This is a genomic window from Cupriavidus sp. PET2-C1 (assembly GCF_054515855.1).
In genome coordinates, this window is sequence record NZ_CM137259.1 from 3969612 (window position 1) to 4024547 (window position 54936).

Below are 54936 nucleotides of genomic sequence, written 5' to 3' on the forward strand. Positions count from 1 at the left end.
ACGACAGCCCCTCCGCGGTGACGGCGCGGTAGTTGGATTGTCGCTCGAACGGCGTGTTACCTAGCGCCCAGTACGCAGAGTGATCGCTCACAAAGGGGCTGGCCTCGATGCCGGCATGGTGGCGATAGCTGCTCCATCGATCCCCTTCGGCCGAAATCACCTCGCCGGCACGCACGGCGTTGCCCTCCACGTACTGCATGGCCGGCAGCATCCAGGTGGCGGGATCGAACACCGCCGAGCGAAAGCGGCCATCCCACAGCGTGCCGGTACGGCCCGCGACCCGGTTGAAATAGCGCGCGTAGCGGCGCCCCACCGCTTGCATGGTGAGACTGAGCGAATCGGCATGCCGGGGGGTCGCCACGAGATGGACATGATTCGGCCGCAGGGCGTAGGCGTGGATCGCCAGGTCGTGCTCCCGCGCGGCCATGCGCAGGCAGTCCAGGTAGTGGAGGTAGTCATCGGCGCCATGGAAGACGGGCTGACGATTGTTGCCGCGTTGCAACACCAGTGCCGGCAGCGAAGCCGGGGAGAAACGAGGAAGTCGGGCCATGATGGGCGAGGAGGTTCGGCGATACGTGCTTGCCGGTCGGATGGCATCAAACGAATGCGATATCCGATGATAGCCTAGCCGCAGCCTGATCCGTCCCCAATTTTCCCGCTGGCCGCGCTGGCCGTGTTGGCCTAGCTGCCCTAACTGCCCTCGTCGACCGCAAAGATGCGGCGGTGCTCCCGGATCGCATAGCGGTCGGTCATGCCGGCGATGTAGTGCGAGATCAGCCGGGACGGGTCGCGGCCCTGCCCGGCCTGGTACTGCGGCGGCAGCAGGCGCGGATCCGCCATGAATACGTCGAACAGGTCGGTGATGATGCGCTGGGCCTTGGAGGACATGCGCATCACCAGGTAATGGCGATAGAGATGGCGGAACAGGAAACGCTTGAGCGCTGCTGCTTCCTCGCGCACCGGCGCGCTGAAGGCCACCAGCGGGCCTGCAGCCCGCACGGCCTCGATATTGCGCGGGTTGGCTGCGGCAATGTTCTGGCTGGTGGTTTCGATCAGGTCGACGATCAGCGTGTTGATCATGCGGCGCACGGTTTCGTTGATCACGCGCCGCCCGTTGATGCCGGGAAACGCTGCCATCGCCTCGGCGCGGTGGCGGCCCCACATCGGCACTTCGTCCATCTGCTCAAGCGTGAGCAGCCCGGAGCGCAGGCCGTCGTCGATATCGTGGTTGTTGTAGGCGATCTCGTCGGCCAGGTTGGCCAGCTGGGCCTCCAGCGATGGCTGCGTCCCCTCCAGAAAGCGCCGGCCCAGCTCGCCAAGCGCAGAGGCATTGACGCGCGAGCAATGCTTGAGCACGCCCTCACGCGTCTCGAACGTCAGGTTGAGCCCGTTGAAGCCGCCATAGCGCTCCTCCAGCTCATCCACCACCAGCAGGCTCTGCAGGTTGTGCTCGAAGCCCCCGTGGTTCTTCATGCAGTTGTTCAGCGCATCCTGGCCGGCATGGCCAAAGGGCGTGTGGCCGAGGTCGTGCGCCAGCGAGATGGCTTCGACCAGGTCCTCGTTCAGGCGCAGGTTGCGGGCGATGGAGCGGGCGATCTGCGCCACTTCCAGGCTATGGGTGAGCCTGGTGCGGAACAGGTCGCCTTCATGATTGACGAAGACCTGGGTCTTGTACTCGAGCCGCCGGAAGGCCGTGCTGTGGATGACGCGGTCGCGGTCGCGCTGGAATTCCGTGCGCGAGGACGAGGCCGGTTCGGCATGCACCCGCCCAAGGGTCTGCGCGGAGCGGGCGGCATAGGGAGCGAGATGGCTTTCGAGGTCGGTCATGCGGCAATCCGGTCAGGCGTCCGGCCGGGTGGCGGTGCGCCGCCCGGCCGGCGTTGCAAGGCACAACCGATCGCCTCAGGCGACCGGCGCCTCGGTAGGCGGCCTGAGCACCGCGTGCTGCAAGGTAGCGCGCAGGTCAGGGTCTGGCACGGTGGTGATGAAGGCTTCACCCAGCTTCCTGAGAAGGATGAACTTGATGCTGCCGGCTTCTGCCTTCTTGTCCACTTTCATCAGTTCGATGTAGCGGTCGGTGCCCAGTTCCGGCGCGACCACCGGCAGCATGGCGGCGCGGATAAGGTGCACCACGCGCGCGCGCGTTTCGGTATCGATGAAGCCGAGCCGGTGCGACAGGTCCGCCGCCATCACCATGCCGCAACCCACGGCCTCGCCGTGCAGCCACTCGCCGTAGCCCATGCCAGCCTCGATCGCGTGGCCGAAGGTGTGGCCAAAATTAAGCATGGCGCGCAGGCCGCCCTCGCGCTCGTCCTGGGCCACCACGGCGGCCTTGATCTCGCAGGAGCGCTTGACCGCCAGCGCCATGATGTCCGGGTCGCAGGCGTTGAGCGCGCGGATATTGCGCTCGATCCAGCCGAAATACTCGGCATCGGCCATGGCGCCGTGCTTGATCACCTCGGCCAGGCCCGCCGCGAGCTCGCGCTCCGGCAGCGTGCGCAGGGTGTCGATATCGGCAATCACCGCATTAGGCTGGTGGAAGGCGCCGATCATGTTCTTGCCGAGCGGGTGATTGATGCCAGTCTTGCCGCCCACCGACGAATCCACCTGCGAGAGCAGGGTCGTGGGCACCTGCACGAACGGCACGCCGCGCATGTAGCAGGCAGCGGCAAACCCGGTCATGTCGCCCACCACGCCGCCGCCCAGGGCGATCAGCGTGGTCTTGCGGTCGGCGCCCGCGCTGAGCAGCGCGTCGAAGATCAGGTTGAGCGTTTCCCACTGCTTGAAGGCCTCGCCGTCGGGCAAGGTCACAGTGCGCACGGTCTTGCCGAGCGCCGCCAGGCTAGCCTGGACGCGGGCGGCGTACAGCGGCCCTACGGTCTCATTGGTGACGATGACGGCGTGCTGGCCACGCACATGGGGGCGGAACAACTCGGTCTGGTCGAGCAGGCCGGTGCCGATATGGATGGGGTAGCTGCGCTCCCCAAGGCTGACTTCAAGGGTGATCATTGTGATTCTGGTCCTGCGCCGGAAGGTTGTCCGCGCCCTCGCCGTCGGCCCCTTCGGGTTCTTCGGCGGCAACGGTGAAACCGGCCATTTCAAGTTGCATCAACACCATATTAGCAAGCTGCGCTACCGAAGGCTTGCCGGTTTCGATGATGAAATCCGCCACCTCGCGGTAAAGCGGGTCGCGCTCGCCATAGAGCGTTTCCAGCCGTCCCTTGGGGTCTTCGGTCTGCAGCAGCGGGCGATTGCGGTCGTGGCGGGTGCGCAGCCACAGGTCGTGCGGGCTGGCGCGCAGGTAGACCACGGTGCCGCGCGCCTTCAGGTGCGCGCGATTCTCCGGGCGCAGCACGGCGCCGCCGCCGGTGGCCAGCACGATGCCGCGGCGCTGGGTGAGCTCGTCGATCGCCTGCGCCTCGCGGTCGCGAAAGCCCGCTTCGCCCTCGTGCTCGAAGATGATCGGGATACGCACGCCGCAACGCGCCTCGAGTTCGTGATCCGAATCGAAGAACGGGTAATTCAGGCGCCGGGCCACGGTGCGGCCGACGGTGGTCTTGCCGGCACCCATCAGGCCGACAAAGAAAAGGTTCGGGCGGGTGACTGTCACTGGCGTGTCGGGCGGGAGCCGGGTCTCTGGCCGGCCCTCGCGGTGGAAAACTGCATCATCTTCTTATGTTGGGACGATCCGGGCAAGTGGCGAGGCGCAATCGGCACAAGGCAACCCGCCTCGCGACACGCCTTGCGCGCCTGCCACATGCACCCTCGCCCAATCTCTCTAGCCCGCCTGGACAATAAAAAAAGCCGCATCGGAACGATGCGGCCTGTCAGTCTACTGCATCCGGCGCGAGCGGGCGCTATTTCAGCGACACGCTGTCGTTGAGCACGCGCGGCGTCAGGAACACCAGCAGCTCGGTCCGGTTGTTGACCTTGGCGTTGTCCTTGAACAGGTTGCCGAGGATCGGGATATCCCCCAGAAATGGCACCTTGTTCACATTGGTGGACTCGGTCTGGCTATAGATGCCGCCAATCACCACCGTGCCACCGTTCTCCACCAGCACCTGCGTCTGCACGTGCTTGGTGTCGATGGCGAAGCCCGAGGTGGTCTGGATACCCACGCTGTCCTTGTTGACGTCGACATCCAGCAGCACATTGCCTTCCGGCGTGATCTGCGGCGTGACTTCCAGCTTCAGGTTGGCCTTGCGGAACTGCACCGAGGTGGCGCCACTGGAGGTGGCTGCCTGGTAGGGCAACTCCGTGCCTTGCTCGATCAGCGCCTTGATATTGTTGGCGGTCACCACGCGCGGGCTGGAGATGATCTTGCCCCGCCCGTCCGCTTCCAGCGCGGACAGCTCGAGCGCCAGGAAACGGCCGGCCGTGTTGCTGAACAGGCTGACCGCGACCGAGCCCGGGTTGACACCGTTGATCGCCGCAGCCGGCAGGCTTAGCGCCGGGCCGTTGTCCCAGGTTGCGTTCTGCGTCACCGGGCTGACCACATTGGTGTAGGTGTTGCCGTAGCCGGCGCCCGCCGTCTTGGAGGCAAAGCCCAGCTTGACGCCCAGGTTGCGGCTGAAGGTATCGTTGGCCTCGACGATGCGCGCCTCGATGATGACCTGGCGCACCGGGATATCGATCTTGCCGAGGAAGCTCTGCACCTCTTCGAGCTTGGTCGCGATATCGGACACGAACAGCTGGTTGGTACGGGGATCCGCCGTCAGCGAGCCGCGCTTGGACAGCATGCGGGTATTGCTGGCCGCCGCGCCGCCTATGCCGCCCACCGCCGGGAGCGCGCCCACGCTGCCCGGCGCGCCCGCGCCGCCGACGCCCGCCGCGGCCAGCCCGAGCAGCATGCGCCGCACGTCTTCGGCACGCTGGTAGTTGAGCTGGAACACCTGGCTGCGGATCGGCTCGAGGTCATTGATCTGCTGCTGCGATTCGAGCTCGAGCTTTTCCTTGGTGGCCAGCTCGGCCTTGGGCGCCACCCACAGCACATTGCCGTTGCGGCGCGAGGCCAGTCCCTTGGCATCGAGCACGATCTGCAGCGCCTGGTCCCAGGGGACATCCTTCAGGCGCAGCGTCAAATTGCCCTGCACGCTTTCGCTGGTGATGATGTTGAGGTTGGTGAAATCGGCAAACACCTGCAGCAGCGAGCGGATGTCGATGTTCTGGAAGTTCAGCGAGAGCCGCTCGCCGCGGAAGCCTGCTCCGCTGATCAGCTTGGCCGGATCTTCCTTGACCGGGCGCACCTCCACCACGAACTGCGTATCGGTCTGGTAGGAGCTGTACTCCCAGTTGCCGCGCGGCTCGATGGTGAGGCGGGTGCTGCCGTTGTTGTCGCTCGCGCGCATGCCCTGCACCGGCGTGCCGAAATCCGTCACGTCAAAGCGCCTGCGCATGCCATCGGGCAGCGATGTATTGAGGAAATCGACCACCACGTTCTGGCCCTGCTGCGCGATATTGATGCCGGAGTCGCGCGAGGAAAGATCCACCACGATGCGGCCTGCGCCATCCTGGCCGCGGCGGAAATCGATATTGCGCACGGTCGGCCGCGTCGCCGGCATTGCCGGCGCCTGCGCCGAGCTGGGCGCGAACGTCGGCACTGCCGCACGGGCGGTCGGGGCGACATTGTCGAGCAGCACCACGAACTGGTTGCCGCGCACCTCGGTGCGGTAGCTGGCGACGCGGGTCAGGTCGAGGATCACACGGGTGCGATCGCCGATCTGGACCACATTGGCGCTCTTGAGCAGCTTGCCGCCGAAGTCATATTGCGCCCGCCCGGCCGCGAAGCCGGTATCGAGAAAATCGATGGCGAGCTTGGGCGGATTCTGCGTGGTGAAGTCGGCCGGCTTTTGCGCCGGCGGCCCCTGCATCTCGACCGTGAATACGGTCTGCTCGCCCACCGTGGTGGCGTCGACACGCTTGATGGCGTTGCCCGGCGTTGGTTGCGCCAACGCAGCCGGCGTGGCCAATACCAGCGTCATCATTGCGGCGCCCGCAAGCGCCCGGTACCAGCGACCCATGATCATGCCGACCCCTCCAGCTTCAGGCTGGTCATTTTCTCTTTCCACTCGGCTACCCCTTCCCGGACCAATTCGCGCAACACGATCTCCTGATCGTTGATGCGGACCACCCGGCCGTAGTTCTGGCCGAGATACTGCCCCACCTTGACGTGGTGGATCTTGTTATCTACCTGCACGACGCCGTAGGTCTCGCCACTCTTCTTCATGGCGCCCAGCATCTTGAAGTTCTCCAGCGGGAAATCCTCCAGCGGCTCGCGCCGGCGGCCGGATTCCGGCGACTCGGACAGGACCCGGTTCAGGTCGCCGATCTTGTTCTGGGCAAAGGGCTCGGGCGCGCTGCGGCCCTCGTAGTCGCGCGGCACGTAAGGCTTGGGCTCGGGCAGCGGCGCCGGCGGCGGCGCCTTGGCAGCCTGGGCTTGCGCCATCCACTGGCGCAGGCCGTCTTCCTCGCTGCCCCCGCAGGCTGCCAACATCGCGGCGCCGATCAGCGCGCAAGCGCAGGCACACAGGCGCGAAGCGTGGATCGCTGGCATCATTTCTTTGCTCCCGCAGCCGTATTGGCCGCCGCGGCTTCCGCCTTGCGCTGCGCCGCCTGTTCGTCAGGGTCCAGCGCGCGGTAGGCCATGGCCGTGGCTTCCATCGTCAGCCCGCCATCCTTGCCTGTGGTGAACTGCAGCCCCTGCATCGAGACAATGCGCGAAAGCGCAGCAACATCGGCGTTGAACTGGGCCACGTCGTGGTAACGGCCGGTGACCTTCAGGTTGACCGGGATCTCGGCAAAGTAGGACTTGATCACGGCGGGTTGCGGCTTGAACAACTCGAACTGCAGGCCGCGCGCCACGCCGGCGTGATTGACGTCTGCCAGCAGCGCGTCCATCTCGGTCTTGTTGGGCAACTGGCGCTCGACCAGCGCCACGCGCTGCTCCACTTCCGCCTTTTGCTTGCGCAGCGCATCCAGGTTGGCCACCTGCGCCACCTTGCTCATGTAGGACTGCTTCAGGGTATCCTGCTCGACATGCCGGCGATCGAGATCCTCGAGCTTGCCGCTCCAGTAGAACTGCCAGCCCAGCAGCAGCACCAGCACCGCAGCCAGCACCGCGAAGAGCACGCGCGGGGCGGCCGGCCAGGTTTCCGGCTCATTGAAGTTCAGGCCACGGAACTGCGCGGTGAGATCGTTCAGCGTGGCGAGCGAGATTTCGCTATTGAGTGCCATGGTCAGCCCTTTCCGCCTGCTGGCGCGCTCGCGCCGGCGGGGCCGGCCTTGCCCTTCTTGCCATCCCCCGGCGCTTCCGGCGCACGGTAGGCGAAGCGCATGGAGAAATCGAACAGGCGCCGCTGCTCGCGCAGGTTGTTGGTCATCATCACGGCCTTGGATTCGCCCAGCTCGGCCTTGTCCAGCCACTGCACCTGGCTAAGGTTGCGCAGCAACTCCGATACGCGCTCGTTCGACTGCGCGATGCCGGTCACGGTAAAGGCGTCGCCGGTCTGCTTGAGGGTGGTCAGGTACACGCCTTCGGGCACTTGGCGCACCAGTTCCTCCAGCAGTTGCACGGGACGGTTGCGCTCGTTCTGCAGGCCCTCGATGGCCTTCTGCCGCTGCAGCAGCCCTTCGATATCCTTGCGCAGCGTATTGACCTCGCGGATCTGCCCGTCCATGCGGTTGTTCTCCGCCAGGAGCACCTGGTTCAGGCGGGACACGGCATCGACGCGGTGATCGATATACATGCCGCCCAGCAGCACCACCAGCGCGCCGGCGCCGGCCGCGCCGCCCAGCAGGGCGTAGACCTTCTTGCGCCGCGAGGCCCTGCGGGCTTCGTGGTAAGGCAGCAGATTGACTGTCGGGATCGAATTGGTAGTCATGCGGCTTCCCTCGCTGGCTTACTGCAGGCCGCGCAGCGCAAGCCCGGCGCTCACGATGTAGGCCGGCAGGTCGCGCTGCAGATAGCGCTCGTTGACCTTGACGGCTGTCATCATGTTGGCAAAGGGGTTGGCCAGCGTGGTGGTGATCTCGGTTTGCTGCTCGATCGCGCCTTGCACGCCGATCAGCGATGCATGGCCGCCGGAGAGCAGGATCTCGTCGACCCTGCCGATGCTCGAAGCCGACAGGAAGTTGCGCACGGCGCCTTGCACCTCCACCGCCAGCGCCTCCAGGGAGGGCTTGAGCAACTGGGTGCGCCAGGCTTCAGGCAGCGTATTCTTGCGCTTCTTGATCTCGGCCTTGAGCGCGTCCAGCGTAAACATGCGCGCCGCGCTCTGGGTGAGCTGGTCGCCGTAGCTGTTGAGCGGCTGCTCGTAGAGCTCTTTCCAGCCTTGGTAGAAGATGGCCTTGGAGCGGCTGCCGCCAAGGTGGATCACGGCCACCACGGGCAGTTCCTTGGCGTCGGTGGCGCTGATGTCGGCGGACACGCCCAGCATCTGCACCACGGAGCGCTGCACCGCGTATTCCTCGACGTCCATCACGTGCGGCTTGAGTCCGGCCATTTCGGCGGCGGTCACGCGCTCCTGCACACGGTCGCTGTTAGCCGCGGTAACGCGCACGCCGATGCCGCCCTCGGTTTCGCTGGGGCCGATCACGGCAAAGTCGAAATTGACGGCCTGCGATGGCGGATAGAGGCGATGCGCCTCGGATTCCACCTGGACGTAAAGCTCGTCCTCGGACAGGTTGTCCGGCAGGCTGACGGTCTGCGATTCGGTCAGCATCGAAGGCACGCCGAGCACCACCTCCTTGGTGCGGATGCCGGCTTTGCCGAGGGCGCGCTTCAGAGCGATGCCAACGGCTTCGATATTGACCACGTTGCCATCGGCAACGGCATTACGGTCCAGCAGTTCGCTGGCACATTTTTCCAGCCGATAGTCGTTGTTGCCACTGCCCACGGACAGCTCGACTACCTTAACGCTGGACGACCCGATGTCAACGCCGACCGTCGTACGGCGCAACAACCCCGACAAGATGCCTCGCCGCAAGGTGACCCCCTGACCGTTGAACTCGCCTTGGCTTGGTTGCTCTAATTTGGCGAGTCTGTATTGTTTCTTGGATGAAACGTTTTGCTCTTTTAGTTGGTGGATTCTCACCAAAAAACGGGGCGCTGGCAATGTGCCGGTTTGACCACGATTGCTTTTCATCAACACCCCTCGCAAAGCGTTGCCAAAATCCCACGGTGCCCCTCGCCCTACCCACCTCGCCCATCTTTTCGTTTCATGCAGATCTCAATCCCATTACATCTTGTAACAGCACGATAGCGGCGTGCGCGCCACAACGCGCAGGGAGCGGAGTATCCCGGGAGATATAATCCCGGCACCTCTAACTAGGTATTTCCCTTATGGCCACAGCACAACAGAAGCCGTCCCTACCTGCCCGACGTCCGATCTGGATGCGGCTGACCTTTTGGGCCCTGGGCCTGCTGGTGGCCGGGATCGTGGCGGTGGCACTGCTGGTGGGATACGCGCTGCTGGTGGCCGCGCCCAACCTGCCGTCGCTCGACACCATCACGGATTACCGCCCCAAGATCCCATTGCGGATCTACACGGCGGACAACGTGCTCATCGGTGAGTTCGGCGAGGAGCGGCGCAATTTTGTGCCGATCGCGGAAATACCGGACGTGATGAAGAAGGCCGTGCTGGCCATCGAGGACGATCGCTTCTACGAACACGGCGGCGTCGACTTCGTCGGCGTGCTGCGCGCCGGGCTGGCCAACCTGCGCGGCGGCCTGTCGCAGGGCGCCTCCACCATCACCATGCAGGTGGCGCGCAATTTCTTCCTCTCCAGCGAGAAGACGTACACCCGCAAGCTGTATGAAATGCTGCTGGCCTACAAGATCGAGGCCAACCTGTCCAAGGACCAGATCCTCGAGCTGTACATGAACCAGATCTACCTGGGGCAGCGCGCCTATGGCTTTGCCAGCGCGGCCCGGGTGTATTTCGGCAAGTCGATCAAGGACGTGACGCCGGCCGAGGCCGCCATGCTGGCCGGCCTGCCCAAGGCGCCGTCGGCCTACAACCCGGTGGTCAACCCCAAGCGCGCCAAGGTGCGCCAGGAGTACATCCTGCAGCGCATGCGCGACCTGCGCTACCTCACGCCCGAGCAATACGACCAGGCCATCCACGAAGAACTGAAGGTGCGCGGCGAGGGCAATGAGTTCTCCACCCACGCCGAGTACGTGGCCGAGATCGTGCGCCAGTTGATGTACGCGCAATACCGCGAGGAAACCTACACCCGCGGCCTGACCGTCTACACCACGCTTAACAAGCCCGACCAGGACGCCGCCTATGAGTCGGTGCGCTCGGGCATCATGAATTACGAGCGCCGCCACGGCTACCGTGGACCCGAGGCCTTTATCGACCTGCCCCCCGGCGCGGACGAGCGCGAGCAGGCCATCGACGACGCGCTGCTGGAGCACCCGGGCAGCGACGACCTTCGCTCGGCCGTGGTCACCAGCGTGACGGCCAAGCAGGTCACCGCCACGCTGCTGTCCGGCGAAGTTGCCACCATCGAAGGCCAGGCGCTGCGCTTCATTGCGCCGTCGCTGGCGGCCAATGCGCAGCCCAAGGCCAAGATCCGGCCGGGCGCGATCATCCGCGTGACGCAGGACGAAAAAGGCGCATGGACGGTCACGCAGCTGCCGGAAGTATCCGCCGCCTTTATCTCGCTCAACCCGGAAAACGGCGAGATCCGCTCGATGGTTGGCGGCTTCGATTTCAACCGCAACAAGTTCAACCACGTGACGCAGGCATGGCGCCAGCCCGGCTCCAGCTTCAAGCCGTTCATCTACTCCGCAGCGCTGGAAAAAGGCTTCTCCCCCGCCACGGTGATCAATGACGCGCCGATTTCGATCAGCGACAACGGCGGGCAGGTCTGGGAGCCGAAGAACTACGACGGCAAGTTCGAAGGCCCGATGACCATGCGCCGCGCGCTGGCCAAGTCCAAGAACCTGGTGTCGGTGCGCATCCTGCGCGCCATCGGCACCCAGTACGCCCAGGACTACATCACGCGCTTCGGCTTCGACGCCGACAAGCACCCGGCTTACCTGCCGATGGCGCTGGGCGCGGGCAGCGTCACCCCGCTGCAGATGGCGGGCGCCTATTCGGTGTTTGCCAACGGCGGCTTCCGCGTCAATCCCTACCTGATCCAGAAGGTGGTCGATGCCCGCGGCAACGTGATTTCCGAGACCAAGCCCCAGCGCGCCGGCGAGGATGCAGTGCGCGTACTCGACGCCCGCACCGCCTTCATCGCCGATAGCATGCTGCGTGAGGTCGTGCGCAGCGGCACGGCAAACAGCGCCAAGCAGCGTCTGGGCCGCAATGACCTGGCCGGCAAGACCGGCACCACCAACGACGCCGTCGACGCCTGGTTCGCCGGGTACACGCCCAAGCTGGTGGCCATCGCCTGGATGGGCTACGACCAGCCCAAGAGCCTGGGCGTGCGCGAGACCGGTGGCGGCCTGGCCTTGCCGATCTGGGTGGGCTACATGGGCAAGATGCTCAAAGGCGCGCCGGAAATCCCCGAACGCCAGGCTCCGGAAGGCGTGGTCATGGTGGGCGGCGACTGGACCTTCGAGGAAAACGCGGGCGGCGCCGGCGTGGCTTCGGTTGGCCTGGGCGATCCATGGCCGGGCAAGCCGGACGAAAGCACGCAATCGCCCGCCGACGTCGAGGCAGAGAAGAAGCGCATCCTGGAGATGTTCGGCGGCGGCTGAGGCCCCGCCGGGACAGCTTCCCGCCAATGAAAAAGCCGGCTTCGCGCCGGCTTTTTCGTGCCTGGGCGAGAGCGCTCAGGCCAGTTTCAGCGTCACCCCCGCCTGCTGGCTCACGTAGCCGGACAGCGCCGCATACAGCTCGCCGCCGCCGCGCGTATCGACCCAGCGCTGGCCATCATGGCGAAAATGGAAACCGCCCGAGCGCGCCGCCACCCACAGTTCCTGCATGGGCGCCTGGCTGTTGACGATGATCTTGGAGCCGTCTTCGAATTCGAGCTCCATGAGATTGCCGGCACGGTTGATTTCGATGTCGGCGTCGGCCGCGTCGGCGGCGGTTTCCACCGCACTTTCCAGCCGGTCCAGCTCTTGCTGGGCCAGCGCCAGGAACTCACTTTCACTCATGGGGGGCATGCTAAACTCCAAGACCGCCGGTCAGCGCCGCTATAGCGATGTAGTGCCGCAGCCGGCAGCGTATTGAAAAGTACTTCGTATTTCCGGTGGTCCCGCCGCGCTCCGCTTGAGGGACACTCCGGGACGATCGGGGACGACCCTGGACGACATTTTAAGGACCACCCGATGTTGCGTCGTGTTGCGATTGTATCGGCGTTTGCCGCCAGCCTTGCGATGCCCCTGCTGTCGGGATGCGGCATCCGCGGCCCGCTGACGATGCCCAAGCAGCCTCCCGCACCGGCGCAGCCGGGCGTACCGGATCCCGGCCTGGGCAACCCGGCCGTGCCGAATCCGGCGGCCCCCAAGGGCTCCGCCGCCACAACGGCACCCGCCACGGCTCCGGACGCAATGCCGGCTGCCACTCCCACCGCCAAATAACCATGACCGCCTTCTTTCATCGCCACGACGGCGCCCTGTGCGTCGAGCATGTGCCGCTCGCGCGCATTGCCGCCGAATACGGCACCCCTACCTACGTCTACTCACGCGCAGCGCTGACCGCCGCCTACCAGGCCTACGCCGCTGCGTGCCAGGGGCGCCGCGCGCGCGTGCAGTACGCCATGAAGGCCAATTCGAACCTGGCGATCCTGCAGGTCTTTGCCAGGCTCGGCGCGGGCTTCGACATCGTGTCGGGCGGCGAGCTGCAGCGCGTGCTGGCGGTGGGCGGCGATCCGCGCAAGGTCGTGTTCTCGGGCGTGGGCAAAACCACCGCCGAGATGGAACTGGCGCTCCAGCACGATGTGCTGTCGTTCAACGTGGAGTCGATCCCCGAGCTGGACCGCCTCAATGCCGTGGCCGGCCGCCTGGGCAAGCGCGCGCGCGTGTCGCTGCGCATCAACCCGGATGTGGACGCCAAGACCCACCCGTATATCTCCACCGGCCTGAAGGGCAACAAGTTCGGCATCGCCTTCGAGGACGTGCTGCCGACCTACCGCGCCGCCGCCGCGCTGCCGCACCTGGATGTCGCGGGCATCGACTGCCATATCGGCTCGCAGATCACCGAGGTCGCCCCTTACCTGGAAGCGCTGGACAAGGTGCTGGACGTGGTGGAAGCGCTGGAACGCGAAGGCATCAACCTTGAACACATCGACGTGGGCGGTGGGCTCGGCATCACCTACGACGACGAAACCCCGCCGGACATCACCGGCTTTGCCCGCACGCTGCTGGACCGCGTGGCCGAGCGTGGCCATGGCCATCGCGAGGTGCTGTTCGAGCCGGGCCGCTCGCTGGTAGGCAACGCCGGCGTGCTGCTGACGCAGGTTGAGTTCCTCAAGCCGGGCGCCGCCAAGAACTTCTGCATCGTCGACGCGGCCATGAACGACCTGGCCCGTCCGGCCATGTACGAGGCCTACCACCGCATCGAGCCCGTGCAACTGCGCAAGGCCGCGCAGGCCACCGCCCTGACGTACGACGTGGTCGGCCCGGTATGCGAATCCGGCGACTGGCTCGGCCGCGACCGCGCCCTGGCGGTGCAGCCGGGCGACCTGCTGGCCGTGATGTCCGCCGGCGCCTATGGCTTCGTCATGAGCTCCAACTACAACACCCGCCCGCGCGCGGCCGAAGTCATGGTCGACGGCAACGACGTGCACCTGGTGCGCGGCCGCGAACACGTGGCTGACCTGTTCCGCGACGAACGCCTGCTGCAAGGCTAAGCTGCCGCCCCCCCTGCGCAACTGCAACCACTCGCACGCCAATGGCCCCCAGCACCCTGATCCTGGGCGGCCGCGGCGATGCGATATCGACAGAGCTGGATCTGGTCCGGGGGGCATCTTGAAGCGCTATGGCTCCCCCACGCGGGGCAGCCGCCCCGCGCCGCCGTGCGCGAGATTACGCTCTACCCCTGAGCCCTACCGCTGTGCATAGAGGCCAGTTGCGGGCTTGCGCCACCACCACCAGACCCGCATTGCCAGCAATCCGAACACCACGGCGGCGTAGATCGATACCGTGCCGAAGTCGTGCTTGCCGGCCTTATGCCACCAGTAGTGCAGGATCGCCAGCACGGCGATGGCGTACACGGCCCGGTGCAGCCCTTGCCAGCGCTTGCCACCCAGCCGCTTGACCATGGCGTTGGCCGAGGTAGCCGCCAGCGGCGCCATCAGCACGAAGGCGGCAAACCCCACCGTGATGAAGGGGCGCTTGGCGATGTCCTTGATCATGTAGGCCACATCGAAGCCCCGGTCCACGGCAAGCCATAACAGGAAATGCTGCAGCGCGTAGAAGAAGGCAAAGAGCCCGAGCATGCGGCGCAGCCGGATCAGCCAGTTCCAGCCCGTGAGCCGGCGCAGCGGCGTCACCGCCAGCGTGACGCACAGCATGACCAGCGTCCAGGTGCCGGTCGAGCGCGTGACGAACTCCAGCGGATTGGCGCCGAACTGATCGGCAAAGCCGAGATAAAGCAGCCGCAGGAAAGGCAGCATGGCAAGCAGCCACACCGCTATCTTCACCGTGCGCACGCGTTCCGGCGCAAGCGTAGCGAACCCGGGCTGCCCGGCCGCCCGCGACGGGCGCACCGCCTCGCGCGACGGGGACATATCCGGGGGCGCCATCAGAAGAACTTCCGCAGGTCCATGCCCTGGTACAGCGACGCCACCTGCTGCGCGTAGCCGTTGAATGGCAGCGTCTTGCGCTTGGGCGCGAACAGCGCGCCAAAGCCGCTGCCTTTGTCCTCGCCGATGCGGCGCTCCGTGGCCTGGCTCCAGCGCGGGTGATCCACATCCGGATTCACGTTGGAGTAAAAACCGTACTCCTGCGCGGCGGCCAGGTTCCAGCTGGTGGCGGGCTGCTTGTCGACGAAGCGGATCTTGACGATGGACTTGGCACTCTTGAAGCCGTACTTCCAGGGCACCACCACGCGCACGGGCGCGCCGTTCTGGTTGGGCAGCACCTCTCCGTACAGACCAAAGGCCAGCAAGGTCAGCGGGTGCATCGCCTCATCCATGCGCAGGCCTTCGGTGTAGGGCCAGTCCAGCACGCGAGCGCTAACGCCCGGCATCTGCTTCTTGTCGTTGAGGGTGATGAACTCCACGTACTTCGCGCCCGGCTGCGGCTCGACGCGGCGGACCAGTTCGGCCAGCGCGTAGCCGCTCCACGGAATCACCATCGACCAGCCCTCGACGCAGCGCAGCCGGTAGACCCGCTCTTCCATCGGCATCAGGCGCATGAGTTCGTCGATGTCGTAGACCTTGGGCTTCTTGACCAGGCCTTCGACCGCGACCTGCCACGGCCGGGTCCGCAGCGTGCCGGCGTTGTGCGCCGGGTCCGCCTTGTCGGTGCCGAATTCGTAGTAGTTGTTGTACGTGGTGACGTCCTCGTAAGGCGTGCGCTTCTCGGGCACCACGTAGGCATTGTTAGGCGTGGCCGGCAGTTTCTGCCCGCGCGGCGCCTGGGCGTGCGCATCGCGTGCGAACCATGGCGCCAGCGTGCTCCCCGTGGCGCCCGCGGCAGCCAGCGCCAGCAAGCGGCGACGCGCATCGAAAACACCGCGGGGCGTGATCTCGCTGGCGGCAATGTCGTCGCCGCGCAGCCATTTCGGAGAGGGGATCAGCATCGTTGTTCCTCGTTGCGTGCCATATGCAAAATGCGGTTCACCGTTCGTGCCTGGCCCGGGCGGGGCCCGCCGGCACGATTGGACTTGCGCTTGAGTCGGTTGGAGCGAGGGAATCCTGACATCTATTTTCAGGCCCGTCGTCGCCGTCACCGCCGCCTCGCCCGGCCTTAAGCATGCATTGTGGCCGGGAAACGGATGCAGGGTGCCCCGCGCAACGCATGACTGTGGCTCAACCGCCCTGATACTGCCGGTAAACGGCCTCCGCCAGGGCCAGCAAGGGGGCGCGTTCCAGCGGCCCGGCCAGCGCGAAGCCAAGATCCCGGTCTACCCAGTAAAAGGCCATGGTACGCGCCGCAGCGGCGGGACGCTCACTTGGCCCCGGAGCCATGCGCTCCAGCCGGAAGCCCGTATCGGGCGTGTCGCGCGCCATGTGCCGCAGTTGCAGCGACAGCCGGGTGCCGTCGTCGGCCTCGTACATCAGGATGGCCGACGGACCGCCCTCGGCCACGCCGAGACGGCCCCCAATCAGGTGGAATCCCTGGGCGCGCAGGTCCGGCACGCGCAGCGGCGCCCCCAGGCGCTTGGACAGCCAGGCAACAAGATGGGCTTCATCGGTGGCCGCCACTTCGACCGGATGGCGTACCTCCGGCGCGTAGACGACATGGCTGGCCAGCGCCTCGCGCGCGAAGCGCTCCACCGACGGCGCCCCAGCCGCCAGCGTGTCCGCGCGATCATGCGCAACCCACCCGATCGCGCCGCCTACCGCCAAGGAGGCAAGGCTGCCGGCCAGCGCCATGCCCCAGCCAGCGGGTCGCCGCGCCGCGTCGCGGCGGCTGCCCCGCAGCCTTGGCGGAAGTGCCGCCAGCGGCACGGATTCATTGAGCACGCCGTCGAATGCCGCGTGCAATTCTTCCGTCTGCCGCCGCCAGCCTCCCACGCGCTCCCCGGCCTCGGGATGGGCGGCCAGGTACGCCTCCACCTCGGCGCGTCGAGCGGGATCGAGCTGGCCATCGGCATAGGCGTGGAGATCGGCTTCGTTGACTGGAGACATCATTTGACTCGCTGCAGTCCGGCCGCGCGGCCGGTGGCCTGCGGGTTCGCTTCGGCTGCCTTGGCTGGCGCGCCGTCCATCAGCATGCGCATCTGCTCCCGAGCCCGCGACAGCCGGGACATCACGGTGCCCACCGGCACCGCGAGCACCTGCGCCGCCTCGGCATAGCTGAGCTGCTCCAGGCCGACCAGCAGCATCACCGCGCGCTGCGCCTCGGGCAAGCGGGCCAACGCCCGCGCCAAGTCCAGCTGCAGGCCGGGCTCAGGCGCAGCACCGGGTACGTCGGGCAGCGTGTCGGTATAGGTCACCAGGTCGGAGCGACGGTACGCGTTCACGCGCAGCCGGTGCATCATGGTCAGCAGCCAGGACAGCAGTCCGTCCGCGCCATCGCCCCACCAGGCGCCCGCGCGCAGGCGAAAGCGCCAGCGGTAGCGCAGCGCGCGCTCCAGCGTGTCCTGCACCAGGTCGTCGGCGGATGCCGCGTCGCCGGTCAGGCCCCGGGCGTGGCGCCGCAAGCGCGGCGCCAGTGCCACCAGTTGGCGGTCGAAGCCGTCCATGCCGTCAGGCTGCCCTCACCCGTATCAGGGCGTTGCCGCGTGCCAGGCGTTGTTGAAGTTGTCGCCCGTGCGGTCGCCCGGCTTGGCATCCTTGGAGAAACGGTAAAGCGGCTTGCCGCGATAGGCCCATTGCTTGCCGCCATCTTCGCGCGTGATCACGCTGTAGTCGCCCGTGGCGCTGGTGCCAGGCGCGGCCATCAGGGGCGGCCAGTTGGTGGCGCAGCCGCCATTGCAAGCGCTCTTGCCGGCCGTGTCACGGTCGAACGTGTAGAGCGTCAGGCCCTGGGGATCGGTCAACGTGCCACCGGCAACTTTCACCGTGGGCGGCATATTGCCGGCGCCGCCACCCATGCCACCCATGCTGCCCATGCCCGAACAGGCGGACAGCAGGACCGCGGCAGAAGCGAGCGCGAGCACGGCGGGACGGGACAACGATGCGAGGGAAGCGACTGCGTTGGGACGGGAAAGGGCCATGATGTCGATCTCCATGCGATGCGGCACCGCCAGCCGGCGCCGTCCCTTCAGTAAACACCGGATGTGACGGCTTTATTCCATTCGGGCGAAAAAAAACCTGCCGCATCGGAGCGATGGGCAGGTTTTTTCGTTGCGGCGCAACACCCAGATCAGAGTTCGCCGTAGCTATGCAAGCCGGAAAGGAACATGTTGACGCCCAGGAAGGCGAAGGTCGTGACCAGCAAACCCACCAGCGCCCACCAGGCCGCCATGGTGCCGCGCAGGCCTTTCATCAGCCGCATATGCAGCCAGGCCGCATAGTTCAACCAGACGATCAGCGCCCAGGTTTCCTTGGGGTCCCAGCTCCAGTAGCCGCCCCAGGCCTCCGCCGCCCACAGCGCGCCCAGGATGGTGGCGATGGTGAAGAAGGCAAAGCCCACTGCGATCGACTTGTACATCACATCGTCGAGCACTTCGAGCGAGGGCAGACGCTCGGCGAGAATGCCGTGCTGCTTGAGCAGGTAGGCCACCGACACCATGGCGGCCAGGGCGAAGGTGCCGTAGCCAATGAAATTGGCCGGCACGTGGATCTTCATCCACCAGCTCTGCAGCGCGGGCACCAGCGGCTGGATTTCGCTCGCGTCGCGGCTGACCGTATACCACAGCAGGAAACCGACGGCCGCCGATACCACCAGCATCACGAACGGCCCCAGCGCACGGGTCTTGTAGCGGCCTTCGTAATACAGGTGGAACAACGAGGTGATCAGCGTGAACAGCACGAACACTTCGTACAGATTGGAGATGGGGATGTGGCCGATGTCGGCGCCGATCAGGTAGGACTCGTACCAGCGCACCAGCATGCCGGTAAAGCCCAGCACCACTGCCGCCCAAACCATCTTGCTGCCGATCTGCAGCCCGGTCTCCGAGCGCGCCAGCAAGCCGCCCCAATAGAACAGGGTGGACAGGAACACCAGGGCGCTCATCCACAAGATGGCGGACTGGCTCGACAGGAAGTATTTGAGGAAGAAGGCCTGCTCGGCGCGCGGCAACTGGCCCTGGTAGAGCTGGATCGCGAACAGCGACAACACCGTCAGCGTCACCATCAGCAGCCGCACCGGCTTCCAGTGCCACCCCAGCAGCGCGAAGGTAGGCACCGCGGCGATCAGCACGCCCTTGTCGTAGACATTCATCCACTGGCCGTAGCGCGCCAGCGCGAAGCCCGCGCCCACTGCCAGCATCAAGGCAAAGAGCCAGTCGACCCAACCCAGCCGGCGCAGGAACGACGGCTCCAGGTAGGCCTGCTCGGCGTCACTCGCGGCAACGCCCGCCGGACTCTCGTGCACGCCCGGCCGGGCCTGATTCACATTCGAAGACATAGTGGTTCCTGCTTAATTGCGGGCGCCGGTCGTGTCGATGCTGCCGGCGGCGCGGCCTACATCGTCGCGCAGCGCGACAAACTCTTTCTCGAAATCCAGTGTACGGCGCTGCGTGGACATGGCCATCAGCACATGGCTGGCGGCGCCCTGCCCGCTGGCGGTTCCCACGGCATCTGCGGGATCTGCGGGATCCTTCACCCAGAGCCAGACGCGGCGCTCGCGGATGTAGAACATCGAGAACACGCCCAGCACCAAGAGCAGACAGCCAAGATACACGATGTTCTTCCCTGGTGCACGGGTCATCTGGAACACGCTGGCCTTCACTTCCGTGAAGTCGTCGAGCTGCAGGAAAACCGGCGCGGTGTAGAAGAAACTGTCGGACAGCGCATTGATGGCTTGCTGCATGAAAGCGCCGCTCTGGGCACTATTTGGCACCACCGGCAGCTTGTCCTGCGCGCGCGCCAACTGCCAGAGCTCCCACATCGACCCATTGAGGATCTTCAGCAGCACATCCGCGGCTTTCTGCTGCTCGGCCGGCGGCACGGACTTTTCCAGGAAGGCGGCAATCGCGGTGAAACCGCCCGGCGGGGCTTGCGGGTTGCTGCGCGAAGCGCCTGCAAAAAGATCGAGCGCGCGAAGGGCACTTTCGGCCAACTGGCCGCGCAATACTTCGCGGCCCTCGCCCGGCATCGAGGCAAGTGCGAAGCGGCGCGCGGCTTCGCTGCGCATCGCGCGGTCCTGGAGCGCGGCACGCAAGCGCATCCAGTCCGCCACGCTGTTTTGCTCGTCGGCCGGGATGCGCAGGTAGCGGAACGGCTCGCTAGGCGTATCCCGCATGCCGGCAAGGAAGACCGACTGGCCATCGAGTTGCACCGGCACCATGTAGTTGTTGAATTCGCGGGCCTGGCCGTTGCGGTCGCGCAACTTGTACTGCACCGAAGGGCCAACGTTGCGCAACTCCTTTGCACGGTCAGGATTGACCGCCGAGCCCAGGTGGGACTCGAGCTTCTCGTTGAGCGACTTGCGCGCAACGCCACGCGCGTCCGGCTTGCCCGACGCATCGGTGACGTTCTCGATATTCATCAGGCGGAAATCGCTGAACTCGACCGTCAACCCCTCGGCATCGGCCGCGTTGCCCGTGCCGGTCAGTGGCGTGTTGGCGCCCACGGTGCCGGCGAAGGCAAAGGTCTTGTCGCCGATACCCTGCATCGGGTAGCCAACGAACTTCAGCTTGGAGCCCCCATCCTCGAAGCTGGACTGGTAGATGGCCACGCCATTCACCACCAGCGGCTCGTTGACCTTGATGGTGGCCTCGGTCTTGCGGCCGGTGACGCGGTCCGTAATGACCACGTCGGAGGCGAACAGCTTGGGCATGCCGGTCGAGTAATGCTCGACGGTGAATTTCTTCAACGTGATATTGAACGGCAGGTCCTGCACCAGCGCGCCGTCCGAGATATTCAGGATGGCGGTGGACACCGTCGAGCCTTCCGGCACGAAGGCGTTGCCGCGAAAGCCCGGATTGCTGACCGACAAACGATGCTCGGGCGGGATGTCGTTGATCACGGCGTTGCCGCTGATCGGGCTCTTTCCGCCAAACCACATCTGCGCGCGGATCAGCATGTCGCCATCGAGCAGGCCGCCGACGCAGATCACCACGATAGCGGTGTGCGCGAGGATGTAGCCTAGCTTGTTGGCCGCGCCCGCCTTGGCGGCCAGCAAGGTGGCGCCCTCATGCGCAACGCTCTTGATACGGTAGCCGCGATTGGCCAGCAGCGCGGTGAGGCGCGTCACCGCATCGGCGCGGGGGCGGCCCGAATCGAACTCGGCGTGATGGTGGAAGGACCGCAGGCTGCGCTCGCGCACGTGGTCCTTCCACGAGCGCATATCCTTGATCATCTTTGGCGCGTTGCGGGTCAGGCACAGCGAGGTGGAAATCACCAGGAAGGTCAGGATCAGCAGGAACCACCAGGAGCTGTAAACCTTTTGCAGCGACAGCGCGTGGAACAGGTCAGCCCAGAAGGGACCGAACTGGTTCACATAGTTGGGATAGGGCTCGTTCTGCTTGAGGACGGTGCCGACCACACTGGCAATCGCAATCACCGTCAGCAGCGCGATAGCGAAACGCATCGAGGACAGCAACTCAACCGCGTCGCGTAGCAGGCGGTGAGAAGTCTTCAGGTGCAGTCCTGACGTGGAAGCGGTGGACATGTGCAGTGGGGCCCTCGGCCTTGAAATGAAAAAGGGTGGACTTGCTCGCGCAGGCCACCCTCTTCGATTGTTGCCGGGCTGCTTGGTTGCACCTGGGCGTGGTGCCTCGCGAGTGGCGAGGCCCGCTGCGGTGCTCCGGCTACCCGGCGCGGAACGACTTAGCGAATCCCTGCGACGTAATCAGCCACAGCCTTGATCTCGGCGTCCGACATCTTGGCGGCGATGGTCGTCATCACGGGATTGTTCTTGCGGGTGCCCTGGCGGAACGCAACCAGTTGTGCTTCGGTGTACTCGGACCATTGACCGCCGATGCGCGGATACTGGGCCGGAATGCCGGCGCCGGTGGGACCGTGGCAAGCCGCGCAGGCCGGCACGCCCTTGGCCGCGATGCCACCGCGATAGATCTTCTGGCCGGCTTCGATGGTGTCCTTGTTCTTGGCGGTGGCAGGCTTGAGGGTCTGCTTGGCCAGGTAGGCGCCGACGTCCTTCATTTCCTGCTCGGACAAGGCGGCCGCATACGGCGACATGATGGCGTTGCTGCGAGCCTTGGCTTTGAAGTCGTCGAGCTGCTTGTGCACGTATTCCGGCTGCTGGGCGGCCAGCTTCGGATTGGCGGCGCCGCCGCTGTTGCCGTTGGCGCCATGGCAGCTCAGGCAAGCCGGGACATTGCGATCAGGGGCACCTTGCGTGTAGAGGGTTTCGCCCTTGGCCGGATCAGCCTTTGCGGCGGCCTGCTCTGCGGCAGATGCCAGACCGGTCATGGCAGTTGCCGGCAGAGCCAGCGCCACAACAGCCAGAAGTTTCGCAATGCGGTTCATTCGCACACCTTGTCTGAATTGTTTTGAATTCCATGGGGCACGCCGTTCAGCACACTGCCCGCGGTGAGGACGCGATGGACAGGCACTTTGACATCGGAAATTCATCACGACGGACCGCCGGCTCGCCTGAAGCCAGAAAACGCCCAGGCGAAGGCCGGATGGCACCGCCCCCATGCGAACGAGAGCGGCAGACCGTGCGAATATCCCGGTAGCAGGCCCAGACCCCCGGTTGGCCCTCTTGCGCCGGCGCCAGGCTTCGGCGCCAAAACAGGGACTAGACCAACAGGCTTGCTACCACGATGGAACGGACACGCAAGACTTCCCTGCCAGATAAATGCGCGACCAAGGATGCCGCGCGTCACCTAATCGGGAGGCCGTTAACCGCGTTATTGTACAATAAATCGTGTGCCGGATAGAGGATGTGCGCGCCGCGACGCGGCCAGACGCCAGCCCCGGCCATCCAGGCGGCCACATGTGCCGCCCACCTCACTCACATCGGCGCGGTGACGCCGGCGAACCCGCCTGAATCCAGGCGGCAGCCCGCCCCCACCCGCCCCATCGCCCAAGCGCATGTCCCTCCTACATCAGGCCCGCTTTTTCGTTACCGTCAATCATCTGCGCGACCTGCCTGCCACGGCCGTGCCGGAAGTGGCGTTCGCCGGCCGCTCCAACGCCGGCAAATCCACCGCCATCAATATCCTGTGCAACCAGAAGCGGCTGGCTTTCTCGTCGCGCACGCCGGGCCGCACCCAGCACATCAACTTCTTCGGCGTGGCCCCGGTCAAGGCGCCGGACCCGCTCGCCTTCCTCGTCGACTTGCCCGGCTACGGCTATGCGCAGGTCTCGGGATCGGCCAAGTTCCATTGGCAAGCGTTGCTGAGCGACTACGTGCAGACCCGCTCGCAGCTGTCCGGCCTGGTGCTGATGATGGACGCGCGCCGCCCCTTTACCGACCTGGATTGCCAGATGGTCGAGTGGTTCCTGCCCACGGGCCGGCCCATTCACGTGCTGCTGACCAAGGCTGACAAGCTGACCAACAGCGAGAACGCCCTGGCCTTGCGCGAAACCCGCAAGGTGCTGGCCGGCTACGCGGAACAGCTCGACACGCCGGTACCCCTGACCGCACAGCTGTTCTCCAGCCTGAAGCGCCGCGGCATCGAGGAAGCCCAGCGCGTGGTGGCGGGCTGGCTGTCCCTGCCCGAGGCCCTGCCGCCCGCAGCCCAGGACAGCAAGGCCGCAGCTACGCGGCAAGCCCAAGCGGAACCAGATACGGCTGCGGACGATGCGCCTCCCGACGCGCCCGCAAACTGATCCTTTGGTGCCGCAAAGCGTACCTGCCCCTGCGCCCGCCCTGTTGTCGAATCGACCAGTCAATCGGTGAATGAGCCGGCAAAAAAAAACCCCGTTGCAAGCAACGGGGGCGAACTTTCCCACCGGTTAAGGGCGGGTACCCGCTCAGGGAGGAGTAGCGGGGGACGCTGCATCACGCAAGCGCAACGCAGAGTGTCCGCGAGTATGATAGCGGGCGAGATCAAAAGTTTAGTTTTTCTTTCGCAAGCGGCCTGGTCAGGCACTCGCCAGCCACATCGCGCCAGCCGCCCGGCAGACTCCCCCACTTCTTTTCCGACTCCTCTCTCAAGCCATGTCCACTTTTCCCGAGTACCGTCCGCGCCGCATGCGCCGTGATGATTTCTCACGCAGGCTGATGCGCGAGAACCGCTTGTCGCCAGATAACCTGATCTATCCGGTATTCATCGTCGACGGCCATCACCAGCGCGAGACCGTGGCGTCCATGCCCGGCGTGGAGCGTTTGTCGATTGACCTGTTGCTGCCGGTGGCGGAAGACTGCGTGAAACTCGGCATCCCGGTCATCGCGCTGTTCCCGGTCATCGATCCGGCCTTGAAAACGCCCGACGGCATCGAGGCGACCAACGCCGAAGGCCTGATCCCGCGCGCCGTGCGCGCGCTCAAGGACCGCTTCCCGGAACTGGGCGTGCTGACCGACGTGGCGCTGGATCCGTACACCAGCCACGGCCAGGACGGCGTGCTGGACGACGACGGCTACGTGATCAATGACGTCACCGTGGAGATCCTGGTCAAGCAGGCGCTGACGCAGGCTGCGGCCGGCGTCGATATCGTGGCGCCCTCGGACATGATGGACGGGCGCATCGGCGCCGTGCGCGCGGCGCTGGAAGACGGCGGCTATATCCATACCCGGATCATGGCGTACTCGGCCAAGTTCGCCTCAGCCTTCTACGGCCCGTTCCGCGATGCGGTGGGCTCGGCGGCCAACCTGGGCAAGGGCAACAAGATGACCTACCAGATGGACCCGGCCAACTCCGACGAAGCCCTGCGCGAAGTGGCGCAGGACATCATGGAAGGCGCTGACATGGTGATGGTCAAGCCCGGCATGCCCTACCTCGACATCCTGCGGCGCGTGAAGGACGAGTTCCGTTTCCCCACCTACGTCTACCAGGTCAGCGGCGAGTACGCGATGCTCAAGGCCGCAGCCCAGAATGGCTGGCTGGATCACGACAAGGTCATGATGGAATCGCTGCTGGCCTTCCGCCGCGCCGGCGCCGATGGCATCCTGACCTATTTCGCACGCGACGCCGCTCGCCTGCTCACGCGCTGAACCGGCCCGGATGCAGCTGCTAGGCTTTTCCGCCAGCCAGGTCCATCCGCTCGCCTCGCTCGACGCGGCGCGCGACTTCCTCGCCGGCAATGCAGCGGCCCGTTTCGTCTGGGTCGACACGCCGATCGAGGAAATCAGCGCCGCGCCGACGGCCTGGCGCGACAGCGTCCAGGCGCTGACGGGCGCCGCGGTGCTGGACCTGCATCTCATCGATGCCACCAACCCGTCGCATCCGTCGTATTTCGATACGACGCATGCCTACGACATGGTGATCTTCCGCAAGCTTACCTTCGAGACCAGCCGGCTGATCGCCGAGGCTGGCGCAGAGGGGGCGGCGGCATCCGGAACGAGTACGAGTACGGCTGCAACAGCGGCGGCCTCGGCCACCGCCGCGATAGACATGCCGACGATGCCGGGCCAGCCCGTGGCTTCGGCCACGGCCTCCGCGACAGCCGGCCCGCAGTCCGCGGCAAAACCCAGTGCCCCGGCCAAGCCGCGCCGCTACCCGCCGGGTTTCCTGCCCGCGCTGGCCAAGATCGATACCCAGCCGGTCACGTTCTTCGTCTTTGACAACGTGCTGCTGACGGTACGGCCCGCGCAATCGCGCACGCTGGACCAGGTGCGCCAGCGCCTGCTTGAGCTGTGCCAGGCGCCGCGGCCGCAAGCGGCGTCAAAGACACGGGCCAACGGCCACGCCGCGCTGGTGCATGGCATCCGCCCGCCAACGCGCCCGGAAGACCTGATGCTGCGGCTGCTCAACGCCATGGTCGACCGCTACCTGGACCTGCGTGCGCCGCTGACGCGCCAGCTCGACCGGTGGCAGCGCGCGCTGCTTAACGCGCGGCGCAGCTTTTCCAGCTGGGAGGGCTTGCTCAATGCCCGCATCGAGCTGCGGCGGCTGGAGCACTTGTGCGAGGAGCAGCACGACGCGCTGCAGGAGTTCCGCGACAGCCTGCTCGACAACAGCTACAGCATCGCGAGTGAAGGCCCCGCCGCAGGCTCGCCAGGTACGCCAGGTACGCCAGGCACGGCGGGCCGCGACGATGCGCTGCTGGTGCGGATCAACGACGTGATGGAGCACATCTCGCGCGTGCTCGCGCATGCGCGCCGGCTGGAGGACTCGATCGAGTCCGCGGTGCAGATTCACTTCTCGTCGGTGGCGCACCGCACCAATCGCACCATGCGCACGCTGACGCTGATCACCGCGCTGTTCATGCCGCTCACGCTGATCACCGGCATCTTCGGCATGAACTTCGACCGCATGCCATGGCTGCGCGAGCCCCAGGGCTTCTGGTGGTCGCTGGGGCTGATGGGAGCGGTGGTGGTGGTACTGGCCGCGGTCTGGGCGCTGGGGCGCCGGCTGGAGCAGAGCTAGCCGACGCTCGCCGAAGCTGGCGCTTCGGGTATTTCAGGTACGTCTCAGGTACTAGCCTTGGTATCGAGCGCGCGCGACAACGTGTCGAGAAACCGCTTGGCCGGCTGGTAGCCGATCGCGCGGACCGGCCGCTCGCGCCCGTCGGCGCCGTACAGGATGATGCCCGGGGGGCCGAACAGGCCGAAGCGCTTGAGCAGCGCGCGGTCATCGGCGTTGTTCCGGGTGACATCCGCCTGCAGCATCACGACCTCGGACAGCCGCGCCCGCACGCGCTCATCGGTAAATGTGAAGCGCTCCATCTCCTTGCAGCTCACGCACCAGTCCGCATAAAAATCGAGCAGCACCGGCTTGCCGGCGGCAGCCGCCTGCGCCACGCGTGCATCGAGCTCCGCAACCGAGCGCACGCGCTCGAACCGCACGTCGGAAGCGCCGCCAGTCGCCGCCTCCGGCGCCAGGCGCGCGGCGCTCAGGTGTGCCAGCGGCTGCAGGGGATCCCGGCCGCCGGATGCCAACCCGACCAGGAGGATGGCGCCTGCCAGCGCCGCCAGCAGGCCCAGGCCCTTGCCTACCCTGGCCAGCCCATGCGCATCGGGGCCGAGTGAATCGAAGGCGCTCAGGAAGACCGCGCCAACCAGCAGCAGCGCAGCCCAGCCCGCCATCAGCGCCCACGCAGGCAGCACCGGGCTCACCATCCAGAGCGCCACGCCCAGCAGCAGGAAGCCAAAGAAGCGCTTGGTCGTCTCCATCCAGCGTCCGGCGCGCGGCAGCAGGTTGCCCGCCCCCACGCCCACCAGCACCAGCGGCACGCCCATGCCGAGCGCCATGGCAAACAACGCGCCGCCGCCGACCACGGCATCGCCGGTGCGCGCGATATAGGCCAGCGCGCCGGCCAGTGGCGCCGTCACGCACGGCCCGACGATCAGTGCGGAGATCGCGCCCATGGCTGCGGCACCAGCAAGCTGCCCGCCCTGGCGGCGGTTGGACGATGCCGTCAGCCGGGTCTGCCAGTGCTGCGGCAGCTGCAGCTCATAGAGACCGAACATGGACAGCGACAGCGCCACCATCAGCAGTGCAAAGGCAACCAGCACCCACGGCGCCTGCAGCGCCGCCGAGAGGCCCTCACCAAGCAGCCCCGCCGCCACGCCGATCCCCGTGTACACCACTGCCATGCCGAGCACATAAGACAGCGATACCAGCAAGGCGCGCTTGCGCGTAACGTGCTCGCCCACCACGATCGACGACAGGATGGGCACCATCGGCAACACGCATGGCGTGAAGGTCAGCAGCAGGCCCAGGCCGAAGAACAGCGCGGCGATCACGCCAAGGTTGCGGCTGGCCAGGGCGCCGGCGATGCGGTCGTTCTCGTCGGCCGTGGGAGCCGGCAGGGCGGGGGAGGGGCCGGCTGCGTCGCCGCTTGCTGCGGCCGGGCTGTTGCCGATGCTGCTGGAATCCGCCGGTACCCGCTTGCCGAACAGTCCGTCAAGCGCACCACCGCCGACCTTGAACACGCTTTCCTGCGGCGGATAGCACAGGCCTTTGTCGGCACAGCCCTGGGAAGTCACCACCAGCGACCATTTGCCGTCGGCCGGCGCGGACTCCACCGGCACGCGGATGGTCAGCCCGCCGTGATAGGTTTCCATCTCCTTGCCGAACGTCTCGTCGAACTTGACCTTGCCGGGCGGGAACACCGGCGCACCCAGCTTGACGGACGCAGGCTGCGCCGCAAAGGCAAAGCGATCGCGGTAGAGGTAATAGCCATCCGCCACGTCGAAGCGAACCTCGATCGTCTTCGCATCGACCTGATGGGCAGCAAACCGGAAGGCCTGTTCCGGCGGCAAGAAGTCGTCGTCGGCGGCATGCGCCATGCCGCCGAGGCACAGCCAGAGTGAGGCCAGCAGCATGATCAGCAGCCGCACTGCGGCACTATGCCGCACGGCTTGCCCAGCCCCCCAACCGTCCGAGGCGTTCGCGCCCGCACCGAAACTCATGCCCAGCCTTTGAAATGTCATTCGTCGTATCCGCATTGCGCTCGCATCATAGCGCCGGTCCCCGGCCGCAGTGCTGTATTGCCAGCATCAGTGTAAGTCGGCGCAGCGACCGCCATCCTTACGCACTGTCGTCTTCGTCTGTGGCCGTTCGGGTTTCGTGCGCCACCCAGGCCAGATAAGGCGCGAATCCCGCAACCAGCGGCATCGCGACGATCTCGGGCACCTCGTAGGGGTGCGCGAGCCGAATCGCAGCCTCCAGCGCGGCGTAACGCTCCTGGGTGGTCTTGATCATCAGCGGCCACTCGCGTGCGCTTTCGATCTCACCTTGCCACCAATACTCGGACTCGCACGGCGCCAGCCGGTTCACGCATGCCGCCAACCTCGACTCCAGCACGGCCCTAGCAACACGCCCCGCGGACTCGGCGTCCGGCAGCGATGTCATCACCAATATTGCTTCGCTCATCAGATCGTCCTCCCAGGCCACAGGCTGCCCGGCGGCCAGACTCCGGCGTACCGGCCCCGGAAAACAAAAGAGCCAGGCATATAGCCTGGCTCGATTGTAAGCGGTGTCCGCGCAGCTCGCCGCGACCAAAAGTCGCAAGCGGGCCGGGACGGAATCAACCTTATTCGCCTGCTTCTTCAGCCGGCGCTTCGGTGATTTCCGGGCGGTCAACCAGTTCGACCAGCGCCATCGGCGCATTGTCGCCCTGACGGAAACCGAACTTCAGGATACGGGTGTAGCCACCCGGACGTGCGTTGTAACGCGGGCCGAGTTCGTTGAACAGCTTGGTGACCATGTCGCGGTCGCGCAGACGGGCGAAAGCCAGGCGGCGGTTGGCAACGGTGTCCTTCTTGGCCAGCGTGATCAGGGGCTCGACAACCTTGCGCAGTTCCTTGGCCTTGGGCAGGGTGGTCTTGATCAGCTCGTGCTGGAACAGCGAGTTGGACATGTTGCGCAGCATCGCGAGGCGGTGCGACGAGGTGCGGTTCAGTTTCCGCAAACCATGACGGTGACGCATGATGATTCCTTTATTGCAATGTTTGACCAGCTCTTCTATCGCTTGGCCGGAGCAATCTCCGGTTCGGCGCGGGCCGGTAGTCTATTAAGGCAGCCGGCACATGCCGGTCGCCGCGATGACCTGGCGCGGCGGCTGGACAAGCCCGCCACCGCGCCCGGCTATTACTTCTCCAGCCCTGCGGGCGGCCAGTTCTCGAGCTTCATGCCGAGGGTCAGGCCGCGCGAAGCCAGCACTTCCTTGATTTCGTTGAGCGACTTGCGACCCAGGTTCGGGGTCTTGAGCAGCTCATTCTCGGTGCGCTGGATCAGGTCGCCGATGTAGTAGATGTTTTCGGCCTTCAGGCAGTTGGCCGAACGCACGGTCAGCTCCAGGTCGTCGACCGGGCGCAGCAGGATCGGATCGATCTGCGGCGTACGGCTCGAAGCGGCTTCCGCCGACGACTCGGTGCCTTCCAGCGCGGCGAACACCGACAGCTGGTCGACCAGGATGCGCGCCGATTGACGAATCGCTTCTTCGGGCGAAATCACGCCGTCGGTTTCGATGTTCATCACCAGCTTGTCGAGGTCGGTACGCTGTTCCACACGAGCCGATTCGACTGCGTACGAAACGCGGCGCACCGGCGAGAACGAAGCGTCCAGCACGATGCGGCCAATGACCTTGCCTGCTTCGTCGCCGAACTTGCGCACGTTGCCCGGCACATAACCACGGCCTTGTTCGACCTTGATCTGCATATCGAGCTTGCCGCCGGCCGACAGGTGAGCGATCACGTGGCCGGGGTTGATGATCTCGACATCGTGGGGCAGCTCGATATCCGCGGCCGTCACAACGCCTTCGCCTTCCTTGCGCAGCGAGACCGTGACTTCGTCGCGGTTGTGCAGCTTGAAGACCACACCCTTCAGATTCAGCAGCAGGTTGACTACGTCTTCCTGCACGCCATCGATGGTGGAGTACTCATGGACCACCCCAGCGATCGTGACTTCGGTCGGGGCATAACCGACCATCGACGACAGCAGCACGCGACGCAGGGCGTTACCGAGCGTATGGCCATAGCCACGCTCGAACGGCTCCATCACGACCTTCGCGTGATGGTCGCCGAGCGGCTCCACGGCAATAATTTTAGGCTTGAGTAGTGCTGTTTGCATTAGGTTGTCCTTTTCAATACCCTCGGCTCGTTACACCGATAAGGCTGACGTTTGGAACCTGAAAATCCCATCGCACGATGGGCAATAAGCCCGACGCGCGGCAGCGCGTCGGGCTGAATGTGAAGCTTGGCGGGAAACGCAAGCCTCTGGCCGTTCGATGGTGTCGGTCAGAATTCGAGTGATTAACGCGAATACAATTCGACGATCAGGCTTTCGTTGATGTCACCCGAGATATCGGCGCGATCCGGCACTTGCTTGAAGGTGCCTTCGAACTTCTTCGCGTCCACGGCAACCCATGCCGGGAAACCCGATTGCTCAGCCAGCGACAGCGCTTCGGCGATACGGACTTGCTTCTTCGACTGCTCGCGGATGGTGATGACGTCACCAGCCTTGACTTGCGCCGACGGCACGTTCAGGGCTTGACCGTTCAGCAGGATCGCCTTGTGCGACACCAGCTGGCGCGCTTCAGCGCGGGTCGAGCCAAAGCCCATGCGGTACACGACGTTGTCCAGGCGCGATTCCAGCAGTTGCAGCAGCTTCTCGCCGGTGTTGCCCTTGCGGCGGTCGGCTTCAGCGAAGTAGCGGCGGAACTGGCGCTCGAGCACGCCATAGATACGCTTGACCTTCTGCTTTTCGCGCAGTTGGTTGCCGTAGTCGGAGGTGCGTGCACCCGAGGTGCGGCCGTGCTGGCCCGGCTTGCTGTCCAGCTTGCACTTGTCTGCAAGCGAGCGGCGTGCGCTCTTCAGGAACAGGTCGGTACCTTCACGGCGGGAGAGTTTGGCCTTCGGGCCGATATAACGTGCCACTTTATCTTCCTTCCTGATCGATCGCGGCGCCTTGTTTGACGCGCCGCGAGTCCGCCTTCTCCGTCCGTTCGAGGGACGCGTGAGTGGCAGACGGTGGGCTTATCCAGCGCATTCCCATAAGGGCACGCGCAAAAGCATTTGACTGACTACTTGCACCAGGCGACAGACCAGCAGGCCAATCGCCAGACACAAAAACGCAAAACGAAAACCTGCCGCAAAGCATATGCAGCAGGTCAACGTGCGATGTTACCACACCGGGCAGAGGGCGAGGAAGACCTCACCCGCGGCCCGGGTATCACACCGGCGCTTAGATCCGACGACGCTTGGGCGGACGGCAGCCGTTGTGCGGCACTGGCGTCACGTCTTCGATAATCGAGATCTTGATGCCGAGCGCGTTCAACGCGCGCACAGCCGATTCACGGCCAGGGCCGGGGCCCTTGATGCGCACGTCCAGGTTCTTGATACCCTGGTCTTGCGCCACGCGGCCGGCGTTCTCTGCAGCAACCTGAGCTGCGAAGGGCGTCGACTTACGCGAACCCTTGAAGCCCTGGCCACCCGAGGTTGCCCATGCCAGGGCGTTGCCCTGACGGTCGGTGATCGTGATGATGGTGTTGTTGAACGAAGCGTGGACGTGCGCAATGCCGTCGGCAACGTTCTTCTTGACCTTCTTACGCGCGCGCTGGGCGGCGTTATTCGGACCTTTTGCCATTAGTTTCTTCCTCTGCCTTCGGCTTTACTTCTTCAGAGCCACGCCGGCCTTACGCGGACCCTTGCGGGTACGGGCGTTGGTGCGGGTGCGCTGACCGCGCATCGGGAGACCCCTGCGGTGACGGACGCCACGATAGCAACCAAGGTCCATGAGACGCTTGATGTTCATCGTGGTTTCACGACGCAGGTCACCCTCAACCGTGGCCTTGGCTACTTCGTCACGAAGCTTTTCCAGGTCGCCGTCGGTCAGGTCCTTGACCTTCTTGTCAAAGGGAACGCCGGTGGCCACGCAAATCTTGCGGGCGCGCGAGCGGCCGATACCGTAAATAGCCGTCAGGCCAATCTCGGTATGCTTATGGTTCGGGATGTTAACCCCTGCGATACGTGCCATTCGTCAATCCTCTTTCCGATTAGCCTTGGCGTTGCTTGTGGCGGGGATCCGACGAGCAGATCACGCGCACGACACCGTTGCGCTTGATAACTTTGCAGTTGCGGCAAATGCGCTTAACAGAAGCCAGCACTTTCATGATTTTCCTCTTCCTTCAATTCCTGTTCGCTTCACTTCGTCCGAAAGACGATGCGCGCGCGTGACAGATCATATGGGGTCAGTTCAACCGTCACCCGATCACCCGGAAGAATCCGGATGTAGTTCATTCGCATCTTGCCGGAGATATGGCCCAGCACCACATGGCCGTTTTCCAGTTTGACGCGGAACGTCGCGTTGGGGAGGTTTTCCAGGACCTCCCCCTGCATCTGGATGACGTCGTCTTTTGCCATACCTAGCCTGTACCGACCCGGCTTCAGCGCAAGGTCAGATTACCCTTGAAATTCGCTTTCTTCAGCAGGGACTCATATTGCTGCGACATGACATAGGACTGGACCTGGGCCATGAAGTCCATCGTGACGACCACGATGATCAGCAACGAGGTTCCGCCAAAATAGAACGGAACGTTCCAGCGCAGTACCAGGAATTCCGGCAACAGGCAGACCAGTGTGATGTAGATCGCACCAGCCAGCGTCAGACGGACAAGAATCTTGTCGATGTAGCGCGTCGTCTGCTCGCCCGGACGAATGCCCGGAATGAAGGCACCGCTTTTCTTCAGGTTGTCCGCGACTTCCCGGCTGTTGTACACAAGAGCCGTATAGAAGAAGCAGAAAAATATAATTGCAGCAGCGTACAGCAGGATGTAGACCGGCTGTCCCGGCGAGAGCGTCGCAGCCAGGTCCTTGATGAACCGACCGGCAGCGCTCGTCGAGTCAGACGTGAACCAGCCCGCGATGGTCGCCGGGAACAAGATGATCGACGATGCGAAGATCGGCGGAATCACCCCTGCCATGTTCAGCTTCAGCGGCAGGTGCGACGATTGACCGCCATACACCTTGTTGCCGACCTGACGCTTGGCATAGTTCACCAGGATCTTGCGCTGGCCACGCTCGACAAACACCACGGCGAAGGTAACACCGGCGATGATTGCCACGATCAGGATCGAAGCAATGATGCTCATGGAACCGGTACGAACCAGTTCGAAGAGCCCGCCGATCGCGTTGGGCAAGCCCGCTGCGATACCGCCGAAGATGATGATCGAGATACCGTTGCCCAGACCCCGCTCGGTGATCTGCTCACCCAGCCACATCAGGAACATCGTACCGGTCACCAGCGTGATCACTGCCGTAGCCCGGAACATCAGGCCCGGATCGATCACCAGACCAGGCTGAGATTCCAGCGCGACTGCAATCGACAGCGCCTGGAAAGTGGCCAGAACCACCGTGCCGTAGCGCGTGTACTGCGTGATCTTGCGTTGACCCGCCTGCCCTTCCTTCTTCAACGACTCCAGCTGCGGCAGCACGATCGTCAGCAATTGCATGATGATCGACGCCGAGATGTACGGCATGATGCCGAGCGCGAAGACGGTAAAGCGCGACAGTGCACCGCCCGAGAACAGGTTGAACATCCCGAGGATGCCACCTGACTGACTCTGGAAAAGCTTCGCAAGCTGTTCCGGATCGATTCCCGGCACCGGAATATGCGCTCCGATGCGGTACACGATCAGGGCCAGCACCAGGAACATCAGCCGGCGCTTCAGGTCGCCGTACTTCGCCGTGTTCTTGGCTTGCGTGCTTGCATTGGGTTTCGCCGTGGCCAAACGATGCTCCGACTGTGACTCGCCTATGCTGCGAAATCTGCTGCTAAATTACGCCGCGATCTGACCGCCGGCGGCTTCGATCGCAGCCTTGGCGCCAGCGGTGGCGCCCAGACCCTTGATCGTAACCTTGCGGGTCAGTTCACCAGCCTTGATGACCTTGGCGCTCTTGGCCAGCTCAGCCACCAGGCCAGCCTGCTTCAGAACCAGCAGGTCCACCTCGGTAGCTTCCAGGCGCTCGATATCACGCAGGGTCACTTCGGCGTTGAAGGCCTTCGTCAGCGACGTGAAGCCACGCTTCGGCAGGCGACGATACAGCGGCATTTGACCGCCTTCGAAGCCGACCTTGTGGAAGCCGCCCGAACGCGACTTCTGACCCTTGTGACCACGACCGGCAGTCTTGCCCAGGCCGGAGCCGATACCGCGGCCGACGCGACGCTTGGCGTGCTTCGAACCGTCGGCCGGTTTCAGGTTGTTGAGTTGCATCTTGCTCTCCGTGTCCCGGGACTCAGGCCAGAACCTTGACCAGGTACGAGACCTTGTTGATCATGCCGCGCACGGCGGGCGTGTCCTGCAGCTCCGACACCGAATTGATGCGGCGCAGGCCCAGGCCACGGACGGTGGCGCGATGATCCTCACGCGTGCCGATCAGGCTGCGCACGAGTTGCACTTTTACGGTTTGTTGCGACATTTCGTCCGACTCCTTAACCGAGGATGTCTTCAACAGACTTGCCACGCTTTGCGGCGATCTCGCCCGGCGTGCTCATCTTTTGAAGACCGTCCAGCGTGGCGCGAACCATGTTGTACGGATTGGTCGAGCCGTGCGACTTGGTCACGACGTTGGTCACGCCCATCACTTCGAAAATCGCGCGCATCGGGCCACCAGCGATCACGCCGGTACCTTCCTTGGCGGGCATCATCAGCACCTTGGCGGCGCCGTGCTTGCCAACGACTTCGTGTTGCAGCGTGCCGTTCTTCAGCGAGACCTTGACCATCTTGCGACGGGCTTCGTCCATTGCCTTCTGAACTGCAACCGGCACTTCCTTAGCCTTGCCCTTGCCCATGCCGATGCGGCCATCGCCGTCACCAACCACGGTCAGCGCAGCGAAACCGAGAATCCGGCCACCCTTCACCACCTTGGTGACACGGTTGACCGAGATCATCTTCTCGCGGAGGCCGTCGTCGCGTTCGTCCTGCTGGACTTTTGCTTGCATTTTTGCCATGACGTATCTCTCTGTGTGCGCTTAGAACTTAAGGCCGGCTTCGCGTGCTGCGTCAGCCAGTGCCTTCACGCGACCATGGAAGCGGAAGCCGCCGCGATCGAACGCAACGGTTTCCACGCCAGCTGCCTTCGCCTTTTCGGCGATGCGCTTGCCAATCAGGGTCGCGGCGGCTGCGGTAGCACCGCTGCCAGTCAGTTCCTTGCGCACTTCTGCCTCGGCGGTCGAAGCCGATGCCAGCACTTGCGTGCCGCACGGCGAGTAGACCTGGGCGTAAATATGCGAATTCGTACGGAACACGGTCAGACGATTGATCTTCAACTCCGCGATTTTGGCGCGGGTCTGACGTGCACGGCGCAAACGAGCGTCTTTCTTGTTCATGATTGCACCCCTTACTTCTTCTTGGTTTCCTTCAGGATGACGCGCTCGTCCGAGTAGCGAACGCCCTTGCCCTTATAGGGCTCAGGCGGACGGTACGCGCGGACTTCCGCAGCCACCTGACCGACTTTCTGCTTGTCCGCACCCTTGATGATGATCTCGGTCTGCGTGGGCGTTGCCGCCGTCACGCCTTCCGGCATCGCATGGATCACGTCGTGCGAGAAACCAAGCTGGAGCTTCAGCGCAGTACCTTGCAGCTGGGCACGGTAGCCCACGCCGACCAGGTTAAGCTTGCGCTCGAAACCGGCGGTTACACCCTTGACCATATTGGCCACCAGGGCGCGCATGGTGCCCTGCAGTGCGTTTGCTTCGCGCGATTCATCGACCGGAGCAAAGGTCAGCGTGTCGTTTTCGACATTGACCTTGACCAGGCTGTGAATCGGCTGCGTCAGCGTGCCGAGCGGGCCCTTAACGGAGAGCACGCCAGCCGCCACATTGACTTCTGCGCCTTTGGGCAGCGCGATGGGAGCCTTACCTACACGGGACATGGTCTACTCCTTACGCGACGTAGCAAAGAACTTCGCCGCCCACGCCAGTGGCACGTGCCTTGCGATCGGTCATCAGACCCTGGGGGGTCGAGATGATTGCGACGCCGAGGCCGTTCATCACTTGGGGGATGTCGCTGCGGCCCTTGTACACGCGCAGACCAGGCTTCGAGACGCGTTCAATGCGCTCGATGACCGGACGGCCGGCGTAGTACTTCAGACCGATGCTCAGTTGTGCCTTGCCGCCTTCTTCTTTCACGGCGTAGTCGTCGATGTAGCCTTCGTCCTTAAGGACCTTGGCGATTGCCACTTTCAGCTTCGACGACGGCATGACAACCGACACTTTCTGCACGCCTTGGGCGTTGCGGATGCGCGTCAGCATATCGGCGATAGGATCGCTCATGCTCATACTGTTTCTCCTGTAGCCTGTGCGTAATTACCAGCTGGCTTTCGTCAGACCCGGGATTTCGCCACGGAAGGCGATTTCACGGATCTTATTACGCGCCAGGCCAAACTTGCGGAAGGTACCGCGGGGACGACCGGTGATCGCGCAGCGGTTACGCTGGCGAGTCGGGTTCGCGTTGCGCGGGAGCTGCTGCAGCTCGAGACGCGCGCTATAACGCTCTTCTTCCGACTTCTCTTGGTCGTCGATAATGGCCTTGAGGGTCGCACGCTTGTCGGCATACTTTGCCACGAGCCTAGCGCGCTTCTTCTCACGTTCAATCAGAGCCAATTTAGCCACGGTTACCCCTTAATTACGGAACGGGAACTTGAATGCTGCGAGGAGTGCCTTGGCTTCCTCGTCATTCTTCGCCGTCGTCGTGATGCTGATGTTCAGACCACGCAGTGCGTCGATCTTGTCGTACTCAATTTCGGGGAAAATGATCTGCTCTTTCACACCGATGTTGTAGTTGCCACGACCATCGAACGAGCGGCCCGAAACACCACGGAAGTCACGCACGCGCGGCAGGGCCACGGTCACGAGACGATCCAGGAATTCGAACATGCGTTCGCCGCGCAGCGTCACCATCGCGCCGATGGGATAGCCCTGGCGGATCTTGAAGCCGGCGATTGCCTTCTTGGCCTTGGTCACCACCGGCTTTTGGCCGGCGATCTTGGTCAGGTCGCCCACGGCCAGCTCAATGACCTTCTTGTCATTGATGGCTTCGCCAAGGCCCATGTTCAGGGTGATCTTGGTGATGCGCGGCACTTCCATGACCGACTTGAAGCCGAACTGTTCGATCAGCTTCGGTACTACTTGTTCTTTGTAAAACTCTTGCAGACGTGCAGTCATGCTCAACTCCTATCTGTGCCCAGAATCAAGCTGCCACGACGGCACCGGTGGTCTTCAGCACGCGTACACGCTTGCCGTCTTCCACCTTGATACCGACGCGCGACGGCTTGCCATTGGCATCCACGAGCGCAACGTTAGAAATATGCAGCGGCATGACCTTGTCGACCACACCACCGGTGGTGCCCAGCATCGGGTTCGGGCGTGCGTGCTTCTTAGCAACGTTGACGCCTTCCACCACAACCTTCTCGCCGAGCATGGCTTGCACGGTGCCGCGCTTGCCCTTGTCTTTTCCGGTCAGGACGATGACTTCGTCGCCTTTACGAATCTTGTTCATGGCGGCTCCTTACAGCACTTCCGGCGCGAGCGACACGATCTTCATGAAGCGCTCGGTACGGAGTTCACGAGTCACCGGCCCGAAAATACGGGTGCCGATCGGCTCGAGCTTGGTGTTCAGCAAGACAGCGGCATTGCTGTCGAACTTGACGAGCGAACCATCAGCGCGACGCACGCCCTTGGCGGTGCGCACGACGACGGCGTTGTAAATATCGCCCTTCTTCACGCGACCGCGCGGCGCTGCGTCCTTAACGGTCACCTTGATGATGTCGCCCACGCTCGCATAGCGGCGCTTGGACCCACCCAGCACTTTGATGCACAGAACTTCGCGCGCACCAGTGTTATCGGCTACTTCGAGCCGGCTTTCTGTCTGAATCATGGTGTTATCTTCCCAACTTAATCCACCGGGCAACGCCCGCCGGTCAGTCTTGGTCCCGTCAGCCCCTGGCTTTGCGCCAGCAACCGTTTGGGTTGATCAACTTTGAAGTCGGTAGTTACCAGGCGGCCTGAACATGGTTAATCAGGAGCCGCTCGGCTAGGTTCGCTTCACCGATTCGCCGGGGTGATACAACTAAGGCGAATGCAACAAAGCGGAAGTCCAGGATTATAGCACATAACCCTGGACTCGCAAGTCAACCGAAAACCGTGTGGTTTTTTAGATGACGCGCGCAGCTTCGACCAGACGGGAAACCACCCAGGACTTGGTCCGCGACAGCGGACGCGTTTCCTGGATCTCGACCTTGTCGCCTTCCTTGTACTGGTTGGCTTCGTCGTGTGCGTGGTACTTCTTGGAACGCAGCACGTACTTGCCGTACAGAGGATGCTTGACGCGGTTTTCGATCAAGACCGTGACGGTCTTGTCCATCTTGTCGCTAACTACCCGACCGACCAGCGTGCGGCGAAGCGACGATTCCGTTTGTGCAGTTTCAGTCATTTCGAGGTCGCCTTTTCGTTCAGCACGGTTTGCACCCGCGCGATGTCCTTGCGCACCTTCTTCAGCTGGCTGGTGTTCTGCAGCTGTTGGGTGGCCTTTTGCATGCGCAGGCTAAATTGGGCCTTCAGCAGCTCGGAGAGCTCCTGGTTCAGCCCTGCGGCATCTTTGCCGCGAAGTTCGGATGCTTTCATCCCTGCTCTCCTTACGTCCCGACCTGGCGCACCACGAAATTGGTGGCGATCGGCAGCTTGGCGGCCGCGAGGCGGAACGCCTCACGAGCCAGCTCTTCCGTCACGCCATCCATTTCGTACAGCATCTTGCCCGGCTGGATTTCTGCCACGTAGTATTCCGGATTACCCTTACCGTTACCCATACGGACTTCGGCGGGCTTCTTCGAGATCGGCTTGTCCGGGAAAATCCGGATCCAGATGCGGCCGCCACGCTTGATGTGACGGGTCATCGCACGACGTGCCGACTCGATCTGACGAGCCGTCAGACGACCACGGCCCATCGCCTTCAGGCCGAATTCGCCGAAAGACACGGCGTTGCCACGGGTAGCCTTACCCGTGTTGCGGCCTTTCTGCTCCTTGCGGTATTTTCTGCGCTTAGGTTGCAGCATCGTTATTCTCCACTCTTCGCATCTGCGCCAGGAGCGCGGCGACCTGCACCGGCACCCGCGCCACCGCGGCGGTTGCCACCCGGACGGCCGCCTTCGCCTTCACGGCGACGACCATCAGGACGACCACCCGGGCGACGACGACGATCGTCTTGCGGCTCTTCCACCACCGGCGCATCGTTGCGGCCGAGGTGATCACCCTTGTAGACCCACACCTTGACACCGATGATGCCGTAGGTGGTTTCTGCTTCGGAGAAGCCGTAGTCGATGTCGGCGCGCAGGGTGTGCAGGGGCACACGACCTTCGCGATACCACTCGGTACGAGCGATTTCGATGCCGTTCAGACGACCGGCGCTCATGATCTTGATGCCCTGGGCACCGAGGCGCATCGCGTTCTGCATCGCGCGCTTCATTGCGCGGCGGAACATGATACGGCGCTCGAGCTGCTGGGTGATCGAGTCGGCGATCAGCTGCGCATCGGTTTCCGGCTTGCGGATTTCCTCGATGTTCACGTGCACGGGCACACCCATGCGGCGTTGCAGCTCGGCCTTGAGCAGTTCGATGTCCTCACCCTTCTTGCCGATCACCACGCCCGGACGCGAGCTATAAATGGTGAGACGTGCATTGCGGGCGGGGCGCTCGATCACGACGCGGCCAACCGAAGCGTTCTTGAGCTTCTTCTTCAGAAACTCGCGAACTTCGATGTCTTCCTTCAGCATGCCGGCGAACTTCGTGTTGTTGGCGTACCAACGCGAAGCCCAGTTACGGCTGACGGCCAGACGGAAGCCAGTCGGATGAATCTTCTGTCCCATCGTGACTCCTTAGTTGCCGAGCGTCACAGTGATGTGACAAGTTTGTTTCTCGATGCGGTTGCCGCGGCCCTTTGCTCGTGCCGTGAAACGCTTGAGCGAGGTTGCCTTGTCGACGAAGATGGTCTTGACCTTCAGTTCGTCGATGTCGGCGCCTTCGTTGTGCTCGGCGTTGGCGATGGCCGATTCGACCACCTTCTTCACGATGACGGCCGCCTTTTTCGGGCTGAACGTCAGGACGTTGAGCGCGCGTTCGATCGGCAGACCGCGGATCTGGTCAGCGACCAGGCGCGTTTTCTGGGCGGAGATGCGGGCACCGCGATGAATCGCTTTCACTTCCATGATGGCACCTTACCTCTTCGCTTTCTTGTCAGCCGCGTGGCCCTTGAACGTACGCGTGAGCGCAAATTCACCGAGCTTGTGGCCAACCATGTTTTCCGAAACATACACCGGCACGTGTTGACGGCCGTTATGTACGGCGATCGTCAGGCCGATGAAGTCCGGCAGAATGGTCGAGCGACGCGACCAAGTCTTGATGGGCTTCTTGTCCTTGCCGGCTGAGGCCGCTTCCACCTTTTTCAGCAGGTGGGCGTCACAGAACGGACCCTTTTTTGCGGAACGTGTCATGTCTAGGCTCCTACCTACCGATTAACGCTTGTGGCGGCGCTGCACGATCATGCTGGCAGTGCGCTTGTTGCTGCGGGTACGGTAACCCTTAGCCGGGGTACCCCACGGCGAAACGGGGTCACGACCAGCAGCGGTCTTGCCTTCACCACCACCGTGCGGGTGGTCCACCGGGTTCATCACAACGCCGCGAACCGTCGGGCGGATACCGCGCCAACGATTTGCACCGGCCTTGCCGATGACGCGCAGGCTATGCTCTTCGTTACCGACTTCACCGATGGTGGCGCGGCATTCGATGTGAACGCGACGCACTTCACCGGAGCGCAGGCGAACCTGAGCGTAGATGCCTTCACGAGCCAGCAGCACAGCGGAACCGCCAGCGGCGCGAGCGATCTGAGCGCCCTTGCCCGGCAGCATTTCCACGCAGTGGATGGTGGTACCAACCGGAATGTTGCGGATCGGCAGGTTGTTACCCGACTTGATCGCAGCTTCCGAGCCGTTCATCAACGCTTGGCCAACTACCATGCCCTTGGTGGCAATGATGTAGCGGCGCTCGCCGTCGGCGAACAGCACCAGCGCGATATTGGCGCTGCGGTTCGGATCGTATTCCAGGCGCTCGACCTTGGCGGCGATGCCGTCCTTGTCGTTGCGCTTGAAGTCGACCACACGGTAATGGTGCTTATGACCACCGCCCTTGTGGCGGGTGGTGATGTGACCGTTGTTGTTACGGCCCGACTTCTGGAATTGCTTTTCCAGCAGCGGAGCGTGGGGCGCGCCCTTGTGCAGGTTGTGGTTAACAACCTTTACCATGGAGCGACGGCCCGGGGACGTCGGCTTGGTCTTGACGAGTGCCATGATTACTTGGCCTCCGCTTCAAAATTGATTTCCTGACCCGGCTTGAGCGAAACGTAAGCCTTCTTCACGTGGTTGCGACGCCCCATGAAACGGCCAAAACGCTTTTGCTTGCCCTTTTGGTTCAGGATCTGAACGGACTGCACCTCGACCTTGAACAGCAGTTCGACTGCCGCCTTCACGTCTGCCTTGTTGGCATCGCGAGCGACTTCGAACACGACTTGTTCGTTCTTGTCGGCGACCAGGGTTGCCTTTTCGGAAACCACCGGCGCGAGCAGCACCTGCATCAAACGATGATCGTTCTTGGCTACTTGCGTCATTTCAGCAACTCCTCGATCTGCGCGACGGCTGCCTTGGTCACCAGCACCTTCTTGTAGTGCACGAGCGACAGCGGGTCAGCCTGGCGCGGCTCGACAACCGCCACGTGCGGCAGATTGCGCGAAGCCAGGTAGAGGTTTTCGTCGAGGCTGTCGGTGATGATCAGCACCGAGTCCAGGCCCATGGCCTTGAACTTGTCGGCCAAGAGCTTGGTCTTGGGCGCATCGACGGTGAAACCGTCCACCACGTTGATACGACCTTCACGTGCGAGCTGCGAGTAAATCGAGCGCATGCCGGCACGGAACATCTTCTTGTTGACCTTCTGCGTGAAGTTCTCTTCCGGCGAATTCGGGAAGATGCGGCCGCCCCCGCGCCACAGCGGCGAGGAAGACATACCGGCACGGGCGCGACCCGTACCCTTCTGGCGCCAAGGCTTCTTGGTCGTGTGCTTGACCTCTTCACGGTCCTTCTGCTTACGGTTACCGCTGCGAGCGTTAGCCTGGTAAGCGACGACGACCTGGTGAACGAGGGCTTCGTTGTAGTCACGGCCGAAGACTTCGGGCGAGGCGTCAACGCCTGCACCGATCTGGCCATTGTCCTGGAGGAGCTTGAGTTCCATTGATTCGCTCCTTAAGCTTTGGCTTTGGCCTTGACGGCCGGGGTAACGATAACCTTGCCGCCCTTGGAGCCGGGAATGGCGCCCTTGACCAGCAGCAGCTTGCGCTCTGCGTCGATCTTGGCGATTTCCAGGTTCTGGACGGTGCGGGTGACGTCACCCAGATGGCCAGTCATGCGCTTGCCGGGGAACACACGGCCCGGATCCTGCGCCATACCGATGGAACCCGGCACGTTGTGCGAACGCGAGTTACCGTGGGTGGCACGACCCGATGCGAAATGGTGACGCTTGATGGTACCGGCGTAGCCCTTACCGATGGTCACGCCCTGGACGTCGATCTTTTGACCGACTTCGAACAGGTCAACCGACAGCGTGCCGCCGGGTTGCAGTTCGCCAGCCTTAGCGGCATCGATGCGGAATTCGCGGATGATTTCACCAGCTTCAACACCAGCTTTGGCAAGGTGACCTGCCAGGGGCTTGGTGACGCGGCTAGCGCGGCGTGCGCCGAAAGTGACTTGAACCGAGGTATAACCGTCGGTCTCGTCCGTCTTGATTTGTGTCACGCGGTTGTCGCCGACCTCGACCACGGTAACGGGAATTGAATCGCCGTCGTCCGTGAAAATACGGGTCATGCCAACCTTGCGACCTACAAGGCCAAGGCTCATGGTTTGCTCCATTCCCAGCTGCGATTGGCCGGGGCTGATTGATACACGAAAACAGTGTTTGCAGTGCGGGGCTTGCGCTGAAGAAGACTGCGCGCGGCCAATCTGGCCAGCCCACTACCCATAGACAAACGGGTAGCCTTACACTATATCGCGTAGATTTGGAAAGAGCAAGCGTGGATTGACAAGTATGAGGTGGCGTACGGGGCGGTGTTGTTTTGCAGCGTTTCCGCGTGATTCTATCGCCCCAGTTGCACAAATTCCCCGCCAAAGAACACCAGCGGCTCGCCCTCCCCTACCTCAAACCCCTCCACCTGACCCACGATCAGCAAGTGATCCCCGACAGCGTCGGCGCGTTCCACCCGGCACGCCAGGGTGGCGAGGGCATCATCGAGATAAGGCACGCCACGCTGGCATCGCCAATGGGCGACTCCGGCAAACTTGTCGTCAGCGGGTTTCGCAAAGCGCCGGGCGAGCTCGCCATGCCCCGCCCGCAGAATACTCACGCCGAAGGGGTTCCCTGGCGTGAAACGCGCCGCGTTCGGCGAACGCAAGGCGAGGCTCCACAGAATCAGCGGCGGCGCCAGCGATAGCGAGGCAAAGGAGTTGATGGTCAGGCCAATGGGGCGGTCATCGGCACCGCAGGCCCCGATGACCGCCACGCCGGTGGCGTAACGGCCACAAGCGTGACGCAGTGCCTTGGGGTCGAGCACAGCACAGGCGGCGTCCATCTCAGGCTGCCTGCGGCAGATGCCGGTCGATCAACTGCTGGCAGGCGGTGGGGTCGGCCCACCAGGGGAAGAAGTCTGGCGGGTTGTCGAAGCCGTTGGCGATGCGTGCGGCCAGCGCCGGCGCCTGCCCGGCCGCGCCCAGCAATGCCAGGATATGTGGCGGAGGTGGCGTGAGCAGCGAGTTGGTCCAGTTCACGACGTCGCCTGCGTACTGCCAGTAGCTGGCGAAGGTCTGCGTCATCCAGGCGGCATCGAAGGCACGATCGCCGCGCGCGACGATCGCCTCCAGATAGACCTTGCAGCATTTGGCGGCGTTGTTCGAGCCCTGTCCGGTAATGGGGTCGTTGACCACGACCGCGTCCGCCATGCCGAACACCAGCCGGCCGGACGGCAGCGTCATGACCGGATGCCGCACGGTTGGCGTGAACCGGCCCGCGAGGATGCCCTGCTCATCGGTCAGTGTGATGTTTTCACAACGTTGCGCTTCCCACGGCAGCCACGTGCGGAGGATGCGCAGGCTTTCCGCCAGGTGCTGCTCGGGCGTACGCGCCTCGGCCCATCGGTCCATGGGTCCGCCGGGGATGCCCTCGAACACCATGATCTCGCAAGGCCCGCTCAAGGTGAGCGCGGGGAAGACAAAGTACTCGCCGATGCCAGGAATCAGGTTGAAGCAAACCCGCGAATACGGCGTGCGCGGCGTCATGCCGTTCACATAGGTCAAGGCCAGCGCGCGTTGCGGTGCGCTAAACGGACTGCGCGCGGCGTCACGCTCGAAGCGGCTCACGATTTCACCTTTGCCGGCGGCGAGCAGGACCAGATCGTGCTCGAGCGTCAGCGCTTCGAGCTCATCGATGCCGGCATCGGCGATGCGCAGGTCACCGCCACGCTCGGCGAAGGCCTCCATCCAGGCTGGCATCTTGAGGCGCTGGTCCACGGCCTGCGCCCGGCGCTCGAGCCGGGCGGCCCAGTCGATCAGCCTGGCGCCAGCCTGCTCCGGATGCGGAATCGCCAAGCCAATGCCTTCTACAGGGGGACAGAGATCGTCCCACCAGTTCAGTCCAAGCTCTCGCTCGGCCTGCAACGCGCGATCGAACATGCATTGGCTGGACATGACCTTGCCCGCCCTGACCTGGTCCGGCGTTCGGTTGGTCAGCAGTGTGACCCGATAGCCCTTGGCTTGCAGCCCGAGGGCCATCTGCAGGCCGGACTGGCCCGCCCCGACGATGGCAATGCGTTGGCTCATGGCAATCTCCTACTGGGTGTTCAGGATGAAAATCGAAGCCCCGGATTTGGTGGGGGGATGCTCGATGCCAGCTTCAATCGGCCAGCCTGGGAATGGCGGGCACGTTCTGCTCGGGTCCCATTGCCGAGTAGCCGCCGTCCACCGCATAGTCCGCGCCGGTGACAAAGCTGGCGTGGTCGGAACAGAGGAACAACACGACCTGGGCCACTTCGTCGGGCTCGCCAACGCGGCCAAGGAGGTGGAAGTCCGCAGCCACGCGATCGGTGCGCTCACGGTTGCCGCCGCTGACCTCGTCCATCAGCCGGCACCAGGTCCAGCCGGGAGAAACGGCGTTGACCCGGATACCATCGGGCGCAAGATCCATCGCCATGCTGCGGGTGAGCTGCCGGATGGCGGCCTTCGAAGCCGGATAGAGCCAGCGGCCGGTCTGCCCCACATTGGCGGAGATGCTGGTGAAGTTGACAATGGCGCCACCGCCGCGAGCCCGCATGGCCGGGTGCACGGCCTGCGCCAGCATCACCCCGGAAACCACGTTGACGTCCAGCGCCGCAAGCCAGTCGCGCCGTCCTGATTTGAAACCGTCGTCAAGATAGGTGCACGCCAGGTTGACCAGGTAGTCAACGCCACCGAAATGCTGGCTCACCCGGGCTACCGCCGCAGCCACCTGGGCATCGTCGGTGATGTCCGTGTGGACAAACAACGCCCGCTCGCCCAACGCGGCAGCCGCGCGCTCGCCGCCGCCGGCATCGATGTCGAGAATGGCCACTCGCGTGCCGGCCTCGACGAAGGCGCTGGCCACGCCCGCGCCGATCAATGTAGCGCCACCGCTGATGATGGCCACTTTGTCCCGCAGTCCTTTCATGACGCTGTCTCCTGGTTGTCTTGGACGCTGCCCGGCTGCCGCCTTGCGACTGCACGTGCCGGGTGCGGCCTTTTGCTTTTCTTTGATGACGTGGTACTTGCCCGTACGGGTCCTTACTTGCCTTCGCTCTCCTGCCAGCGCGCCATCAGCGTGTTGGAGGGCAGCGTTTCGTCGAGCAGCTTGCGCGCGGTCTCCACACCGGCCACGGGCAGGCCGGCCGGATCGAGCATGCCGATCTGCACCAGCACGCTCGCCTGGTCCCAGTAGATATGCTCGTGGTAGAGCTTGTCGCCGCGGAACTTGACGATGGCGATGAGGGGGATCTCCACCCGCTTGCCGGTAGGCGCTACGCCAGGCAGCATCCAATCGACCTCGCAGGTATGCGTGAAGCAGAACAGCATCTCGTCGACGATCTGGCTGGCGCCCACGGTGCGCGACAGCGGAATCAGGCTGGTATCGGGCGGATTGCTGTTGACGAAATGGTTCTGGTAGAAACGCTTGAGCTGCCGGTGGCCGACGCCGCCAGTCATGGTCGGGATATGGTTCACGTAGGGCTCCGACACCATCGTCGCCATCGTGGCGTCGACGTCGCGGGTGGCGAACTCGTATTCGCAGTGCTTGTCCCAGAGCGCCGAGAAATCGTAGTGCGGGCCCATCTCTGCGCGCAGCGCGGCTATCGAGCGCTGATGCGCCATCAGCGCCGATGGGTGGTCGAAATGCTCGCCGCCGGTGCGCGCGAACGCGTGGTCCACGCCCGGATAGACGTACAACTCAATGCCGTCCTTGCCGCCCAGGGCTGCGCGGATCTGCGCCTGCGCCTCGGGTGGGCAGAAGCCGTCGCGCTCAGCCACATGCAGCACCAGCCGCCCCTGGATATTGGCCGCCTCGTCCAGCGCGCGCTCGATGCCAACGCCGTAGTACGCTACGGCACAGGCCACGCCGTCCAGGCGGCAGGCAGCCAGATAGGCGAGCTTTCCACCCAGGCAAAAACCGAGCACCCCGGTCTGGCCCACGCATTCAGGCCGGGCGCGTAGCGCGTCCAGCGCCGCACCAACGTCCTTGACGCCGAGGGCCTCATCGAAGCGCTGGTACAAGCCCAAGGCGCGCTGGAAGTCCTCGCCGCGATCGCCCAGTTCGATGCCGGGGGCGATACGCCAGAACAGGTCCGGCACCAGTACCGTGTAGCCTTCCTCTGCGTAGTAGTCCGCCACGGCTCGCATGGTGGCATTGACGCCGAAGATTTCCTGGCACAACACGATGCCGGGTCCCTTGCCCGATGCGGGCGTGGCCAGGTAGGCGTTGAATGCGCCGTCGGCGGCGTGGATCTGGATAGTCTGGCCCATGGGCTGCGCTCCTTTGTTTTGGGGGTTGGGGCTGCCGTGCTGGATTCCATCATGGGCGATCCGCACCGCAGCAAACTAGCCGCGTGCTGCAGCGGCTATCCGATTAGTGCAGGAAAATGCCGGCGCGGACAAGGGGCGCCGGGAAGCGATCCACTATAGTGGTGTGAAGGAATCCGTCCGCAGGCTGGCCGGGCCCAACGTACTAAGTACCAAGCGGCGCGCCAATGACGCCGAGGAGCGAGACAATGCCGCAGCCCCCCGCGGCCACGGCCACCGAGCCGCTGGCAGGCGCCCTGCTATCCGACCCCACCCGGCTGGTCTTCGCCTCGACCGACCAGGCCCAGACGCGCGCAGCGGTGGGTACGGTTTTCAAGCCGCACAAACTCACCATCGGCGGCACGACGCTGGCTGCCCGCATGCATCATGCGCCGCTTGGCGCCGTGTCCTTCAACCGGCTGGCTTACGGCGCGGAGGTCCAGATCGAGCCGGGGCCGCTCGATGATTTCCTGCTGGTGCAGATGCCGCTGGCGGGCCATGCCCAGATCCATTGCGGCCAGCAGCAGATCCTCTCCGACCGCGACATGGCCTCGGTGCTCACGCCGAGCGACCCCGTGCGGATGCGCTGGAGCCACGATAGCGACCAGTTGATCGTGCGCGTGGAGCGCGGTGCGCTGGAGCGGGTATGTGCTGCGCACCTCGGCCATCGGTCACAGGCGCCGCTGCGCTTTGAGCTTGGGATGGGCTGGCGCCGCCTGGCGGCCTGGTATCAGTTGATGCACTACGTGGCGGACTTGCTGGCGCTGGCGCCGGACGCGGCGCGGCATCCGCTGACTGCCTGCCAGCTGGAGCAGCTGGTGATCGGGACGTTGTTGACTGTGCAGCCCCACAGCCTGGCCGAGGCGATGCGGGCACGGGGCAAACCGCTGGCGCCGCGCCACGTGAAGCAGGTCGAGGAGTACATCCATGCCCACGCGCAGGCGCCGCTGACCCCCGCCCTGCTGGCGGAAATCGCCGGTGTGAGCCTGCGTGGACTCTATGCAGGCTTTCGGGAGCATCGCGGCATCAGCCCGATGGCCTACCTGCGCGCGGTGCGGCTGGAACGTGTTCGCCATGACCTGCTGAACGACCCGGCGATCGACTCGGTCACGGCTGCGGCCCTGCGCTGGGGCTTCAGCCACCTGGGACGCTTTAGCGTGGAATACCGCAAGAGTTTCGGCGAACCGCCGGGGCAAACACTGCGCCGGCGCGGGCCGGCGTAGGCCGCATTCGTTCAGGTGGGAACGCAAAAACAAAAACGGCGAACCGAAGTTCGCCGTTTTTGTTTGCGCAAAACCGCTTGGGGCGGTCTTGTGCTGAATACCTTACACCTTGATTTCGACGTCGACGCCGGCCGGCAGGTCGAGCTTCATCAGTGCGTCAACGGTCTTGTCGGTAGGATCGACGATGTCCATCAGGCGCTGGTGAGTACGGATCTCGAACTGATCACGGCTCGTCTTGTTGACGTGCGGCGAACGCAGGATGTCGAAGCGCTGGATACGGGTCGGCAGGGGCACCGGGCCCTTGACGATCGCGCCGGTGCGCTTGGCGGTATCCACGATTTCGGCTGCCGACTGGTCGATCAGGCGATAGTCGAAAGCCTTCAGGCGGATACGGATCTTCTGGTTCTGCATGATATTTCCTTAAAAGAGCGATGGGCGGCGTGCGCCCTGGAACATGGGAACAAGCCGACGGTATTGTACCGCCAGCCTGCTCCAGGAAGTTTGCTTAGTCGAGGATCTTTGCCACGACGCCGGCGCCGACGGTACGACCGCCTTCACGGATGGCGAAACGCAGGCCTTCTTCCATGGCGATCGGGGCAATCAGCTTGACCGTGATCGACACGTTGTCACCCGGCATGACCATTTCCTTGTCCTTCGGCAGCTCGATCGAGCCAGTCACGTCGGTCGTACGGAAGTAGAACTGCGGGCGGTAGTTGTTGAAGAACGGGGTGTGACGGCCGCCTTCGTCCTTCGACAAGATGTAGACCTCGCCGGTGAAGTGCGTGTGCGGCTTGATCGAACCCGGCTTGCACAGCACTTGGCCGCGCTCGACGTCTTCGCGCTTCGTGCCGCGCAGCAGCAGACCCACGTTGTCGCCAGCTTGACCTTGGTCCAGCAGCTTGCGGAACATTTCCACGCCAGTGCAGATGGTCTTGACCGTCGGCTTGATACCAACGATTTCGATTTCTTCACCAACCTTGATGATGCCGCGCTCGATACGACCGGTCACAACCGTGCCACGGCCCGAGATCGAGAACACGTCTTCCACCGGCATCAGGAAGGTACCGTCGATGGCACGTTCCGGCGTCGGGATGTAGCTGTCCAGCTGCTCGGCCAGGGCCAGAATGGCTTGCTCGCCCAGTTCGCCCTTGTCGCCTTCCAGTGCCAGCTTGGCCGAACCCTTGATGATCGGGGTGTCGTCGCCGGGGAATTCGTACTTGGACAAGAGCTCGCGCACTTCCATTTCGACCAGCTCGAGCAGCTCGGCGTCGTCGACCATGTCGCACTTGTTCAGGAACACGATGATGTAAGGCACGCCAACCTGGCGGGCCAGCAGGATGTGTTCGCGGGTCTGGGGCATGGGGCCGTCAGCGGCCGAGCACACCAGGATCGCGCCGTCCATCTGCGCAGCGCCCGTGATCATGTTCTTCACATAGTCAGCGTGGCCCGGGCAGTCAACGTGGGCGTAGTGGCGGTTAGCCGTTTCGTACTCGACGTGTGCGGTGTTGATGGTAATACCGCGTGCCTTTTCTTCCGGCGCTGCATCGATTTCGTCGTACTTCTTGGCCGAACCGCCAAACTTGGCTGCCAGCACCGTAGCAATTGCTGCCGTCAGGGTGGTCTTACCATGGTCAACGTGACCGATCGTACCAACGTTCACGTGCGGCTTAGTCCGCGAGAACTTTTCCTTTGCCATTTTTCAGCTCCTAATCGAAACCAGTATGTCGTGTTCATAGTGCCGCCGCGCACAACGCGCGGCGGCGGATTTTTTACTTACTTGCCACGTGCCGTGATCACGGCGTCGGCTACGTTCTTCGGAGCTTCAGCGTAGTGCTTGAACTCCATCGTGTACGTAGCACGGCCTTGCGTGGCCGAACGCAGCGAGGTCGAGTAGCCGAACATCTCTGCCAGCGGAACTTCCGCGCGCAGGATCTTGCCACCGCCGACCATGTCGTCCATGCCCTGGATAATGCCGCGACGCGACGACAGATCGCCCATCACGTTGCCCATGAAGTCTTCGGGCGTTTCCACTTCCACGGCCATCATCGGCTCGAGCAGCACGGGGCTTGCGCGGCGCATGCCTTCCTTGAAGCCCATGGAGCCGGCCATCTTGAACGCGTTTTCGTTCGAGTCCACATCGTGGTACGAACCGAAGAACAGCGTGACCTTGACGTCGACCACCGGGAAGCCTGCCAGAACGCCGGCGTTCAGGGTGTCCTGAATGCCCTTGTCCACTGCAGGGATGTATTCGCGCGGAACCACGCCGCCCTTGATGGCGTCGACGAATTCGTAGCCCTTGCCCGGTTCTTGCGGCTCGAGCTTCAGTACCACGTGACCGTACTGGCCACGGCCGCCCGACTGCTTGACGAACTTGCCTTCCACTTCGTCGCAGGTCTTGCGGATGGTTTCGCGGTACGCAACCTGGGGCTTGCCCACGGTGGCTTCCACGCCGAATTCGCGCTTCATGCGGTCAACCAGAATTTCGAGGTGGAGCTCGCCCATGCCCGAAATGATGGTCTGGCCGGATTCTTCGTCGGTCTTCACGCGGAACGACGGATCTTCCTGTGCCAGGCGGTTCAGGGCGATGCCCATCTTTTCCTGGTCAGCCTTGGTCTTCGGCTCGACAGCCTGCGAAATCACCGGCTCCGGGAACACCATGCGTTCCAGGATGATGATGTGGTCCGGATCGCACAGCGTGTCGCCCGTGGTGGCTTCTTTCAGGCCAACCGCGGCGGCGATGTCGCCTGCCAGCACTTCCTTGATTTCTTCGCGCTGGTTGGCGTGCATCTGCAGAATCCGGCCCAGGCGCTCCTTCTTGCTCTTGACCGGGTTGTAGATGGTGTCGCCCGAATTGACCTTGCCCGAATAGACGCGGAAGAAGATCAGCTGGCCGACGAACGGGTCGGTCATGATCTTGAACGCCAGAGCGGAGAACTTTTCGTCGTCCGCGGCACGGCGCGACGTTTCCTTGTCGTCGTCGTCCACGCCGGTGACCGGCGGGATGTCGACCGGCGACGGCAGGAAGTCGATCACGGCGTCCAGCATACGCTGCACGCCCTTGTTCTTGAACGCGGTGCCGCACAGCATCGGCTGGATTTCGCAGGCGATGGTACGGTCGCGCAGGCCCTTGATGATCTCGGCTTCGGACAGTTCGCCCTCTTCCAGATACTTGTTCATCAGCTCTTCGTTCGACTCGGCAGCTGCCTCGACCATCTTCTCGCGCCATTCGTTGCACGAGTCGGCCAGTTCAGCCGGGATGTCCACGTAGTCGAACTTGGTGCCTTGGCTGGCCTCGTCCCAGATGATCGCTTTCATCTTGATGAGGTCGACCACACCCTTGAAGGTGTCTTCGGCGCCGATGGGCACAACGACGGGAACCGGGCTAGCCTTCAGGCGGGTCTTCAGCTGGTCGTAGACCTTGAAGAAGTTCGCGCCGGTACGGTCCATCTTGTTGACGAAGGCCAAGCGCGGCACGCCGTACTTGTTAGCCTGGCGCCAGACGGTTTCCGACTGGGGCTGCACGCCACCCACTGCGCAGTAGACCATGCATGCGCCGTCCAGCACGCGCATGGAGCGCTCCACCTCGATGGTGAAGTCCACGTGGCCCGGGGTGTCGATGATGTTGATGCGGTGTTCCGGGTAATTGCCGGCCATGCCCTTCCAGAAGGCGGTGGTCGCAGCGGAGGTGATCGTGATGCCACGCTCCTGTTCCTGCTCCATCCAGTCCATCGTGGCGGCGCCATCGTGCACTTCACCGATCTTGTGATTCACACCGGTGTAGAACAGGATACGCTCGGTCGTGGTGGTTTTACCCGCGTCAATGTGAGCCGAGATACCGATATTGCGGTAGCGCTCAATGGGAGTCTTACGAGCCACTTTAATCCTCTATTCGTCCGTGAGACGCCGGCATCTCATTGCCAACGCCCGTAACACAAACGGGCGAGCGTGTGAAAACACAGCCCGCCCGGCAACCAACCGCGTATAACTCGCGCGCTTTAGAAGCGGAAGTGCGAGAACGCCTTGTTGGCTTCGGCCATGCGGTGCACTTCGTCGCGCTTCTTCATCGCGCCGCCGCGGCCTTCCGCAGCTTCCAGCAGCTCACCTGCCAGGCGCAGCGCCATCGACTTCTCGCTGCGTTTTTTCGCGGCCTCGCGCAACCAACGCATCGCCAATGCCAAACGACGCGACGGACGGACTTCGACCGGAACCTGATAGTTGGCGCCGCCCACGCGACGGCTCTTCACTTCGACCACCGGCTTCACGTTGTTGATCGCAACGGAAAACACTTCAACGGGGGCCTTGCCTGCCTTCTTTTCGATCTGGTCGAACGCGCCATAAACGATACGTTCGGCAACCGACTTCTTGCCGTCCAGCATCAGGACGTTCATGAACTTGGCAACTTCAACGTTACCGAACTTCGGATCGGGCAGGATATCCCGCTTGGGGACTTCACGACGACGTGGCATCTTCTTTCCTTTAGATTCAGTTGAGAGCGCGGCAATGATTTCCCGCTCTCCGGCCACCAACTAGCTTGCCTTCCATTGAGGCAAATTCGCCGGGTGACCACTTACTCGACGGCACGGCGCATAAACGCTCCGTTGTACCGCCGCCTGGTGACAGCACCATGACGCAACCGCCACAGGCCATCGTTTGTTGCTTCGGGCTTTGTGCCCGGCTTGCCTGGCGTTAGCCTTAAGCAGCCTTCGGACGCTTCGCGCCGTACTTCGAACGTGCCTGGCGACGATCCTTCACGCCTTGCAAGTCCAGCGAGCCACGGACGATGTGGTAACGCACACCCGGCAAGTCCTTCACACGGCCGCCGCGGATCAGCACGACCGAGTGTTCTTGCAGGTTGTGGCCTTCACCGCCGATGTACGAGATGACCTCGAAACCGTTGGTCAGGCGCACCTTGGCGACCTTACGCAGTGCCGAGTTCGGCTTCTTCGGCGTCGTGGTGTACACACGGGTGCACACGCCGCGACGCTGGGGGCAGTTCTCAAGCGCCGGGCTCTTGCTCTTGACGACTTCAGAGACACGCGGCTTGCGAACCAGTTGGTTGATAGTTGGCATTGTTCAATCCAGCTTGGTTTTACGGAAAAACACCCCTGGGGCCACAAGCAATGGGCCGAAGAGGCAACGACGGGTTTTGGGCGGGAAAAGTGAGCGAGCGCTCTTGAGACGGACCTGTGGAGGAACAGACTGGCCAAAGAGCGCGAGCTCGCCTGGGATCCCGCTGCGACCACACCACCAGAGCATCACACGATCCCCTGGCGGGCTTGCCGATTGCGAACCGAGGGCCACAATTACGACAGGCGAGCGAAATCCAAAGCCAAAAACTCGAATCTGACATGCTAGCAGCGACTACGTAAACCGTCAAGCAGCTTCTGACAGAAGCGCACTGGTCGGCTTAGGCCCGGGCAAGGCCTCAAAAGTCCTCCACGGCGCCCAGCGCTTCCAGGATGGCATCGCCGTAGCGCTCCAGCTTGGCGGCGCCGATGCCGGGGACTTCGGCCATTGCCGTCAACGAATCCGGCGCGCTGCGTGCCAGCTCGGCCAGCGTGGCGTCATGGAAGATCACATAGGCCGGCACGCCGTGCTCGCGTGCCGTCTCGGTGCGCCACTTGCGCAGCGCTTCCCAGTTGGCCAATGCCTCGCTGTCCATGCCGGCGGTATGGTCAGTGCGTGTGCCGGCGGAGCCGCGCGCGCCACGCTCGCCGCTCTTGGCTGGCTTGCTGACCTGGCGGCGCAGGGTGATCGGCATCTCGCCCTTGAGCACCGCGCGGGCAGCGTCGCCCAGCAGCAGGGCACCGTGACCGCCATGGTCGATCACCAGCAGGCCGTGGGCGATCAACTGGCGGAAAATGGCGTGCCACTCGGAGACCGAACGGTCCGCGCCGATGCCAAACGTGGAGACCTTGTCATGGCCCCATTGACGGATTTTTTCCGACGCGTTGCCGCGCAGGACGTCGACCATATGGGTCGCGCCGAAATGTACGCGGCTGGCCTGCGCCGTGCGGTAGACGCAGGACAGCGCCATCTGCGCTTCACGCGTGCCGTCCCAGGTGGCGGGCGGCTCCAGGCAGGTGTCGCAGTTGCCACAGGGTTCGCTGGCTTCGTCGAAATAGCCAAGAATGCGCACGCGGCGGCAGCCGGCCGTCTCGCACAGCCCGAGCAGGGCATCGAGCTTGGCGGACGAGACCCGCTTGTGCGCATCGTCTGCCTCGGACTCGTCGATCATGCGCTTTTGCTGAACCACGTCGCCGAGGCCGTAGGCCATCCAGGCGTTGGCCGGCAGCCCGTCGCGGCCGGCACG

The 54936-nt window shown here is 63.9% G+C and carries 65 protein-coding genes (2 of these 65 running past the window's edge); 7 read left to right on the forward strand and 58 right to left on the reverse strand.

Features of this window, described 5'->3' with window-relative positions; all coding sequences use genetic code 11:
* The 9 genes from ACX12D_RS17945 to pilM form a co-directional block, all read right to left on the reverse strand.
* On the reverse strand, positions 1–550 hold the 5' portion of the coding sequence (locus tag ACX12D_RS17945) for a transposase (protein WP_459372166.1). 173 nt of this gene lie to the left of the window's left edge; the window shows 550 of its 723 coding nt (coding positions 1–550); the start codon lies at positions 548–550; its stop codon lies off the left edge, out of view.
* A 140-nt stretch (positions 551–690) separates the two neighbouring features.
* On the reverse strand, positions 691–1827 hold the full coding sequence (locus ACX12D_RS17950; protein WP_150985723.1) for a deoxyguanosinetriphosphate triphosphohydrolase: 1137 nt from the start codon (positions 1825–1827) through the stop codon (positions 691–693).
* A 75-nt stretch (positions 1828–1902) separates the two neighbouring features.
* A complete protein-coding gene (gene aroB, locus ACX12D_RS17955; RefSeq protein WP_459372167.1) occupies positions 1903–3009 on the reverse strand; it encodes a 3-dehydroquinate synthase in 1107 nt (368 codons plus the stop codon).
* The gene (locus tag ACX12D_RS17960; RefSeq protein ID WP_459372168.1) at positions 2996–3610 is read right to left on the reverse strand and encodes a shikimate kinase; all 615 of its coding nucleotides are present in this window, start codon (positions 3608–3610) and stop codon (positions 2996–2998) included. Before ACX12D_RS17960 ends, aroB begins: the two co-directional genes overlap by 14 nt.
* Positions 3611–3857: 247 nt before the next feature.
* Positions 3858–6026, reverse strand: a complete 2169-nt coding sequence (gene pilQ, locus ACX12D_RS17965) for a type IV pilus secretin PilQ (protein WP_459372169.1) — start codon at positions 6024–6026, stop codon at positions 3858–3860.
* Positions 6023–6556 carry a pilus assembly protein PilP gene (locus ACX12D_RS17970; protein WP_459372171.1) on the reverse strand — a complete coding sequence of 178 codons (534 nt, stop codon included), beginning with the start codon at positions 6554–6556 and terminating at the stop codon, positions 6023–6025. The genes pilQ and ACX12D_RS17970 overlap by 4 nt, the downstream gene beginning before the upstream one ends.
* On the reverse strand, positions 6553–7233 hold the full coding sequence (locus ACX12D_RS17975; RefSeq protein ID WP_459372172.1) for a type IV pilus inner membrane component PilO: 681 nt from the start codon (positions 7231–7233) through the stop codon (positions 6553–6555). Before ACX12D_RS17975 ends, ACX12D_RS17970 begins: the two co-directional genes overlap by 4 nt.
* Before the next feature lie 2 nt (positions 7234–7235).
* Positions 7236–7880: a PilN domain-containing protein gene (locus ACX12D_RS17980; RefSeq protein ID WP_441637871.1), complete on the reverse strand. Its 645-nt coding sequence runs from the start codon at positions 7878–7880 to the stop codon at positions 7236–7238.
* 18 nt (positions 7881–7898) lie between these two features.
* Positions 7899–8969: a type IV pilus assembly protein PilM gene (gene pilM / locus ACX12D_RS17985; protein ID WP_441637873.1), complete on the reverse strand. Its 1071-nt coding sequence runs from the start codon at positions 8967–8969 to the stop codon at positions 7899–7901.
* A gap of 371 nt (positions 8970–9340) precedes the next feature.
* Between pilM and ACX12D_RS17990 the strand changes: the two genes are divergently transcribed.
* Entirely contained in the window at positions 9341–11713 is a 2373-nt protein-coding gene (locus tag ACX12D_RS17990; protein ID WP_459372173.1) for a penicillin-binding protein 1A, read from the forward strand.
* A gap of 75 nt (positions 11714–11788) precedes the next feature.
* Here the strand turns inward: ACX12D_RS17990 and cyaY are convergent, their stop codons facing one another.
* A complete protein-coding gene (cyaY, locus tag ACX12D_RS17995) occupies positions 11789–12124 on the reverse strand; it encodes an iron donor protein CyaY (protein ID WP_043350301.1) in 336 nt (111 codons plus the stop codon).
* A 165-nt stretch (positions 12125–12289) separates the two neighbouring features.
* On the opposite strand from cyaY, the gene lptM reads away from it, so the two are divergent.
* Positions 12290–12541 (forward strand): LPS translocon maturation chaperone LptM, encoded by a 252-nt coding sequence (lptM, locus tag ACX12D_RS18000; protein WP_459372174.1) that lies wholly within the window; start codon positions 12290–12292, stop codon positions 12539–12541.
* A gap of 2 nt (positions 12542–12543) precedes the next feature.
* Entirely contained in the window at positions 12544–13812 is a 1269-nt protein-coding gene (lysA, locus tag ACX12D_RS18005) for a diaminopimelate decarboxylase (RefSeq protein WP_459372175.1), read from the forward strand.
* A gap of 195 nt (positions 13813–14007) precedes the next feature.
* Here the strand turns inward: lysA and msrQ are convergent, their stop codons facing one another.
* The 8 genes from msrQ to ACX12D_RS18045 form a co-directional block, all read right to left on the reverse strand.
* A complete protein-coding gene (gene msrQ / locus ACX12D_RS18010; RefSeq protein ID WP_459374055.1) occupies positions 14008–14691 on the reverse strand; it encodes a protein-methionine-sulfoxide reductase heme-binding subunit MsrQ in 684 nt (227 codons plus the stop codon).
* 14 nt (positions 14692–14705) lie between these two features.
* On the reverse strand, positions 14706–15707 hold the full coding sequence (gene msrP, locus ACX12D_RS18015) for a protein-methionine-sulfoxide reductase catalytic subunit MsrP (RefSeq protein ID WP_459372176.1): 1002 nt from the start codon (positions 15705–15707) through the stop codon (positions 14706–14708).
* Between the two features lie 229 nt (positions 15708–15936).
* Complete coding sequence (locus tag ACX12D_RS18020; RefSeq protein ID WP_441637887.1) at positions 15937–16761, reverse strand: anti-sigma factor family protein; 825 nt, start codon at positions 16759–16761, stop codon at positions 15937–15939.
* Positions 16758–17315, reverse strand: coding sequence for an RNA polymerase sigma factor (locus ACX12D_RS18025; RefSeq protein ID WP_459372178.1), 558 nt, complete (start codon positions 17313–17315; stop codon positions 16758–16760). The genes ACX12D_RS18020 and ACX12D_RS18025 overlap by 4 nt, the downstream gene beginning before the upstream one ends.
* 24 nt (positions 17316–17339) lie before the next feature.
* Positions 17340–17789, reverse strand: a complete 450-nt coding sequence (locus ACX12D_RS18030; RefSeq protein ID WP_459372179.1) for a COG4315 family predicted lipoprotein — start codon at positions 17787–17789, stop codon at positions 17340–17342.
* A 149-nt stretch (positions 17790–17938) separates the two neighbouring features.
* Positions 17939–19144 carry a c-type cytochrome biogenesis protein CcsB gene (gene ccsB, locus ACX12D_RS18035; RefSeq protein WP_459372180.1) on the reverse strand — a complete coding sequence of 402 codons (1206 nt, stop codon included), beginning with the start codon at positions 19142–19144 and terminating at the stop codon, positions 17939–17941.
* A gap of 12 nt (positions 19145–19156) precedes the next feature.
* On the reverse strand, positions 19157–21352 hold the full coding sequence (locus tag ACX12D_RS18040) for a cytochrome c biogenesis protein ResB (protein WP_459372181.1): 2196 nt from the start codon (positions 21350–21352) through the stop codon (positions 19157–19159).
* 158 nt (positions 21353–21510) lie between these two features.
* Positions 21511–22170, reverse strand: coding sequence for a c-type cytochrome (locus ACX12D_RS18045; RefSeq protein WP_459372182.1), 660 nt, complete (start codon positions 22168–22170; stop codon positions 21511–21513).
* A 570-nt stretch (positions 22171–22740) separates the two neighbouring features.
* Here ACX12D_RS18045 and yihA point away from each other — a divergent pair.
* The 3 genes from yihA to ACX12D_RS18060 all read left to right on the forward strand — a co-directional run bounded on the left by yihA (position 22741) and on the right by ACX12D_RS18060 (position 26180).
* Entirely contained in the window at positions 22741–23481 is a 741-nt protein-coding gene (yihA, locus tag ACX12D_RS18050; RefSeq protein WP_459372183.1) for a ribosome biogenesis GTP-binding protein YihA/YsxC, read from the forward strand.
* Between the two features lie 331 nt (positions 23482–23812).
* The gene (gene hemB, locus ACX12D_RS18055) at positions 23813–24805 is read left to right on the forward strand and encodes a porphobilinogen synthase (RefSeq protein ID WP_459372184.1); all 993 of its coding nucleotides are present in this window, start codon (positions 23813–23815) and stop codon (positions 24803–24805) included.
* Between the two features lie 10 nt (positions 24806–24815).
* Entirely contained in the window at positions 24816–26180 is a 1365-nt protein-coding gene (locus ACX12D_RS18060) for a magnesium transporter CorA family protein (protein WP_459372185.1), read from the forward strand.
* Positions 26181–26224: 44 nt separating this feature from the next.
* Here the strand turns inward: ACX12D_RS18060 and dsbD are convergent, their stop codons facing one another.
* The 34 genes from dsbD to ACX12D_RS18230 all read right to left on the reverse strand — a co-directional run bounded on the left by dsbD (position 26225) and on the right by ACX12D_RS18230 (position 47364).
* Entirely contained in the window at positions 26225–28168 is a 1944-nt protein-coding gene (gene dsbD / locus ACX12D_RS18065; RefSeq protein WP_459374056.1) for a protein-disulfide reductase DsbD, read from the reverse strand.
* Between the two features lie 118 nt (positions 28169–28286).
* Positions 28287–28631 carry a divalent-cation tolerance protein CutA gene (gene cutA, locus ACX12D_RS18070; protein WP_459372186.1) on the reverse strand — a complete coding sequence of 115 codons (345 nt, stop codon included), beginning with the start codon at positions 28629–28631 and terminating at the stop codon, positions 28287–28289.
* A 160-nt stretch (positions 28632–28791) separates the two neighbouring features.
* Entirely contained in the window at positions 28792–29187 is a 396-nt protein-coding gene (gene rplQ, locus ACX12D_RS18075; RefSeq protein WP_006160427.1) for a 50S ribosomal protein L17, read from the reverse strand.
* Between the two features lie 161 nt (positions 29188–29348).
* Entirely contained in the window at positions 29349–30329 is a 981-nt protein-coding gene (locus ACX12D_RS18080; RefSeq protein ID WP_006160428.1) for a DNA-directed RNA polymerase subunit alpha, read from the reverse strand.
* A 182-nt stretch (positions 30330–30511) separates the two neighbouring features.
* On the reverse strand, positions 30512–31135 hold the full coding sequence (gene rpsD / locus ACX12D_RS18085; RefSeq protein ID WP_006160429.1) for a 30S ribosomal protein S4: 624 nt from the start codon (positions 31133–31135) through the stop codon (positions 30512–30514).
* A gap of 307 nt (positions 31136–31442) precedes the next feature.
* Complete coding sequence (rpsK, locus tag ACX12D_RS18090; protein ID WP_006160430.1) at positions 31443–31844, reverse strand: 30S ribosomal protein S11; 402 nt, start codon at positions 31842–31844, stop codon at positions 31443–31445.
* Between the two features lie 24 nt (positions 31845–31868).
* Positions 31869–32234 carry a 30S ribosomal protein S13 gene (rpsM, locus tag ACX12D_RS18095; RefSeq protein ID WP_006160431.1) on the reverse strand — a complete coding sequence of 122 codons (366 nt, stop codon included), beginning with the start codon at positions 32232–32234 and terminating at the stop codon, positions 31869–31871.
* Positions 32235–32253: 19 nt separating this feature from the next.
* Positions 32254–32370: a 50S ribosomal protein L36 gene (rpmJ, locus tag ACX12D_RS18100; RefSeq protein WP_006160433.1), complete on the reverse strand. Its 117-nt coding sequence runs from the start codon at positions 32368–32370 to the stop codon at positions 32254–32256.
* Positions 32371–32401: 31 nt separating this feature from the next.
* The gene (gene infA / locus ACX12D_RS18105) at positions 32402–32620 is read right to left on the reverse strand and encodes a translation initiation factor IF-1 (protein ID WP_006160436.1); all 219 of its coding nucleotides are present in this window, start codon (positions 32618–32620) and stop codon (positions 32402–32404) included.
* Positions 32621–32643: 23 nt separating this feature from the next.
* Positions 32644–33987 carry a preprotein translocase subunit SecY gene (gene secY / locus ACX12D_RS18110; protein ID WP_006160437.1) on the reverse strand — a complete coding sequence of 448 codons (1344 nt, stop codon included), beginning with the start codon at positions 33985–33987 and terminating at the stop codon, positions 32644–32646.
* 48 nt (positions 33988–34035) lie between these two features.
* Complete coding sequence (gene rplO / locus ACX12D_RS18115) at positions 34036–34470, reverse strand: 50S ribosomal protein L15 (RefSeq protein ID WP_006160439.1); 435 nt, start codon at positions 34468–34470, stop codon at positions 34036–34038.
* Positions 34471–34492: 22 nt separating this feature from the next.
* Positions 34493–34675 carry a 50S ribosomal protein L30 gene (rpmD, locus tag ACX12D_RS18120; protein ID WP_006160440.1) on the reverse strand — a complete coding sequence of 61 codons (183 nt, stop codon included), beginning with the start codon at positions 34673–34675 and terminating at the stop codon, positions 34493–34495.
* 13 nt (positions 34676–34688) lie between these two features.
* Positions 34689–35207 (reverse strand): 30S ribosomal protein S5, encoded by a 519-nt coding sequence (rpsE, locus tag ACX12D_RS18125; RefSeq protein WP_006160449.1) that lies wholly within the window; start codon positions 35205–35207, stop codon positions 34689–34691.
* Positions 35208–35228: 21 nt separating this feature from the next.
* Positions 35229–35585 carry a 50S ribosomal protein L18 gene (gene rplR, locus ACX12D_RS18130; RefSeq protein WP_043350338.1) on the reverse strand — a complete coding sequence of 119 codons (357 nt, stop codon included), beginning with the start codon at positions 35583–35585 and terminating at the stop codon, positions 35229–35231.
* Between the two features lie 11 nt (positions 35586–35596).
* Positions 35597–36130, reverse strand: coding sequence for a 50S ribosomal protein L6 (gene rplF / locus ACX12D_RS18135; protein WP_043350342.1), 534 nt, complete (start codon positions 36128–36130; stop codon positions 35597–35599).
* Positions 36131–36140: 10 nt separating this feature from the next.
* On the reverse strand, positions 36141–36536 hold the full coding sequence (rpsH, locus tag ACX12D_RS18140) for a 30S ribosomal protein S8 (RefSeq protein ID WP_006160454.1): 396 nt from the start codon (positions 36534–36536) through the stop codon (positions 36141–36143).
* A 27-nt stretch (positions 36537–36563) separates the two neighbouring features.
* A complete protein-coding gene (gene rpsN / locus ACX12D_RS18145) occupies positions 36564–36869 on the reverse strand; it encodes a 30S ribosomal protein S14 (RefSeq protein ID WP_006160456.1) in 306 nt (101 codons plus the stop codon).
* 9 nt (positions 36870–36878) lie between these two features.
* The gene (rplE, locus tag ACX12D_RS18150; protein ID WP_006160458.1) at positions 36879–37421 is read right to left on the reverse strand and encodes a 50S ribosomal protein L5; all 543 of its coding nucleotides are present in this window, start codon (positions 37419–37421) and stop codon (positions 36879–36881) included.
* Between the two features lie 25 nt (positions 37422–37446).
* The gene (rplX, locus tag ACX12D_RS18155) at positions 37447–37755 is read right to left on the reverse strand and encodes a 50S ribosomal protein L24 (protein WP_043350346.1); all 309 of its coding nucleotides are present in this window, start codon (positions 37753–37755) and stop codon (positions 37447–37449) included.
* Positions 37756–37764: 9 nt separating this feature from the next.
* The gene (gene rplN, locus ACX12D_RS18160; RefSeq protein ID WP_017225233.1) at positions 37765–38133 is read right to left on the reverse strand and encodes a 50S ribosomal protein L14; all 369 of its coding nucleotides are present in this window, start codon (positions 38131–38133) and stop codon (positions 37765–37767) included.
* Positions 38134–38409: 276 nt separating this feature from the next.
* Complete coding sequence (rpsQ, locus tag ACX12D_RS18165; protein ID WP_006160462.1) at positions 38410–38688, reverse strand: 30S ribosomal protein S17; 279 nt, start codon at positions 38686–38688, stop codon at positions 38410–38412.
* On the reverse strand, positions 38685–38879 hold the full coding sequence (gene rpmC, locus ACX12D_RS18170) for a 50S ribosomal protein L29 (RefSeq protein WP_006160464.1): 195 nt from the start codon (positions 38877–38879) through the stop codon (positions 38685–38687). Before rpmC ends, rpsQ begins: the two co-directional genes overlap by 4 nt.
* An 11-nt stretch (positions 38880–38890) precedes the next feature.
* Positions 38891–39307: a 50S ribosomal protein L16 gene (gene rplP, locus ACX12D_RS18175; RefSeq protein ID WP_006160465.1), complete on the reverse strand. Its 417-nt coding sequence runs from the start codon at positions 39305–39307 to the stop codon at positions 38891–38893.
* Between the two features lie 2 nt (positions 39308–39309).
* The gene (gene rpsC / locus ACX12D_RS18180) at positions 39310–40116 is read right to left on the reverse strand and encodes a 30S ribosomal protein S3 (protein WP_006160467.1); all 807 of its coding nucleotides are present in this window, start codon (positions 40114–40116) and stop codon (positions 39310–39312) included.
* A 9-nt stretch (positions 40117–40125) separates the two neighbouring features.
* The gene (gene rplV / locus ACX12D_RS18185) at positions 40126–40455 is read right to left on the reverse strand and encodes a 50S ribosomal protein L22 (protein ID WP_006160469.1); all 330 of its coding nucleotides are present in this window, start codon (positions 40453–40455) and stop codon (positions 40126–40128) included.
* 9 nt (positions 40456–40464) lie between these two features.
* Complete coding sequence (rpsS, locus tag ACX12D_RS18190) at positions 40465–40740, reverse strand: 30S ribosomal protein S19 (RefSeq protein WP_006160471.1); 276 nt, start codon at positions 40738–40740, stop codon at positions 40465–40467.
* A gap of 21 nt (positions 40741–40761) precedes the next feature.
* Positions 40762–41592, reverse strand: coding sequence for a 50S ribosomal protein L2 (rplB, locus tag ACX12D_RS18195; protein ID WP_043350353.1), 831 nt, complete (start codon positions 41590–41592; stop codon positions 40762–40764).
* A gap of 2 nt (positions 41593–41594) precedes the next feature.
* On the reverse strand, positions 41595–41909 hold the full coding sequence (gene rplW / locus ACX12D_RS18200; protein WP_006160473.1) for a 50S ribosomal protein L23: 315 nt from the start codon (positions 41907–41909) through the stop codon (positions 41595–41597).
* Positions 41906–42526 carry a 50S ribosomal protein L4 gene (gene rplD / locus ACX12D_RS18205; RefSeq protein ID WP_006160474.1) on the reverse strand — a complete coding sequence of 207 codons (621 nt, stop codon included), beginning with the start codon at positions 42524–42526 and terminating at the stop codon, positions 41906–41908. The genes rplW and rplD overlap by 4 nt, the downstream gene beginning before the upstream one ends.
* A gap of 11 nt (positions 42527–42537) precedes the next feature.
* Entirely contained in the window at positions 42538–43188 is a 651-nt protein-coding gene (gene rplC, locus ACX12D_RS18210) for a 50S ribosomal protein L3 (protein ID WP_035870770.1), read from the reverse strand.
* Positions 43189–43424: 236 nt separating this feature from the next.
* Positions 43425–43916 (reverse strand): flavin reductase family protein, encoded by a 492-nt coding sequence (locus tag ACX12D_RS18215; protein ID WP_459372187.1) that lies wholly within the window; start codon positions 43914–43916, stop codon positions 43425–43427.
* A gap of 1 nt (position 43917) precedes the next feature.
* Complete coding sequence (locus ACX12D_RS18220; RefSeq protein ID WP_459372188.1) at positions 43918–45159, reverse strand: styrene monooxygenase/indole monooxygenase family protein; 1242 nt, start codon at positions 45157–45159, stop codon at positions 43918–43920.
* Positions 45160–45232: 73 nt separating this feature from the next.
* Complete coding sequence (locus tag ACX12D_RS18225) at positions 45233–46021, reverse strand: SDR family oxidoreductase (protein ID WP_459372189.1); 789 nt, start codon at positions 46019–46021, stop codon at positions 45233–45235.
* 113 nt (positions 46022–46134) lie between these two features.
* A complete protein-coding gene (locus tag ACX12D_RS18230; RefSeq protein ID WP_441637926.1) occupies positions 46135–47364 on the reverse strand; it encodes a dienelactone hydrolase family protein in 1230 nt (409 codons plus the stop codon).
* Positions 47365–47609: 245 nt separating this feature from the next.
* On the opposite strand from ACX12D_RS18230, the gene ACX12D_RS18235 reads away from it, so the two are divergent.
* Complete coding sequence (locus ACX12D_RS18235) at positions 47610–48623, forward strand: AraC family transcriptional regulator (RefSeq protein WP_459372190.1); 1014 nt, start codon at positions 47610–47612, stop codon at positions 48621–48623.
* Between the two features lie 102 nt (positions 48624–48725).
* Here the strand turns inward: ACX12D_RS18235 and rpsJ are convergent, their stop codons facing one another.
* The 6 genes from rpsJ to recQ all read right to left on the reverse strand — a co-directional run.
* Positions 48726–49034: a 30S ribosomal protein S10 gene (rpsJ, locus tag ACX12D_RS18240; RefSeq protein WP_006160488.1), complete on the reverse strand. Its 309-nt coding sequence runs from the start codon at positions 49032–49034 to the stop codon at positions 48726–48728.
* A gap of 94 nt (positions 49035–49128) precedes the next feature.
* The gene (tuf, locus tag ACX12D_RS18245) at positions 49129–50319 is read right to left on the reverse strand and encodes an elongation factor Tu (protein ID WP_006164373.1); all 1191 of its coding nucleotides are present in this window, start codon (positions 50317–50319) and stop codon (positions 49129–49131) included.
* Positions 50320–50396: 77 nt separating this feature from the next.
* Positions 50397–52499 (reverse strand): elongation factor G, encoded by a 2103-nt coding sequence (gene fusA, locus ACX12D_RS18250; protein WP_043350374.1) that lies wholly within the window; start codon positions 52497–52499, stop codon positions 50397–50399.
* A 119-nt stretch (positions 52500–52618) separates the two neighbouring features.
* On the reverse strand, positions 52619–53089 hold the full coding sequence (rpsG, locus tag ACX12D_RS18255; RefSeq protein WP_035876146.1) for a 30S ribosomal protein S7: 471 nt from the start codon (positions 53087–53089) through the stop codon (positions 52619–52621).
* Between the two features lie 226 nt (positions 53090–53315).
* Positions 53316–53693, reverse strand: a complete 378-nt coding sequence (gene rpsL, locus ACX12D_RS18260; RefSeq protein ID WP_006162330.1) for a 30S ribosomal protein S12 — start codon at positions 53691–53693, stop codon at positions 53316–53318.
* A gap of 355 nt (positions 53694–54048) precedes the next feature.
* Positions 54049–54936 carry the 3' portion of a DNA helicase RecQ gene (recQ, locus tag ACX12D_RS18265; RefSeq protein ID WP_459372192.1) on the reverse strand. The gene runs 978 nt beyond the window's last position, so the window shows 888 of its 1866 coding nt (coding positions 979–1866); the start codon falls outside the window, past its right edge; its stop codon occupies positions 54049–54051.

Coding starts and splice junctions, on each gene's coding strand:
- ACX12D_RS17950 (WP_150985723.1), bottom strand. CDS start 1,827: ATGACCGACCTCGAAAGCCATCTCGCTCCCTATGCCGCCCGCTCCGCG.
- aroB (WP_459372167.1), bottom strand. CDS start 3,009: ATGATCACCCTTGAAGTCAGCCTTGGGGAGCGCAGCTACCCCATCCAT.
- pilQ (WP_459372169.1), bottom strand. CDS start 6,026: ATGATCATGGGTCGCTGGTACCGGGCGCTTGCGGGCGCCGCAATGATG.
- ACX12D_RS17970 (WP_459372171.1), bottom strand. CDS start 6,556: ATGATGCCAGCGATCCACGCTTCGCGCCTGTGTGCCTGCGCTTGCGCG.
- ACX12D_RS17975 (WP_459372172.1), bottom strand. CDS start 7,233: ATGGCACTCAATAGCGAAATCTCGCTCGCCACGCTGAACGATCTCACC.
- ACX12D_RS17980 (WP_441637871.1), bottom strand. CDS start 7,880: ATGACTACCAATTCGATCCCGACAGTCAATCTGCTGCCTTACCACGAA.
- ACX12D_RS17990 (WP_459372173.1), top strand. CDS start 9,341: ATGGCCACAGCACAACAGAAGCCGTCCCTACCTGCCCGACGTCCGATC.
- cyaY (WP_043350301.1), bottom strand. CDS start 12,124: ATGCCCCCCATGAGTGAAAGTGAGTTCCTGGCGCTGGCCCAGCAAGAG.
- lptM (WP_459372174.1), top strand. CDS start 12,290: ATGTTGCGTCGTGTTGCGATTGTATCGGCGTTTGCCGCCAGCCTTGCG.
- lysA (WP_459372175.1), top strand. CDS start 12,544: ATGACCGCCTTCTTTCATCGCCACGACGGCGCCCTGTGCGTCGAGCAT.
- msrQ (WP_459374055.1), bottom strand. CDS start 14,691: ATGTCCCCGTCGCGCGAGGCGGTGCGCCCGTCGCGGGCGGCCGGGCAG.
- msrP (WP_459372176.1), bottom strand. CDS start 15,707: ATGCTGATCCCCTCTCCGAAATGGCTGCGCGGCGACGACATTGCCGCC.
- ACX12D_RS18020 (WP_441637887.1), bottom strand. CDS start 16,761: ATGATGTCTCCAGTCAACGAAGCCGATCTCCACGCCTATGCCGATGGC.
- ACX12D_RS18025 (WP_459372178.1), bottom strand. CDS start 17,315: ATGGACGGCTTCGACCGCCAACTGGTGGCACTGGCGCCGCGCTTGCGG.
- ACX12D_RS18030 (WP_459372179.1), bottom strand. CDS start 17,789: ATGGCCCTTTCCCGTCCCAACGCAGTCGCTTCCCTCGCATCGTTGTCC.
- ccsB (WP_459372180.1), bottom strand. CDS start 19,144: ATGTCTTCGAATGTGAATCAGGCCCGGCCGGGCGTGCACGAGAGTCCG.
- ACX12D_RS18040 (WP_459372181.1), bottom strand. CDS start 21,352: ATGTCCACCGCTTCCACGTCAGGACTGCACCTGAAGACTTCTCACCGC.
- ACX12D_RS18045 (WP_459372182.1), bottom strand. CDS start 22,170: ATGAACCGCATTGCGAAACTTCTGGCTGTTGTGGCGCTGGCTCTGCCG.
- yihA (WP_459372183.1), top strand. CDS start 22,741: ATGTCCCTCCTACATCAGGCCCGCTTTTTCGTTACCGTCAATCATCTG.
- hemB (WP_459372184.1), top strand. CDS start 23,813: ATGTCCACTTTTCCCGAGTACCGTCCGCGCCGCATGCGCCGTGATGAT.
- ACX12D_RS18060 (WP_459372185.1), top strand. CDS start 24,816: ATGCAGCTGCTAGGCTTTTCCGCCAGCCAGGTCCATCCGCTCGCCTCG.
- dsbD (WP_459374056.1), bottom strand. CDS start 28,168: ATGAGTTTCGGTGCGGGCGCGAACGCCTCGGACGGTTGGGGGGCTGGG.
- cutA (WP_459372186.1), bottom strand. CDS start 28,631: ATGAGCGAAGCAATATTGGTGATGACATCGCTGCCGGACGCCGAGTCC.
- rplQ (WP_006160427.1), bottom strand. CDS start 29,187: ATGCGTCACCGTCATGGTTTGCGGAAACTGAACCGCACCTCGTCGCAC.
- ACX12D_RS18080 (WP_006160428.1), bottom strand. CDS start 30,329: ATGCAAACAGCACTACTCAAGCCTAAAATTATTGCCGTGGAGCCGCTC.
- rpsK (WP_006160430.1), bottom strand. CDS start 31,844: ATGGCAAAAGGTCCGAATAACGCCGCCCAGCGCGCGCGTAAGAAGGTC.
- rpsM (WP_006160431.1), bottom strand. CDS start 32,234: ATGGCACGTATCGCAGGGGTTAACATCCCGAACCATAAGCATACCGAG.
- rpmJ (WP_006160433.1), bottom strand. CDS start 32,370: ATGAAAGTGCTGGCTTCTGTTAAGCGCATTTGCCGCAACTGCAAAGTT.
- infA (WP_006160436.1), bottom strand. CDS start 32,620: ATGGCAAAAGACGACGTCATCCAGATGCAGGGGGAGGTCCTGGAAAAC.
- rplO (WP_006160439.1), bottom strand. CDS start 34,470: ATGCAACTCAACAACCTGAAACCGGCCGACGGTTCGAAGCACGCCAAG.
- rpmD (WP_006160440.1), bottom strand. CDS start 34,675: ATGTCGCAACAAACCGTAAAAGTGCAACTCGTGCGCAGCCTGATCGGC.
- rpsE (WP_006160449.1), bottom strand. CDS start 35,207: ATGGCAAAAATGCAAGCAAAAGTCCAGCAGGACGAACGCGACGACGGC.
- rplR (WP_043350338.1), bottom strand. CDS start 35,585: ATGAACAAGAAAGACGCTCGTTTGCGCCGTGCACGTCAGACCCGCGCC.
- rplF (WP_043350342.1), bottom strand. CDS start 36,130: ATGTCCCGTGTAGGTAAGGCTCCCATCGCGCTGCCCAAAGGCGCAGAA.
- rpsH (WP_006160454.1), bottom strand. CDS start 36,536: ATGAGCATGAGCGATCCTATCGCCGATATGCTGACGCGCATCCGCAAC.
- rplE (WP_006160458.1), bottom strand. CDS start 37,421: ATGACTGCACGTCTGCAAGAGTTTTACAAAGAACAAGTAGTACCGAAG.
- rplX (WP_043350346.1), bottom strand. CDS start 37,755: ATGAACAAGATTCGTAAAGGCGACGAAGTCATCGTCCTGACCGGAAAA.
- rplN (WP_017225233.1), bottom strand. CDS start 38,133: ATGATTCAGACAGAAAGCCGGCTCGAAGTAGCCGATAACACTGGTGCG.
- rpsQ (WP_006160462.1), bottom strand. CDS start 38,688: ATGACTGAAACTGCACAAACGGAATCGTCGCTTCGCCGCACGCTGGTC.
- rpmC (WP_006160464.1), bottom strand. CDS start 38,879: ATGAAAGCATCCGAACTTCGCGGCAAAGATGCCGCAGGGCTGAACCAG.
- rplP (WP_006160465.1), bottom strand. CDS start 39,307: ATGCTGCAACCTAAGCGCAGAAAATACCGCAAGGAGCAGAAAGGCCGC.
- rpsC (WP_006160467.1), bottom strand. CDS start 40,116: ATGGGACAGAAGATTCATCCGACTGGCTTCCGTCTGGCCGTCAGCCGT.
- rplV (WP_006160469.1), bottom strand. CDS start 40,455: ATGGAAGTGAAAGCGATTCATCGCGGTGCCCGCATCTCCGCCCAGAAA.
- rpsS (WP_006160471.1), bottom strand. CDS start 40,740: ATGACACGTTCCGCAAAAAAGGGTCCGTTCTGTGACGCCCACCTGCTG.
- rplB (WP_043350353.1), bottom strand. CDS start 41,592: ATGGCACTCGTCAAGACCAAGCCGACGTCCCCGGGCCGTCGCTCCATG.
- rplW (WP_006160473.1), bottom strand. CDS start 41,909: ATGACGCAAGTAGCCAAGAACGATCATCGTTTGATGCAGGTGCTGCTC.
- rplD (WP_006160474.1), bottom strand. CDS start 42,526: ATGGAACTCAAGCTCCTCCAGGACAATGGCCAGATCGGTGCAGGCGTT.
- rplC (WP_035870770.1), bottom strand. CDS start 43,188: ATGAGCCTTGGCCTTGTAGGTCGCAAGGTTGGCATGACCCGTATTTTC.
- ACX12D_RS18215 (WP_459372187.1), bottom strand. CDS start 43,916: ATGGACGCCGCCTGTGCTGTGCTCGACCCCAAGGCACTGCGTCACGCT.
- ACX12D_RS18220 (WP_459372188.1), bottom strand. CDS start 45,159: ATGAGCCAACGCATTGCCATCGTCGGGGCGGGCCAGTCCGGCCTGCAG.
- ACX12D_RS18225 (WP_459372189.1), bottom strand. CDS start 46,021: ATGAAAGGACTGCGGGACAAAGTGGCCATCATCAGCGGTGGCGCTACA.
- ACX12D_RS18230 (WP_441637926.1), bottom strand. CDS start 47,364: ATGGGCCAGACTATCCAGATCCACGCCGCCGACGGCGCATTCAACGCC.
- ACX12D_RS18235 (WP_459372190.1), top strand. CDS start 47,610: ATGCCGCAGCCCCCCGCGGCCACGGCCACCGAGCCGCTGGCAGGCGCC.
- rpsJ (WP_006160488.1), bottom strand. CDS start 49,034: ATGCAGAACCAGAAGATCCGTATCCGCCTGAAGGCTTTCGACTATCGC.
- tuf (WP_006164373.1), bottom strand. CDS start 50,319: ATGGCAAAGGAAAAGTTCTCGCGGACTAAGCCGCACGTGAACGTTGGT.
- rpsG (WP_035876146.1), bottom strand. CDS start 53,089: ATGCCACGTCGTCGTGAAGTCCCCAAGCGGGATATCCTGCCCGATCCG.
- rpsL (WP_006162330.1), bottom strand. CDS start 53,693: ATGCCAACTATCAACCAACTGGTTCGCAAGCCGCGTGTCTCTGAAGTC.